This is a genomic window from Paracoccus sp. TRP (genome assembly GCF_000185925.1).
GTDB lineage: Bacteria > Pseudomonadota > Alphaproteobacteria > Rhodobacterales > Rhodobacteraceae > Paracoccus > Paracoccus kondratievae.
Genome location: NZ_AEPN01000022.1, coordinates 1 through 54310, shown reverse-complemented (window position 1 = coordinate 54310; position 54310 = coordinate 1). Strand labels below are relative to the sequence as shown.

Annotated in this window: 55 protein-coding genes and 2 pseudogenes (1 of these 57 cut by a window edge); 21 read left to right on the top strand and 36 right to left on the bottom strand. The window is 62.8% G+C overall.

Going from position 1 to position 54310, the window contains the following annotated elements:
* A protein-coding gene (locus tag PARACOCCUSGL_RS0112870) for an SDR family oxidoreductase (RefSeq protein WP_010397229.1) crosses the window boundary here: on the top strand, positions 1-761 show its 3' portion. 10 nt of this gene lie to the left of the window's left edge; only the last 761 of its 771 coding nucleotides appear in the window; its start codon lies off the left edge, out of view; its stop codon occupies positions 759-761.
* Between the two features lie 301 nt (positions 762-1062).
* Complete coding sequence (uvrC, locus tag PARACOCCUSGL_RS0112865; RefSeq protein ID WP_010397227.1) at positions 1063-2934, top strand: excinuclease ABC subunit UvrC; 1872 nt, start codon at positions 1063-1065, stop codon at positions 2932-2934.
* A gap of 18 nt (positions 2935-2952) precedes the next feature.
* On the opposite strand, the gene PARACOCCUSGL_RS0112860 is transcribed toward uvrC, so the two are convergent.
* The 5 genes from PARACOCCUSGL_RS0112860 to PARACOCCUSGL_RS0112840 all read right to left on the bottom strand — a co-directional run bounded on the left by PARACOCCUSGL_RS0112860 (position 2953) and on the right by PARACOCCUSGL_RS0112840 (position 8164).
* Entirely contained in the window at positions 2953-3579 is a 627-nt protein-coding gene (locus tag PARACOCCUSGL_RS0112860) for an ABC-type transport auxiliary lipoprotein family protein (protein ID WP_040602058.1), read from the bottom strand.
* A gap of 11 nt (positions 3580-3590) precedes the next feature.
* The gene (locus tag PARACOCCUSGL_RS0112855; protein WP_010397221.1) at positions 3591-4892 is read right to left on the bottom strand and encodes an MlaD family protein; all 1302 of its coding nucleotides are present in this window, start codon (positions 4890-4892) and stop codon (positions 3591-3593) included.
* A 4-nt stretch (positions 4893-4896) separates the two neighbouring features.
* Positions 4897-5673 (bottom strand): ABC transporter ATP-binding protein, encoded by a 777-nt coding sequence (locus PARACOCCUSGL_RS0112850; protein ID WP_010397218.1) that lies wholly within the window; start codon positions 5671-5673, stop codon positions 4897-4899.
* Complete coding sequence (locus tag PARACOCCUSGL_RS0112845; protein ID WP_029372206.1) at positions 5670-6764, bottom strand: ABC transporter permease; 1095 nt, start codon at positions 6762-6764, stop codon at positions 5670-5672. The genes PARACOCCUSGL_RS0112850 and PARACOCCUSGL_RS0112845 overlap by 4 nt, the downstream gene beginning before the upstream one ends.
* Positions 6765-7246: 482 nt before the next feature.
* On the bottom strand, positions 7247-8164 hold the full coding sequence (locus PARACOCCUSGL_RS0112840; protein ID WP_010397213.1) for a LysR family transcriptional regulator: 918 nt from the start codon (positions 8162-8164) through the stop codon (positions 7247-7249).
* Positions 8165-8255: 91 nt separating this feature from the next.
* Between PARACOCCUSGL_RS0112840 and metF the strand changes: the two genes are divergently transcribed.
* Positions 8256-9119 (top strand): methylenetetrahydrofolate reductase [NAD(P)H], encoded by an 864-nt coding sequence (metF, locus tag PARACOCCUSGL_RS0112835; protein WP_010397211.1) that lies wholly within the window; start codon positions 8256-8258, stop codon positions 9117-9119.
* An 8-nt stretch (positions 9120-9127) separates the two neighbouring features.
* Here the strand turns inward: metF and PARACOCCUSGL_RS20630 are convergent, their stop codons facing one another.
* Positions 9128-10333 (bottom strand): DUF2235 domain-containing protein, encoded by a 1206-nt coding sequence (locus PARACOCCUSGL_RS20630; RefSeq protein WP_010397209.1) that lies wholly within the window; start codon positions 10331-10333, stop codon positions 9128-9130.
* A gap of 41 nt (positions 10334-10374) precedes the next feature.
* Entirely contained in the window at positions 10375-11532 is a 1158-nt protein-coding gene (locus tag PARACOCCUSGL_RS0112825) for a type III PLP-dependent enzyme (RefSeq protein ID WP_010397205.1), read from the bottom strand.
* A 137-nt stretch (positions 11533-11669) separates the two neighbouring features.
* On the opposite strand from PARACOCCUSGL_RS0112825, the gene PARACOCCUSGL_RS0112820 reads away from it, so the two are divergent.
* Positions 11670-12101, top strand: coding sequence for an Lrp/AsnC family transcriptional regulator (locus PARACOCCUSGL_RS0112820; protein ID WP_010397203.1), 432 nt, complete (start codon positions 11670-11672; stop codon positions 12099-12101).
* Here the strand turns inward: PARACOCCUSGL_RS0112820 and rsmD are convergent.
* Together rsmD and PARACOCCUSGL_RS0112810 are read right to left on the bottom strand one after the other, a co-directional pair.
* Entirely contained in the window at positions 12068-12664 is a 597-nt protein-coding gene (gene rsmD / locus PARACOCCUSGL_RS0112815) for a 16S rRNA (guanine(966)-N(2))-methyltransferase RsmD (RefSeq protein ID WP_010397202.1), read from the bottom strand. The genes PARACOCCUSGL_RS0112820 and rsmD overlap by 34 nt on opposite strands.
* Positions 12661-13872 (bottom strand): NAD(P)/FAD-dependent oxidoreductase, encoded by a 1212-nt coding sequence (locus PARACOCCUSGL_RS0112810; protein ID WP_010397200.1) that lies wholly within the window; start codon positions 13870-13872, stop codon positions 12661-12663. Before PARACOCCUSGL_RS0112810 ends, rsmD begins: the two co-directional genes overlap by 4 nt.
* A gap of 79 nt (positions 13873-13951) precedes the next feature.
* Here PARACOCCUSGL_RS0112810 and PARACOCCUSGL_RS0112805 point away from each other — a divergent pair, with 79 nt between their 5' ends.
* A complete protein-coding gene (locus PARACOCCUSGL_RS0112805; protein ID WP_010397198.1) occupies positions 13952-14434 on the top strand; it encodes a peroxiredoxin in 483 nt (160 codons plus the stop codon).
* Here PARACOCCUSGL_RS0112805 and PARACOCCUSGL_RS20625 read toward each other — a convergent pair.
* Entirely contained in the window at positions 14368-15081 is a 714-nt protein-coding gene (locus PARACOCCUSGL_RS20625) for a helix-turn-helix domain-containing protein (RefSeq protein WP_010397196.1), read from the bottom strand. The two genes, PARACOCCUSGL_RS0112805 and PARACOCCUSGL_RS20625, sit on opposite strands and share 67 nt — an antisense overlap.
* A gap of 88 nt (positions 15082-15169) precedes the next feature.
* Between PARACOCCUSGL_RS20625 and PARACOCCUSGL_RS0112795 the strand changes: the two genes are divergently transcribed.
* The 5 genes from PARACOCCUSGL_RS0112795 (at position 15170) to PARACOCCUSGL_RS0112775 (ending at position 20806) form a co-directional block, all read left to right on the top strand.
* Positions 15170-15526: a DUF1428 domain-containing protein gene (locus PARACOCCUSGL_RS0112795; RefSeq protein ID WP_010397195.1), complete on the top strand. Its 357-nt coding sequence runs from the start codon at positions 15170-15172 to the stop codon at positions 15524-15526.
* An 11-nt stretch (positions 15527-15537) separates the two neighbouring features.
* Entirely contained in the window at positions 15538-16326 is a 789-nt protein-coding gene (locus tag PARACOCCUSGL_RS0112790; RefSeq protein WP_010397193.1) for a VOC family protein, read from the top strand.
* Positions 16323-16958, top strand: coding sequence for a YceI family protein (locus PARACOCCUSGL_RS0112785; protein WP_010397192.1), 636 nt, complete (start codon positions 16323-16325; stop codon positions 16956-16958). Before PARACOCCUSGL_RS0112790 ends, PARACOCCUSGL_RS0112785 begins: the two co-directional genes overlap by 4 nt.
* Positions 16959-16980: 22 nt before the next feature.
* Positions 16981-17652: a glutathione S-transferase family protein gene (locus tag PARACOCCUSGL_RS0112780; protein WP_010397188.1), complete on the top strand. Its 672-nt coding sequence runs from the start codon at positions 16981-16983 to the stop codon at positions 17650-17652.
* Between the two features lie 61 nt (positions 17653-17713).
* Positions 17714-20806: a valine--tRNA ligase gene (locus tag PARACOCCUSGL_RS0112775; RefSeq protein ID WP_010397186.1), complete on the top strand. Its 3093-nt coding sequence runs from the start codon at positions 17714-17716 to the stop codon at positions 20804-20806.
* 43 nt (positions 20807-20849) lie between these two features.
* Here the strand turns inward: PARACOCCUSGL_RS0112775 and PARACOCCUSGL_RS0112770 are convergent, their stop codons facing one another.
* Positions 20850-21542: a sirohydrochlorin chelatase gene (locus PARACOCCUSGL_RS0112770; protein ID WP_010397184.1), complete on the bottom strand. Its 693-nt coding sequence runs from the start codon at positions 21540-21542 to the stop codon at positions 20850-20852.
* A complete protein-coding gene (locus tag PARACOCCUSGL_RS0112765; RefSeq protein ID WP_010397182.1) occupies positions 21535-22098 on the bottom strand; it encodes a DUF4202 domain-containing protein in 564 nt (187 codons plus the stop codon). Before PARACOCCUSGL_RS0112765 ends, PARACOCCUSGL_RS0112770 begins: the two co-directional genes overlap by 8 nt.
* Positions 22099-22187: 89 nt before the next feature.
* On the opposite strand from PARACOCCUSGL_RS0112765, the gene PARACOCCUSGL_RS0112760 reads away from it, so the two are divergent.
* Entirely contained in the window at positions 22188-22697 is a 510-nt protein-coding gene (locus PARACOCCUSGL_RS0112760; protein ID WP_010397180.1) for an NnrU family protein, read from the top strand.
* On the opposite strand, the gene PARACOCCUSGL_RS0112755 is transcribed toward PARACOCCUSGL_RS0112760, so the two are convergent.
* Positions 22681-23685, bottom strand: a complete 1005-nt coding sequence (locus PARACOCCUSGL_RS0112755) for an FAD-binding oxidoreductase (protein WP_010397177.1) — start codon at positions 23683-23685, stop codon at positions 22681-22683. The two genes, PARACOCCUSGL_RS0112760 and PARACOCCUSGL_RS0112755, sit on opposite strands and share 17 nt — an antisense overlap.
* 46 nt (positions 23686-23731) lie before the next feature.
* Between PARACOCCUSGL_RS0112755 and mnmD the strand changes: the two genes are divergently transcribed.
* Complete coding sequence (gene mnmD / locus PARACOCCUSGL_RS0112750) at positions 23732-24388, top strand: tRNA (5-methylaminomethyl-2-thiouridine)(34)-methyltransferase MnmD (protein ID WP_010397174.1); 657 nt, start codon at positions 23732-23734, stop codon at positions 24386-24388.
* On the opposite strand, the gene PARACOCCUSGL_RS0112745 is transcribed toward mnmD, so the two are convergent.
* On the bottom strand, positions 24385-25104 hold the full coding sequence (locus PARACOCCUSGL_RS0112745; RefSeq protein ID WP_029372204.1) for a rhomboid family intramembrane serine protease: 720 nt from the start codon (positions 25102-25104) through the stop codon (positions 24385-24387). The genes mnmD and PARACOCCUSGL_RS0112745 overlap by 4 nt on opposite strands.
* Positions 25105-25210: 106 nt before the next feature.
* Here PARACOCCUSGL_RS0112745 and PARACOCCUSGL_RS0112740 point away from each other — a divergent pair, with 106 nt between their 5' ends.
* Positions 25211-26479, top strand: a complete 1269-nt coding sequence (locus tag PARACOCCUSGL_RS0112740; RefSeq protein ID WP_010397169.1) for a 4-aminobutyrate--2-oxoglutarate transaminase — start codon at positions 25211-25213, stop codon at positions 26477-26479.
* Between the two features lie 83 nt (positions 26480-26562).
* Here the strand turns inward: PARACOCCUSGL_RS0112740 and PARACOCCUSGL_RS0112735 are convergent, their stop codons facing one another.
* The 5 genes from PARACOCCUSGL_RS0112735 to PARACOCCUSGL_RS0112715 form a co-directional block, all read right to left on the bottom strand.
* Entirely contained in the window at positions 26563-27519 is a 957-nt protein-coding gene (locus PARACOCCUSGL_RS0112735; protein WP_010397168.1) for an acetyl-CoA carboxylase carboxyltransferase subunit alpha, read from the bottom strand.
* A gap of 84 nt (positions 27520-27603) precedes the next feature.
* Positions 27604-28038 (bottom strand): molybdenum cofactor biosynthesis protein MoaE, encoded by a 435-nt coding sequence (locus PARACOCCUSGL_RS0112730; protein ID WP_010397166.1) that lies wholly within the window; start codon positions 28036-28038, stop codon positions 27604-27606.
* 1 nt (position 28039) lies between these two features.
* On the bottom strand, positions 28040-28291 hold the full coding sequence (moaD, locus tag PARACOCCUSGL_RS0112725) for a molybdopterin converting factor subunit 1 (protein ID WP_010397163.1): 252 nt from the start codon (positions 28289-28291) through the stop codon (positions 28040-28042).
* Positions 28281-28910 (bottom strand): CDP-diacylglycerol--glycerol-3-phosphate 3-phosphatidyltransferase, encoded by a 630-nt coding sequence (gene pgsA, locus PARACOCCUSGL_RS0112720; protein WP_010397161.1) that lies wholly within the window; start codon positions 28908-28910, stop codon positions 28281-28283. Before pgsA ends, moaD begins: the two co-directional genes overlap by 11 nt.
* 61 nt (positions 28911-28971) lie before the next feature.
* Positions 28972-29415 (bottom strand): helix-turn-helix domain-containing protein, encoded by a 444-nt coding sequence (locus tag PARACOCCUSGL_RS0112715; protein ID WP_010397158.1) that lies wholly within the window; start codon positions 29413-29415, stop codon positions 28972-28974.
* A gap of 87 nt (positions 29416-29502) precedes the next feature.
* Here PARACOCCUSGL_RS0112715 and PARACOCCUSGL_RS0112710 point away from each other — a divergent pair, with 87 nt between their 5' ends.
* The 3 genes and pseudogenes from PARACOCCUSGL_RS0112710 to PARACOCCUSGL_RS22180 all read left to right on the top strand — a co-directional run bounded on the left by PARACOCCUSGL_RS0112710 (position 29503) and on the right by PARACOCCUSGL_RS22180 (position 32766).
* A complete protein-coding gene (locus PARACOCCUSGL_RS0112710; protein ID WP_010397156.1) occupies positions 29503-31713 on the top strand; it encodes a heavy metal translocating P-type ATPase in 2211 nt (736 codons plus the stop codon).
* A gap of 28 nt (positions 31714-31741) precedes the next feature.
* Positions 31742-32548: pseudogene (locus PARACOCCUSGL_RS21515) on the top strand (IS5 family transposase).
* Between the two features lie 71 nt (positions 32549-32619).
* Positions 32620-32766, top strand: a complete 147-nt coding sequence (locus PARACOCCUSGL_RS22180) for a hypothetical protein (RefSeq protein ID WP_010397147.1) — start codon at positions 32620-32622, stop codon at positions 32764-32766.
* A 141-nt stretch (positions 32767-32907) separates the two neighbouring features.
* Here PARACOCCUSGL_RS22180 and PARACOCCUSGL_RS22435 read toward each other — a convergent pair whose 3' ends face one another.
* Positions 32908-34131: a Hint domain-containing protein gene (locus PARACOCCUSGL_RS22435; RefSeq protein ID WP_010397143.1), complete on the bottom strand. Its 1224-nt coding sequence runs from the start codon at positions 34129-34131 to the stop codon at positions 32908-32910.
* A gap of 343 nt (positions 34132-34474) precedes the next feature.
* Between PARACOCCUSGL_RS22435 and PARACOCCUSGL_RS21510 the strand changes: the two are divergent.
* Positions 34475-35103 (top strand): annotated as a pseudogene (locus PARACOCCUSGL_RS21510) (IS5/IS1182 family transposase).
* 38 nt (positions 35104-35141) lie between these two features.
* Here the strand turns inward: PARACOCCUSGL_RS21510 and PARACOCCUSGL_RS0112675 are convergent.
* Positions 35142-35984, bottom strand: coding sequence for a DKNYY domain-containing protein (locus PARACOCCUSGL_RS0112675; RefSeq protein WP_010397140.1), 843 nt, complete (start codon positions 35982-35984; stop codon positions 35142-35144).
* Positions 35985-36504: 520 nt separating this feature from the next.
* Here PARACOCCUSGL_RS0112675 and PARACOCCUSGL_RS0112665 point away from each other — a divergent pair.
* Complete coding sequence (locus PARACOCCUSGL_RS0112665; RefSeq protein ID WP_010397138.1) at positions 36505-37176, top strand: hemolysin III family protein; 672 nt, start codon at positions 36505-36507, stop codon at positions 37174-37176.
* Between the two features lie 89 nt (positions 37177-37265).
* Complete coding sequence (locus PARACOCCUSGL_RS0112660) at positions 37266-37631, top strand: DUF983 domain-containing protein (protein ID WP_010397136.1); 366 nt, start codon at positions 37266-37268, stop codon at positions 37629-37631.
* A gap of 46 nt (positions 37632-37677) precedes the next feature.
* Here the strand turns inward: PARACOCCUSGL_RS0112660 and PARACOCCUSGL_RS0112655 are convergent, their stop codons facing one another.
* The 6 genes from PARACOCCUSGL_RS0112655 to PARACOCCUSGL_RS0112630 form a co-directional block, all read right to left on the bottom strand.
* Complete coding sequence (locus PARACOCCUSGL_RS0112655; protein ID WP_010397134.1) at positions 37678-37881, bottom strand: hypothetical protein; 204 nt, start codon at positions 37879-37881, stop codon at positions 37678-37680.
* 66 nt (positions 37882-37947) lie between these two features.
* Positions 37948-38319 (bottom strand): hypothetical protein, encoded by a 372-nt coding sequence (locus tag PARACOCCUSGL_RS0112650; RefSeq protein WP_010397131.1) that lies wholly within the window; start codon positions 38317-38319, stop codon positions 37948-37950.
* Between the two features lie 72 nt (positions 38320-38391).
* Complete coding sequence (locus PARACOCCUSGL_RS0112645; protein WP_010397129.1) at positions 38392-39450, bottom strand: ABC transporter ATP-binding protein; 1059 nt, start codon at positions 39448-39450, stop codon at positions 38392-38394.
* A gap of 76 nt (positions 39451-39526) precedes the next feature.
* A complete protein-coding gene (locus tag PARACOCCUSGL_RS0112640) occupies positions 39527-40345 on the bottom strand; it encodes a carbohydrate ABC transporter permease (protein WP_010397127.1) in 819 nt (272 codons plus the stop codon).
* Positions 40342-41205, bottom strand: a complete 864-nt coding sequence (locus tag PARACOCCUSGL_RS0112635) for a carbohydrate ABC transporter permease (RefSeq protein ID WP_010397125.1) — start codon at positions 41203-41205, stop codon at positions 40342-40344. Before PARACOCCUSGL_RS0112635 ends, PARACOCCUSGL_RS0112640 begins: the two co-directional genes overlap by 4 nt.
* Positions 41206-41275: 70 nt before the next feature.
* Positions 41276-42523 (bottom strand): ABC transporter substrate-binding protein, encoded by a 1248-nt coding sequence (locus tag PARACOCCUSGL_RS0112630; RefSeq protein WP_010397123.1) that lies wholly within the window; start codon positions 42521-42523, stop codon positions 41276-41278.
* Between the two features lie 140 nt (positions 42524-42663).
* On the opposite strand from PARACOCCUSGL_RS0112630, the gene PARACOCCUSGL_RS0112625 reads away from it, so the two are divergent.
* Positions 42664-43653 carry an AraC family transcriptional regulator gene (locus PARACOCCUSGL_RS0112625; RefSeq protein WP_010397121.1) on the top strand — a complete coding sequence of 330 codons (990 nt, stop codon included), beginning with the start codon at positions 42664-42666 and terminating at the stop codon, positions 43651-43653.
* 47 nt (positions 43654-43700) lie between these two features.
* On the opposite strand, the gene PARACOCCUSGL_RS0112620 is transcribed toward PARACOCCUSGL_RS0112625, so the two are convergent.
* The 9 genes from PARACOCCUSGL_RS0112620 to PARACOCCUSGL_RS0112580 all read right to left on the bottom strand — a co-directional run bounded on the left by PARACOCCUSGL_RS0112620 (position 43701) and on the right by PARACOCCUSGL_RS0112580 (position 53462).
* Positions 43701-45392 carry an aconitase X gene (locus PARACOCCUSGL_RS0112620; protein WP_010397120.1) on the bottom strand — a complete coding sequence of 564 codons (1692 nt, stop codon included), beginning with the start codon at positions 45390-45392 and terminating at the stop codon, positions 43701-43703.
* Between the two features lie 6 nt (positions 45393-45398).
* The gene (locus PARACOCCUSGL_RS0112615; protein ID WP_010397118.1) at positions 45399-46439 is read right to left on the bottom strand and encodes a proline racemase family protein; all 1041 of its coding nucleotides are present in this window, start codon (positions 46437-46439) and stop codon (positions 45399-45401) included.
* A gap of 211 nt (positions 46440-46650) precedes the next feature.
* The gene (locus PARACOCCUSGL_RS0112610; RefSeq protein WP_010397116.1) at positions 46651-47655 is read right to left on the bottom strand and encodes a 4-hydroxyproline epimerase; all 1005 of its coding nucleotides are present in this window, start codon (positions 47653-47655) and stop codon (positions 46651-46653) included.
* A 7-nt stretch (positions 47656-47662) separates the two neighbouring features.
* Positions 47663-48883 carry an FAD-binding oxidoreductase gene (locus PARACOCCUSGL_RS0112605; protein WP_010397114.1) on the bottom strand — a complete coding sequence of 407 codons (1221 nt, stop codon included), beginning with the start codon at positions 48881-48883 and terminating at the stop codon, positions 47663-47665.
* A complete protein-coding gene (locus PARACOCCUSGL_RS0112600) occupies positions 48880-49605 on the bottom strand; it encodes an amino acid ABC transporter ATP-binding protein (protein WP_010397112.1) in 726 nt (241 codons plus the stop codon). The genes PARACOCCUSGL_RS0112605 and PARACOCCUSGL_RS0112600 overlap by 4 nt, the downstream gene beginning before the upstream one ends.
* Entirely contained in the window at positions 49598-50251 is a 654-nt protein-coding gene (locus PARACOCCUSGL_RS0112595) for an amino acid ABC transporter permease (RefSeq protein ID WP_010397110.1), read from the bottom strand. The genes PARACOCCUSGL_RS0112600 and PARACOCCUSGL_RS0112595 overlap by 8 nt, the downstream gene beginning before the upstream one ends.
* 10 nt (positions 50252-50261) lie before the next feature.
* Positions 50262-50927: an amino acid ABC transporter permease gene (locus tag PARACOCCUSGL_RS0112590; RefSeq protein WP_010397109.1), complete on the bottom strand. Its 666-nt coding sequence runs from the start codon at positions 50925-50927 to the stop codon at positions 50262-50264.
* Between the two features lie 64 nt (positions 50928-50991).
* On the bottom strand, positions 50992-51795 hold the full coding sequence (locus PARACOCCUSGL_RS0112585; RefSeq protein ID WP_010397106.1) for a transporter substrate-binding domain-containing protein: 804 nt from the start codon (positions 51793-51795) through the stop codon (positions 50992-50994).
* Between the two features lie 152 nt (positions 51796-51947).
* Positions 51948-53462 carry an aldehyde dehydrogenase (NADP(+)) gene (locus PARACOCCUSGL_RS0112580; protein ID WP_010397105.1) on the bottom strand — a complete coding sequence of 505 codons (1515 nt, stop codon included), beginning with the start codon at positions 53460-53462 and terminating at the stop codon, positions 51948-51950.
* A gap of 128 nt (positions 53463-53590) precedes the next feature.
* Between PARACOCCUSGL_RS0112580 and PARACOCCUSGL_RS0112575 the strand changes: the two genes are divergently transcribed.
* A partial coding sequence (locus PARACOCCUSGL_RS0112575) for an Ldh family oxidoreductase (protein ID WP_010397103.1) occupies positions 53591-54310 on the top strand: 720 nt, incomplete at its 3' end.

Here is a 54310-nt window from a genome sequence, read left to right as displayed (position 1 = left end):
TGGTGACCGGAGGGGCCCGCCGTCTGGGCCGGGCCATGGTGCTGTATCTGGCGCGACGCGGGATGGACGTGGCAATCCATTATCAGCGCTCGGCCGATGAGGCGCAGGCGACGGCGGCCGAGGCACGTGCCCTTGGCGTCCGGGCCCAGGTATTTCACGCTGATCTGCTGGACCTTGATCAAAGCGAGGCGCTGATCGACCGGGCACATCAGGCGCTGGGGCCTCTGTCGGTGCTGGTCAATAACGCCTCGATCTTTGAATATGACAATATCGCCAGTGCGACGCGTGAAAGCTGGGATCGTCACATCGGCTCGAACCTGCAGGCGCCTTTCGTGCTGACGCAGGCCTTTGCCCGGCAAGCGCCCAAGGCGGACCGCAGCGCAGACGAGCCGCTGGCGCGCAGCCTTATCGTCAACATGGTCGATCAGCGCGTCCTGAAACCGACGCCTGAATTCATGACCTATTCCTTGGCCAAGGCGGGGCTGTGGTGGCTGACGCGCACCCTGGCCCAGGCGTTGGCGCCCGACATCCGCGTAAACGCCATTGGCCCCGGCCCCACCATGCAAGGCGTGCGCCAACCCGCCAGCCACTTCATGGGCCAGCGTGCCGCAACCATCCTGCAACGCGGCGCAGGCCCCGATGATGTCTGCGCCGCGCTTGGCTATCTGATGGATGCGCCATCGGTCACAGGACAGCTGATCTGCGTGGACGGGGGCCAGCATCTGGGTTGGCGCACCCCCGATGTGCAGGGAGTCGAATAGGACAAAAAACTGTCCCGATGCGACAAGTTGTCCACGCTACGTAATGGCTTCACACAAGCTTCACGATTCTGGCAAGAAATTCAGGGCATTGCAGAGCAGAGAAAAAATATCTCTTTAAAACAGTGCGTTGCAAACCTGCCTAGAATTTGTGCAAAGTAAGGGAATCCCAAGAAACGCTAATTGAACGTGTGTTACTCCCAAGCTGATTCACAGAGTTATCCACAGATTCCGTGGAAAGGTTTCAGCTTGAAATTCTGGCCGCGAACTTGCAGCCGCACGAAAGAATCATTTGGTTGGTGCCATGACCGATTCCGCCCCAGAAAAGCGCCCCGGAAAGACTGGCCATGCGCTGATCCAGGACTATCTGAAGACGCTCGACAGTTCGCCCGGCGTCTATCGGATGCTGGATGCGCAAGGGGCGGTGCTTTACGTCGGCAAGGCGCGGAGCCTGCGGGCCCGGGTTTCGAACTATGCGCGCGGTACGGGGCATTCGGCGCGCATCGCGCGGATGATCCGCGAAACCGCTTCGATGATGTTCCTGACCACGCGCACCGAAACCGAGGCGCTGTTGCTGGAACAGAACCTTATCAAGCAGCTCAAGCCGCGCTACAACGTACTGCTGCGCGACGACAAAAGCTTTCCAAACATTCTGGTTGCCAAGTCCCACCCCTTTGCCCAGATCAAGAAGCATCGCGGTGCCAAGGCGGAAAAGGGCGATTATTACGGCCCCTTTGCCAGCGCCGGGGCGGTAAACCGGACGCTGAACCAGTTGCAGCGGGTATTCTTGCTGCGCAGCTGCACCGATGCGACTTTTTCCAGCCGGACGCGGCCCTGCCTGCTGTATCAGATCAAGCGCTGCAGCGCGCCATGCGTCGGCCGGATCGGGCTTGAGGAATACAACGCCCTTGTGGCCGACGCCGAACGCTTTCTTCAGGGTAAATCCACCGCGATTCAGGCCCAGCTTGCCCGCGAGATGGCCGATGCGAGCGAGGCGATGGAATATGAACGCGCCGCCGCGTTGCGCGACCGCATCAAGGCGCTGACCGCCGTGCAATCCGTCCAGGCAATCAACCCGCGCGGCGTGCCCGAAGCGGATGTGATCGCCCTGCATATGGAGGGCGGTCAGGCCTGCATGCAGGTGTTTTTCATCCGCGGCAATCAAAGCTGGGGCAACCGCGATTTCTATCCCCGGCTGAACGGGGTCGAATCGGCAGATGAGGTCATGCAGGCGTTTCTGGTCCAATTCTATGACGGCAAGGTCCCGCCTCGGCTGATCCTTTTGTCCCATGGGATCGAGGACCCCGACCTGATGACCGAGGCGCTGTCGGAAAAAGCCGGGCGCAAGGTTACCCTTGGCGTACCCCAGCGCGGTGAAAAGGCCGAACTGGTCGAAAACGCTCTGCGCAACGCCCGCGAAAGCCTTGCACGCCGCATGTCGGAAAGCGCCGCCCAGCAGCGGCTGCTTGAAGGGCTGGCCGAGGCTTTTGACCTGCCCGCCGTGCCCCAACGCATCGAGGTCTATGACAACAGCCACATTCAGGGCACAAATGCTGTAGGTGGCATGATCGTCGCCGGTCCCGAGGGCTGGATCAAAAGCCAGTATCGCAAGTTCAATATCAAGGGCACCGAGATCACTCCGGGCGACGATTTCGGCATGATGAAAGAGGTGTTGACCCGCCGCTTTTCACGTCTGCTGAAAGAGGACCCGGACCGCCAGACCGACGCCTGGCCCGACCTGCTGCTGATCGACGGCGGCGCAGGGCAGGTCTCGGCCGTGCATGAGATCATGGTCGAGATGGGGGTCGAGGATATTCCCATGATCGGCGTCGCCAAGGGCGAGGACCGTGACCATGGCAAAGAAGAGTTTCACCGCCCCGGCAAGCCGGCCTTTGCCCTGCGGATGAACGACCCGGTTCTGTATTTCATCCAGCGCCTGCGGGACGAGGCGCACCGCTGGGCCATCGGCACCCATCGCGCCAGGCGCAGCAAAGCTGCGTTGGCCAACCCTCTGGATGATATCCCCGGCATCGGCGCGGCACGCAAACGCGCGCTGCTGCAACATTTCGGCAGCGCCAAGGCAGTCAGCCGGGCCGGTTTGGCCGATCTGGTTGCGGTCGAGGGGATCAGCGAATCGATGGCCCAGAAGATCGTCGATCACTTTCACAACGGCTGAAACCTGCCTGTCGCGCCCTCAGCGACAACGGGCAGGGTTCACGCCGACTGCGCGCATCCCCCAATCGGTCATCTGCGTCACCAACTGCTGACCCGCCGCATCAAAGGCGGGGATCAGATCCGAAGTTTTTGTCGTCCCGGCCTGAGCGGTCGCGGTAAAGCGCCCGCGCGAGACGACGGTTGCATCCATTTCGCGCACCATCTGGGCATCGACCGACAGTTTGACGACCGCGCCCTTGCCCGAGACCTCGGCGTTGAAATCGTTGATCTCGCTGATCAGGGCGTAATCGCCTGCCGTACCCAGCGGCGCGCGCCCGACATGGGAAAATGCGTCATAGACGCCAAAGCCACGCACCAGCAGGGTTTGCAGGGTCGCCGGAACAGTATCGCCCCAGCGCGCATCGGGCAGATACTGGGTCTGCAACTCATTCGGGCGGATCATGATGCGCTCTGTGTCCAGCGTGGCGCGGGCCTTGGGCGCCTCGATCACCAGCTCGGCTATCCGGCCCCGGCCGCAGACGCGCGGCGCATCCGACGGCGGACGCAGCTCGAACACATCGCGGTCGGGCTCTCCCTCAAGCGCGCGCAGGGCGGCGCAGCCCGGCAAGGTCAGGGTCATCACAAGAAGGGCGGCAACGATACGCATCATGGACTCCTTCAACGGCGGAACTCGGGCGTGCGCGGCCCTGAAAGGATTTGCGACGGGTTACGCCGCAGCGTCGATACCAGCGCGTTCACATTGCCGACCAGATCGCGCAATTCGCTGGCCATGCGGGTGAACTGCGGCAGCCCCTCGCGGGTGAAAGCCTGCACCGGCCCACGGGCGCTGTCCAGCATCCCGCGCAGGCTGGCAAAGGCCGCATCGGCGCTGTCGGCGGCGTCGCGCAGCCGGCCAGTGATCTCGGGCAGGTCGGCGATCACATGATCTATCGCTTCGTTCGCCTTGCCCAAGGTCACGCGCAGATCCGCAACCACTGGTTCGACATTGCTGTTCATCACCCGGTCGGCGCTGTCAAAGGCCCGCTCGGCCGATGCAAGCGTGCGCTGCCCGACCTCAAGCGCCACATCAAGACTGTCGAGGCTTTCACTCGCCCGCACGCCAAGCCGGGACAGATCGGCCTGCAAGGTGGCGGCGGTTTCGTCCAGCCGCTGGGTCAGATTTCGCAGATCCCCCGCGACATAACCGCGGATCTCATCAAGTGCGGCGGTGCCCGAATCCAGCGCCTGATCGGCCTTGGCCGCACTTTCGCCGAACTGGGCCAGCGCTGTGTCGGCATTGCCAAGCGTCGTCTCGGCCGCCATGCTCAGGCCATCCAGCCGCTCACCAAAGGCCGAGATATCCGCCGCAGCCGAGGCGATGGAATCGGTGGCCTTGGTCACATCCGCCAGCGCCTTGTCCAGATTGGCGCTGGAGCGTTCGACATTGTCGAGGATATTGCGCACCCGGGTCTGATTCTCATCCCCCAGCAATTGGGTCAGCTGTTCGGCCACGGTGTTCAGCCGCGACAGCATCTCGGGACCCTGTTCAGACAAGGTCTGCAAGGCCGAGCGGTTGGCAGCGATGACCGGGATCGAATCGGGCTGGATATCGCGCAGCAGCGGCGCATCGGGGCGGCCCGGAGTGATCGCGACATTTGCGACCCCGGTAACGCCCTGAATTTCGACCATAGCCCGGGAATCAGTACGGATCGGCGTGTCCTCGGCCACCTCGATGCGGACGCGCACAGCACCGTTGACGTTCTGCGCCAGTTGCATATCCACGACCCGGCCCGCCGACAGCCCGGCGAAAAGCACCGCAGACGAGGCGCTCAGCCCCGAAACCTCGGGGAAATAGATGTCGTAATAAGCAAACTGCCGGTCCAGCTGCAGCTTGGCAAACCACATCAGAAACAGCAGCAGGCCAAGAAAACCCGCGATGGTAAATGCGCCGATCAGGGCGTAATTTGCCTTGGTTTCCATAGGCTTACTCCTTTGCGCGGCCAGTGGTCATGGCGGCGCGTGCCCGCGGACCGTGGAAATATTCATGTACCCAAGGATGATCGACCTGCAGCATCTCGGCCATGGTGCCGCTGACCAGCACCTTTTTTTCAGCCAGAACCGCGATGCGGTCGCAACAGGCGTGCAGCGTATCTAGATCATGGGTCACCAGAAAAACCGACAGATTCAGCGCATCGCGCAGCTCAACGATCAGCCGGTCAAAGGCATCGGCCCCGATCGGGTCCAGTCCGGCGGTAGGTTCGTCCAGAAACAGGATCTCGGGGTCAAGCGCCAGGGCACGGGCAAGACCTGCGCGCTTTTTCATGCCGCCAGAAAGGTCCGAGGGGTATTTGTCATTGGCGTTCCACGGCAGCCCGGCCATCGAAACCTTGAGTTCGGCCAACCCCTGCCGCACCTCGGGCGCAAGGTCCGGGACGGCGTTCAGCGGCACCTCGACATTTTCGCGCACGGTCAGTGAAGAAAACAGCGCGCCGCCCTGAAACATCACGCCCCAGCGCCGTTCAAGCGCCTCGCGCGCGGGGCCCGCCAGTGCGCCAACGTCCTGACCAAAGACCCGCACTGTTCCGGCACGCGGCTGGTTCAGCCCGACAATGGTACGCAATAGCACTGATTTCCCGGTACCCGAGCCGCCGACCACGCCCAGAATCTCGCCCCGGCGCAGGTCGAGGTCCAGCCCGTCATGCACGACATGGCGGCCAAACTGGGTACGCAAGCCCCTGACCTCGATGATATTTTCACTCACAACCCCACCTCAGCAAAGAAGATCGAGAACAGCGCATCCGCCACGATCACCGCAAAAATCGCGTTGACCACAGCGCGGGAGGTCTCGGCCCCAAGGGATTCAGCATCTTTGCCGACCCTCATCCCGGCATGGCAGCCGATGACCCCGATGATCAGCGCAAAGATCGGGGCCTTGCTGATCCCGACGATGACGTGATCGACACTCGTTTCGGCAAGCAGCCGATAGCGGAAGGTAGACGGAGAGATGCCAAGTTCGATCCACGACATCAGCGCCCCGCCAATCAGGCCCGAGATGTTAGAGATCAGCCCCAGAATCGGCAGGGTGATGACCAGCGCCAGCACTCTTGGCAGGATCAATACCATGTCGGGGTTAAGCCCCAGCGTGCGCATGGCGTCGATTTCCTCGTTCATCTTCATCGAGCCGATCGAGGCCGTCAAAGCCGAGGCCGTCCGCCCCGCGACGATAATCGCGGTAAGCAGAATCCCCAGTTCGCGCAGGATTGAAATGGCGATCAGGTCGATGACAAAGATCTCGGCTCCGAGCTGCCTGAGCTGTACCGCCCCCTGAAAAGCCAGAACCACCCCGATCAGAAAGGACATCAGCGCCACGATGGGCACCGCGCGCAGTCCCGTTTCCTGACAGTGCCAGACAAGCGAGGTCAGCCTGAAATCGCCCGGATGGCGAATGCCGCGCGCCAGGGCTGCCAGAAACCGGCCAAGATATTCTGCAATCTCGCGCATATAGACCATAAAGGCGGCAACGCGCCTGCCCGTCCGTTCAAGCAACTGGTGCCAGCCGGACGGGCGCGCGGGTTCCGTCTCGGGCTGGGGCCACGCCTGCTGAACGGTTTCCAGCAGGCGGGCCTGGGCCTCTGTCAGGCCGTCAAGCTGTACGCCCTCACGCTTGCGCCCTGTCAGATACCACGCGGCGGCAGTGTCGATACGGCTTAGCCCCGAAAGATCCAGCCGCTGCGCCTTTTCCACCTCGGGTGGAAGCTGGCCAAGGGTCCAGACCGTCAGCTCACCCTCCAGACGGAGCGCGTCATCAGCAACGGTAGCGACAAGCCTGGGATCGGGTGGATGGCTGGCCATGAAGGTCCTGATCACAAGGGGCAAAAGGGATTCATCCAAAGATTGCGGGGATTTGTCAAATACGTCACCCGATTTCCCACGCCAGCGTGGCCATTAGGTCAGCCCCGTAAAAGCGCAAGCGGCCGAAAGCCCGCATTTGCTTGATCAAACCGCGTTCCGCAGCAGCGTTCCTCAGATTGGTTGTATTTTACACTTGTTCATATTGACCATAATGCACGCTATGGTTTAATACACGCGTGCCAGTTGAATGGCAGCCTGCGGGATCAGGCCTTTTCTGACCCCGGCAGAGAGTATCTCGGGACTCGGTTTTGACGAGTTTTTTTGTAGCGATGGTCCCGAAATTCTCATATCGGCGGGGGGGGGGGGGGGCCCCCCCCCCCCCCGCGTCCGTTTTTCTGCCGCGTCTACTCATCCATCTTCGGCAGGACCACGCGGTCCCATTGGAACGGGGCAGGTGGTGTATCGGGGCAGGCGGCCCCGGATCAGCCTTGCGCCAGCGCCCGCATCATCCTGACCGGTTCGGTCCGGGCCAGACGCAGGACATGGACCATATAGGGCTGTTGCAGATCCTCGCTGCGCAGCGCGGCGAAAAGGCGGCGGAACATTCCCTGCGGCCCCAGCGGCAACAGCGCCAGTTCGGGATTTCCGGCCTGCGCGCGCAAAACCCAGTCGGGCATCACAGCAACCCCCCGCCCCGATGCGATCAGCATCAGCGCAATCGCCGTCTGCTCAACCTGCCGGACCCGCGCCGGCTCAACCCCTGCCGGGTCAAGAAATTGCGAGAACACATCAAGACGCGGCCGATCCATCGGATAGGTGATCAGCGTCTCGCCAGCCAGATCGGCAGGTTCAGCATAACCTTTGGCGACCAGAGGATGCGCTGCCGGCACCACCATGGTCGGCGCATAGTCAAAAAGCGGCTGAAAGGTGATTCCCGCGATTTCTTCGGGGTCAGACGAAATCACCATGTCGACCTGACCGCGCTCAAGCGCCGGCAGCGCCTTGAGCGCGAGGCTTGAACGGATGTCCAGATCGACCTCGGGCCAACTGCGGCGGAACTGGTCCAGCACTGGCAGCAGCCAGTCAAAGCAATGGTGACACTCCATCGCCACATGCAGCCGCCCGGCGCGGCCCATCTCTACGGCGCGGAATTCGGCCTCGGCGGCCTCGATCAGCGGCAGCACCTGTTCAGCCGTGCGCAAAAGCCGCATCCCCGCCGCCGATAACCGCAAGGGTTTGGTACGGCGTAGAAAAAGCTCAATCCCCGCCTGCTCTTCCAACGCCTTGATCTGGTGCGACAGGGCCGATTGCGTCAGGTTCAGCACCTCGGCCGCACGGGCAAGCCCGCCCTGTTCGTGAATGGCGCGCAGGCTGCGCAGATGGCGAAGCTCAAGGTGCATCTTGATCAAAACTCATGACGATCTTGAAGATTATGAATTTGTCTCACGTCCCGGCGCATGTCACAAGCCCCTGGACAAGAGGAACATTGCCATGACCACTCCGGCCGTCAGCTTCGAATTCTACCCACCGCGGAACCTCGACCAGTCCTTCCGCCTGTGGGAGACCGCGCGCGCTTTGGCGCCGCTGGGCCCGGATTTCGTCTCGGTCACCTATGGTGCGGGCGGCACCACCCGACAGCTGACCCATGAAGCGGTGACGGCGCTGGCCAGCCATTACAAGCTGAACGTCGCCGCGCATCTGACCTGCGTCGATGCCACGCGCGAGGAAACGATGCAGATCGTTCAGGATTACGCGGTGGCAGGCGTGCATGAGATCGTCGCCCTGCGTGGGGATGCACCGCAAGGGCAGGCCCGTTTCATCCCCCACGCCGAGGGGTTTGCCAATTCGGTCGAACTGATCTCAGCCATCGCCGAACGCGGTGACATGACCATCCGCTGCGGCGCCTATCCCGAGCCGCATCCGGAAAGCCCCGACACCGCCGCCGATGTCGCCTGGCTGAAACGCAAGGTTGAGGCAGGCGCCTCAAGTGCCATGACGCAGTTCTTTTTTGAGGCAGACACCTTCTTCCGCTTTCGCGATGCCTGCGTTTCAGCGGGGATCGAGGCTCCGATCATCCCGGGCATCCTGCCGATCCAAAGCTGGTCGGGCACCCGCCGCTTTGCCGAGCGTTGCGGCACTTCGGTCCCGCAATGGGCCGAGGAGGCCTTTGCCGCCTCCGGGAAAGAGGGTGAGGCCGCGCTGGCACTGGATCTTTGCGTCAAGCTGTGTGAGCGACTGGTCGAAGGCGGCGTCGATCGGCTGCATTTCTACACGCTGAACAAGCCTGAACTGGTGCTGAAGGTCTGTGCCGCGCTGGGGATCAAACCCAAGGACGAGGTCCCGCAGGTCGCCTGAACCGCACTTCAGGACCTCCGCCTGAACCGGCTGCCCTTTCCGCGACGGCTCGCGCCCTGTCCCGTCCCCTCATAGGCCGGGGCCAGCCCGTCCTCCTTGGGTTTTACGACCGTTGCGCGGCGCCCGACGGGCTGATCCTCTGCCATTTCATCGACGGCGGAGCGCTTGGGTGCCGGGGGTCCCTGGCGCAACCGGCGGCGCGGGCGCGGCGGCGCGGCATCCGCCAGATCACCCGTCAGAAGTGCCGGGCCCGTATAGGGGCGCGGCACCGAATCGTGCAGCATCTCAGAAGGATCGGCCCCGGCCAAACGCGGCGCACGGGCAAGAAAAGCCTTGCCCCAGCTGCGCCACGACCCGACCGAGGGCGCGGTCGGGTCGCAGGGGAAATGCGCGCGCCAGTCCTGCGGCAGCGGCAGGCCCAGCTCTTCGGCCCGCGTCATCATCCAGACCAGCGGGATATTCGCCAGCGGCCGGGCGTATTCCAGCCCCGAAAGCTGGCCGCCGACATCGGGGTGACAGCCGCGGAACCACATCTGCTCAACCCGGCCCGGCGCTGAGCTGCTGTCCCACAGTAGCGGCTGAAAGGTCGCCCGCGTCTCGTCCAGCGCCAGCGCCTGCAGACCATGTTCGACCTCAGCCCCCAGATGTGCGTCGTGAAAGCGAAAGCGCGGATCGGTCAGCATCCACAGGATGGGCAGCCGGATCCCCAGCGCCGTCACCGTGTCAAAGACCCCGATCATGCGGATCGGCACCGAAGGATGGCACAGTGCGGGATCCAATCGCTCAACCACACCATCCCGTCCGTTGCGATAAAGCTCCCACGCTTTCTGGATATTGGGACGTGTAGCCCGGTCATGGGTCAGCAGCCCGACGCGCCCGATCATCCCGGCCAATGAGCGGACTGCAAAAGCGCCGCGTGAATAGCCAAAAAAGAACAGCGGATTCCCCGGACGCCACCGGCGCGCAAGCCAGCCGTAGGCGTCGCAGATCTGGCGTTCCAGCGTCGAACCCATGGCGAGCTTTGGCAGGGTACGCCACGCCTCCCACTGCTGGCCGGGGGCATAATGGATCTGGACCGGCGCGGGCAGTCTGCCGCGTTCCCCAGACAGCATGGCATAGATCCGCGCGATCGACGACCTTTGCCCCTGGGTCAGAGAGGCAAAGGTGCCGTCGATCATGACGACCTGGCATTTCGGCGGAGGCAGTGATTCCATGCGGTTACGCTAGCACGGAAAAACAAAGCGTCGATTAATCCCTACTCAAGAGCGTTCACGGTCAGGTGTGCCATCAGCCCAAAGCCGTTGAAACGGGTGTTGGTCACCGTCGAATAAGCGCCCGCACCGTGAAAGATGATGTAATCGCCTTCCTGAATATTGGCAGGCAAGGTCAGTTCGCCTGGCAGCCGGTCGACCGAATCGCAGGTCGGGCCAAAGATGACGCGCGGCAGCGGCTCGCCCTCGCGCGGGGTGCCCTCGGGGGTCAGCACCTGCAAACGGTCAAGGTTTCCGACGATAGGCAGCTCGAAAAGCCCACCATAAACGCCGTCGTTCAGGAAAATGCTCTGGCCGTCGCGGACCGCTTTGACCCGGGTGATCAGCGAAAAGGCGTCGGCGCACAGCCCTCGCCCCGGCTCACAGACCAGTTGCGGGGCCTCGGCGCCAAAGGCCTCTTTGGTGATGCGGCTGATCAGCTGGAAGATGGACGAGAGGTCAGGCTCAACCCCTGTGACGCGATGCGAGGGGAAACCGCCGCCGACATTCAGCCTCCGCGCCTTGACGCCGGCCATATCGCAGATCTCGGCCGCGGTGGTGATGTAGCTTTCCCAGGCATGCGGATCGACACATTGCGTACCCGGATGGAAGGTCAGCGAGGGGATATAGCCCCGATCCGCCACCGCGCGCAAAAGCTCGGCCGCCAGCTCGGGCGAGGCACCGAATTTCGAGCCAAAGTCATAGGCCGCGCCCAGCACGGGCAGTTTGAACCGGGCCGAGATCTCACAATTATCAGCCGGGACACGGGCAAACAGCTTGTCCAGTTCCGAGCGGCTGTCCACCGACCAGGAGGTAATCCCGGCGTCAACCGCATGGGCAATCTCGGCCTGCGAGCGGACGGGGTTGTGATAGTGCCGCGCCGCATCGGGGGCGAGCCGGCCGATCAGGTCGATCTCATACGGAGAGGCGACGTCAAAGCCTCTCACGCCGGCGGCCGAAAGGGTGCGGATCACCGCCTCATCCGGGTTCGACTTCACCGCATAGGTGACCAGACCCGGAAAACCCTGCAGGAACCGTTGCGCCGTCGCGCGCAAGACCGACGGTGCAAAGACCATCACCGGATTTTCCGGCGCCAGCCTGCGGATAATCTCGGCGGGATTGTTCCAGACAGTCTTGGGGCCACGGCCCTCGGTCAGTCCCATCGGCATGTCCTTCCTGTGCGCGTGTGGGTGGAAACAAGTCTGCGCCCTATGAGTTCCGATTGAAGCAATGAAAAGGGTGGAAAAGGGCTGCTGCTTCGTTACTATGACGAAAATTTTGGCAGATCGACAGGTGAACGATGGACGAACTGGATCGCGGCATTCTGGCCCATCTTGCGCAGGACGCGCGGATGTCCGTGGCGGTTCTTGCACGGCGGCTCAAAGTGGCACGCTCGACCGTGCAGGCACGGCTGGAACGACTGGAAACATCGGGCGCCATTGCAGGTTACACCTTGCGGCTGGGCGATACTGCCCGCGAACACCGCATTCGCGCGACCTGCCTTCTGACGATCGAACCACGCGCGCAGGCGGCGATTCTTGCCCGGCTGCGTAGCCTGCCCGAGGTGGAACGCATCCATACCACCAGCGGCCGCGTCGATCTTTTGCTGCAATTGGCTGCCGTATCGACCAGCCAGCTTGACGATGTGCTGGATCAGATCGGCGGTTTGACTGGTGTTCGCTCCAGCGAGAGCCTGATTCACTTGTCCACCAAGCTGGATCGGGCCACCTGATCGTGCCCATTACGCAACAATGTGACAATTGTGTCGCCATATTTGCGCTGGTCGATCTGCTCAAGCCCGGCCACGGGGGCAGGGGGACGCGCTTCTTCCCACACCACCATGGCACCGGGGGCGAGCCAGCCTCCCTCAATCGCAGATTGTAGGGCACGTTCGCCAAGGCCCATGCCATAGGGCGGGTCGAGGAACACCAGATCATAAGGCGCCGCGCGATTCTGCCCCAGCCGGGTCGCGTCGCGCCGCCAGACATCTGTGACACCCATTGCGCGGGCCTTTTCGATATTGGCACGTAACAGCGCCCGTGCCGCCACGCCGTCATCGACAAAGGCGACGCGTGCCGCGCCCCGCGACAGCGCCTCAAGCCCCAGAGCCCCGGTCCCGGCAAACAGGTCCAGCGCCCGCGCACCGGGAATCGGATTCCCATGGGTGCCGTTGATCAGCAGGTTAAAGATAGATTCGCGCACGCGGTCGGTCGTCGGGCGCAGATGTGCAGCAGGGTCGCCGGCCCCGACCTCGGCCAGCTTCAACCCGCGCAAAGAGCCGCCAACGATCCTCATGCCATCAGCGCCTTCAGATCGCCCGCCTCGGCCACTGCCTCGGGTGTGGGAGAGCGGCCGGCCTCGATCAGCCGCTTGCCGATCATATAGGCGCGTGCATCGTTCAGCGCATCCACCGCGATCAGCCGCCCGTCCCGGAAATACCAGACCGAGCCACCCGGTTCGGCCGTGCGCGTCACCACCCGGTCATAACCAAGATTCAGCCCAGCGATCTGCAGCTTGGCGTCAAACTGATCCGACCAGAACCACGGCTTTGGCACGTAGTCCGCACCTGCCCCCAGCATGTTTGCGGCCACTGCCTCGGCCATGTCGATGGCATTGCCGACGCTTTCCAACCGCAGCTGGCCACCGCCTGGGCAGGTATCGGGCGCAGGAAAGCTGGCACAATCGCCCGCCGCCCAGATTGCCGGGTCCGAGGTACGCCCCTGCCCATCAGTGGCAATGCCATTATTAAGGGTCAGTCCCGCCGCCCCGGCCAAAGCGGTCTCGGGCCAGATGCCAATACCGCAGATCACCAGATCAGCAGGCAAATGGCGGCCATCGGCCAGTTCGACCCCATCGGCGGCGGTCTGGCCGGTGATGCGGGTAATGCCAGTACCTTCCAGCACCTGAACCCCATGGGCTGTGTGCAGGTCCCGGATCATCGCCGCCGTTTCGGGCGCGGCGACGCGGCCAAGGATGCGCGGCGCGGCCTCGACCAAAGTGACCTCAAGCCCCAGCTTGCGGGCGACAGCCGCCGCCTCAAGGCCGATATAGCCGCCGCCAATCACCACAAGGCGACGCCCGGCAACCAGCCCCGGCTTCAGCCCGGCGATATCAGCCAGGCTGCGCACCACATGAACACCGGGCAGCGCGCCGCCCATCGCCTCGGGCAGGCGGCGGGGCGTTGCGCCCAGCGTCAGGGCAAGCTGGTCATAGGGGTGTTCGCCCCGATCAGTCACCACGACGCGGCGGTCGCGGTCGATGCGCAGCGCCTTTTCCCCCAGATGCAGGGTGATGCGCTGTTCCTCCCACCATTCGGGGGCGCGCAGCGTCAGGCGATCCAGCCCCATATCACCCAACAGATAGGCCTTGGACAGGGGCGGGCGCTGATAAGGCGGCGCTGGCTCGTCGCCGATAATGGTAATGCCGCCCTGATGCCCCAGCGCACGCAGTTTCGCCGCCAGAGAGGCCGCCGCCTGTCCCGCGCCAAGGATCACGATGTTCATTCTTCGCCCTCGCTGGTTTGCCTGCGGCGCAGAGCCTATAGTCGCCCTCGGATCGATGCAATTGACGGAGGAACCGCGCATGTCCATCGCAAAAGGCGACAAGCTGCCCGAAGGCAAACTGCTGAAACTGGGCGCCAATGGCCCCGAGGAAGTGGCGGTTGCCGATCTGGCCAGGGGCCATGTGGCCATCTTTGCCGTGCCGGGCGCCTATACCCCGACCTGCACCAACGCCCATATGCCAAGCTTTGTGAAAAACGCCGACAAGTTCCGCGAGAAAGGCGTCTCGCGCGTGATCTGCATCACGGTGAACGATCCCTTTGTCGCCGGGAAATGGGCGGCTGACACCGGTGCAACCGATGCCGGTATCGAGGTTCTGGCCGATGGCGACGGCAGCTTTACCAAGGCGCTTGGCATGAACATCGAGGCGTCGGGCTGGGTCAATGGCCGCTCCAAACGCTATGCCATGCTGGTCAACGACGGCTCGGTCGAAGAGCTTCAGGTCGAAGAGGCCCCCAGCGCCTGCACGATCTCGTCGGGCGATTCGCTGCTGTCGCTGATCTGAGGCTTCAGGCTGAAAAGCGACGTGAACCCCTGCGCGGCGGCGTGATCGCCGCGCAACCCCACCAGACCTGCGGCGGCCAGCGCCATCGGCCCCGGCCCATATATCGCCGCGGCCAGTGCATTGCCCGACCCCTCCATGACGAAATCGGCCACCGGCTCACGCATGGCGCGGACCTGTGGTATGCCGGCCGCGGACAGCGTGACCTCAAATCCCTCTTTGCCTGAAACAAACCCCGCACGCAGAGGTGATCCGGCAGCACGCGCCCGATCCACCGTGGCCGAGATCGAAATCATCAGCGCCGAGATGCTGATGAACTTGGCCGGGTCATGCCCCGGCATCCGCAACGCCCAGCGGCAAAGCTCGCGCAGCACCGGATGCAGTGCCCGACCTGCATCGGTCAGCGCATAAACCCCCAGCACATCATCATGCGACACCACCCCCGCCTGCACCAACTGGGTCAGGCGCTGGGTCAGCACGCTTGCCGTCACACCCGGCAGCCCGGCGCGCAGCATCTGAAAGCGCTTGGGCTGAAACATCAGCTCACGCACCACCAAAAGCGCCCAGCGATCGCCGATGAAATTCAGCGCATGGGCGCCAAGGCACCCTTCTTCATAGCGTAAACGCAGAGTTTTGCCAGTTTCAGTCATGTTTTGATATTAACAGTTGCTTTTTAATACTTCAAGTGCCAACCTGCGACTCATTGGCGCATTCAGCGCCCGGTGAGGAGGAAAAGAGATGACCTATTACTCTGGCTTCCTGCTGGCGGTTCCGACGGCCAACAAGCAGAAATACATCGACATGGCTCAGGCAGCCTGGCCCATGTTCAAACGCTACGGCGCCTTGCGCATGGTCGAATGCTGGGGCGTCGACGTCCCCCGCGGCAAGGTCAATGATTTCTACATGTCCACCCAGGCAAAGGATGACGAAACCGTCGTGTTTTCCTGGATCGAATGGCCCGACAAGGCGACTGCCGATGCGAGCTATGAAAAGATGATGTCCGACCCCGAGATGCAAAAACCGCCAGAAATGCCTTTTGACGGCATGCGGATGATGTGGGGCGGGTTCGAACCCATCGTCGATGTGAAAGCCTGAAGGGAACCGCCATGTATCACGGAAAACCCTGCTGGTTCGAGCTTTCGACCGCGAAAGGCGCGCTTGCCGAGGCCGGGGCCTTTTATGGCAAGATCCTTGGCTGGACCACTGCCGACGCCGGGATGGAGGGCTTTACCTATCACCTTGCCAGCCATGGCGGCGACATGGTTGCCGGACTGATGGAGACGCCGGAGGATTGCGCCGACGTCCCTCTGTCCTGGATGATCTATTTCGACGTCGATGACGCCGATGCAGCCGTCGCCAAGATCAGGAACCTTGGGGGCTCGGCCCTTCGCGAACCCGAAGATATTCCCCACACGGGGCGCTTTGCGGTCGTCGCGGATCCTCAGGGCGCGGTCTTTGGTATCCTGCAGCCACTGCCGATGGACCCCCAGCCCCCGGTCGAGGACGGGGCATGGAACCAGCGTAAAGAGGCCCATGGCAACTGGGTCGAGCTGATGTCCACCGATCCCGTGGCCGGGTTCGGCTTCTATTCCGAGCTGTTTGGCTGGACGAAATCCACCGCCATGGACATGGGAGAGATGGGGACCTACCAACTGTTTTCGTGGCAGGGGGCCGAGATCGGCGGCATGATGGGTCTGGGAAATTCGCCCGTGCCCTGCTGGCTGCCCTATTTCGGCGTGAACGGCGTCGCAGCCGCTCTGGATCGCATCCGCGACGGCGGCGGCGAGGTGGTGCATGGTCCGATCGAGGTGCCCGGCCCGGCCTTCATCGCCGTCGCCCGCGACCCGCAAGGTGTGTATTTCGCGCTGGTCGGTCCCAAGGAGGTTGCATCATGATCCGTGCCTCTTTGATCGCAATCGCTCTCTGGGCGGGGCCTGCCGCCGCCCAGGAGGTGACACCCGACAGCATCCCGCGCGGCCAGCAGGACTATCACGCCGCCAGCGCCGGGACCTACCGGCTGGACCCGGCGCATACCGCCGTCCAGACCCGCGTGCCGCATATGGGCTTTTCAGTAAGCGTTTTCCGCTTTGGCTCGGTCTCGGGTCAGCTGGAGTGGAATCCCGACGATCCGGCGCAAAACCGGCTTGAAGCCGAGGTCGAGATCGCCTCACTTTCAACCCCGGTCGAGGGGTTTGCCGAAATCCTGACCGGCCCTGATTATCTCGACAGCGCAAAGAACCCGACAGCACGCTTTGCGGCCGACGGTTTCACTGCCGACAGCCTGACAGCGGGCAAGGTCCAGGGACAGCTGACATTGCTGGGCAAGACCCTGCCCGCTACCTTTGACGTGACCCTGATCGGTGCGGGCAAAGGCTTTACCGGGGATGAGGCTGGCAACCCGATCATCCGCGACCTGATCGGAGTTCATGCCGAAACGCAGATCGACCCGCAGGCCTATGGCATGAGTCCGTTCTTTACCGATCCGATCACCATTGAGGTCGATGCCGAGTTCGCCCGGCAGGAATGACGCCCGGAAAGCAGGCCAAACCATGCTGACGCTGTATTATCACCCGCTGGCTTCTTATTGCTGGAAACCGCTCATCGCGCTTTACGAGGCGGGGACCGCCTTTACGCCGCGCCTTGTGGATCTGGCGCAGCCTGACGATGCGGCATTGCTGGAACGGCTGTGGCCAATGCGGCTGTTTCCGGTTCTTGAGGATGGCGATACGGTGCTGCCGGAAAGCTCGATCATCATCGAATATCTGGACCTGCATCACCCGGGGCCCCATCGCCTGATCCCCGCCGACCCCAAGGCCGCACTTCAGGTGCGGCTATGGGACCGCTTTTTTGACATGCACATGGAATCGCCCGTGCAGGAAATCGTCCGCGACGCCCTGCGACCCGAGTCGCGCCGCGACCGGCAGACGGTGGCCGAGCAAAAAGAAAAGCTGGATCGCGCCTATATCGCAGCCGAGCGGCATCTGGCCGCCTGCGACAACGACAGCTGGATCGCAGGCGCGTTCTCTTTGGCAGATTGCGCGGCCATGCCTGCACTGTTCTATGCCGGGGCGATTCACCCCTTTTATGCCCATCCGGCACTGTCGGAGTATTTCACGCGGCTGACCCGGCGCCCTTCGGCCGGGCGTGTGATCGAGGGCGCGCGGCCCTGGTTTCAATATTTTCCCTTCCGGCAGGGGATTGCAGCGCAGTTCCTGGCCTAGCGCCTCTTGGCCTTTTGCCCGCGCTTCGCTATCCCCAACGCGATTCAAGGGGTGAAACACCATGGCCATGGACAAGAACTTCGACGCGCAAACCGCCGAGGCCCGGATTGCGCGGGAATGGGCGGCAAGAAACGCCTTTGCCGCAGGCGCCAATGCAAAACCGGGGGCGGACAGCTTCTCGGTGGTAATCCCACCCCCGAACGTAACCGGCAGCCTGCATATCGGCCACGCCCTGAACAATACGCTGCAAGACATTCTGGTGCGCTGGCACCGGATGCGGGGCTTTGACACGCTGTGGCAGCCCGGTCAGGACCATGCCGGCATCGCCACCCAGATGGTCGTCGAACGCCAGATGGCCGAACGGCAAGAGCCAAACCGCCGCGACATCGGGCGCGAGGCCTTTTTGCAAAAGGTCTGGGCCTGGAAACAGGAATCAGGCGACACGATCATCGAACAGCTCAAGCGGCTTGGCGCCTCGTGCGACTGGTCGCGCAACGCCTTTACCATGTCCGGCGCCCCCGGCGCGCCAGCGGGCGAAGAAGGCAACTTCCACGACGCCGTCATCAAGGTCTTTGTCGAGATGTATGACAAGGGGCTGATCTACCGCGGCAAGCGGCTGGTCAACTGGGACCCCCATTTTGAGACCGCGATCAGCGATCTTGAGGTCGAGAACCGCGAGATTCCCGGCCATATGTGGCATTTTAAATACCCGCTCGCCGGCGGCGAGACCTATGAATATGTCGAGCGTGACCAGGACGGGAACGTCACCCTGCGCGAGACGCGCGACTATATCAGCATCGCCACCACCCGCCCCGAAACCATGCTGGGCGACGGCGCAGTCGCGGTTCATCCCGATGATCCCCGCTATGCCCCGATCGTCGGCAAGCTGTGCGAAATCCCGGTCGGACCCAAGGAGTACCGCCGTCTGATCCCGATCATCACCGACGAATATCCCGACCCCGATTTCGGGTCAGGCGCGGTCAAGATCACCGGCGCGCATGACTTTAACGACTATGGCGTCGCCCTGCGCAACAACATCCCGCTTTATGTGCTGCTGGACGGCAAGGGGCGGATGCGCGCGGACGGGCTGAGCTATGCGGAAAGCGCCGGGATCGCCACCCGCGCGGCCCGGGGCGAGGATGTGGGCGATGTCTCAAACGTCAATCTGGTGCCCGAAGAGCTGCGCGGCCTTGACCGCTATGAGGCGCGGGCGCGCGTGGTCGAGGCAATCACCAGCGAAGGGCTGGCCGTCACCTATCTGCATAAGGAAATCGACAAGGAAACCGGCGCTGAACATCTTGAGCGTCGTCCCCTGGTCGAATCCAAGCCGATCATGCAGCCCTTTGGCGACCGCTCGGGCGTGGTGATCGAGCCGATGCTGACCGACCAGTGGTTCGTGGATACGGCCAAGATCGTCGGCCCGGCCATCGAGGCAGTCCGCTCGGGTCAGACCCGGATCCTGCCCGAACAGCACGAAAAGGTCTATTTCCACTGGCTTGAAAACATCGAGCCATGGACCATTTCCCGCCAGCTGTGGTGGGGTCACCAGATCCCGGTCTGGTACGGCCTCGACCTGCGGCTTGAAGGTCAGGTCGATGACGATCATGACGGCGCGCTTGACGAGGTCGAGATCTTTGCCCTGCTGGAAGAAGGCCTTGTCCACCGCGACGAGGTCCACCATGCCGCATCGAATTTCGCCGAGGTGGCCGAGAAGTTCCGCGATTCCATCGCCGCGCTGCCGGTTCCGCTGGAAACCGCTCGGGTGATCGAGGTTGCCGACCGCGCGGCCGCCATCGACGCCTTTGCCCAGGGGCTTGCCGATTACAACCTGTCGCAGGACCCGACCAGACTGGTTTATCCGGTCTGGCGCGACCCCGATGTGCTCGACACCTGGTTCTCGTCCGGGCTATGGCCGATCGGGACACTTGGCTGGCCCGAGGACACGGCCGAGCTGCGCAGGTATTTCCCGACAGACGTTCTGGTGACGGGTTTCGACATCATCTTCTTCTGGGTGGCCCGGATGATGATGATGCAACTGGCCGTGGTTGGTCAGGTGCCCTTCCACACTGTCTATGTTCACGGACTGGTGCGCGACGAAAAAGGCGCCAAGATGTCGAAGTCGAAAGGCAACGTCATCGACCCTCTGGTGCTGATCGACGAATATGGTGCGGACGCGCTGCGCTTTACCCTGACCAGCATGGCCGCGATGGGCCGCGACCCTAAGCTTGGGCCGAAACATGTCGAGGTAAACCGCAACTTTGTCACCAAGCTGTGGAACGCGACCCGCTTTGCCGAAATGAACGGCGTGCGCGGGGGTGTTGCCCTGCCGCAACCGCGCCATGTCGTGAACCGCTGGATCATCGGCGAGGTCGCACGCATCCGTCAGGCGACCGACGAGGCGCTGGCGAGTTTCCGCTTTAACGATGCCGCGACCGGGCTCTACGCCTTTGTCTGGGGCAAGGTCTGCGACTGGTATGTCGAATTCTCGAAGCCGCTGTTCGATGGCGAGTTCGGCGATGAAACCCGCGCCACCATGGGCTGGGTTCTGGATCAGTGCTATACGCTTTTGCATCCGATCATGCCCTTTGTCACCGAAGAGCTTTGGTCGCTGACCGGCGACCGGGCAGGCATGCTCATCCATGGTGACTGGCCGGAATATGGTGCCGAGCTGATCGACGCCGAGGCTGACCGTCAGATGAACTGGGTGATCCAGCTGATCGAAAACATCCGCTCGGCCCGTGCCCAGATCGGCGTGCCGGCAGGTGCCCGTCCCGAGCTGATCGTGACCGAGGCCGATGATGCCGCCCGCGCCGCCCTTGCCGCCAACGGCCCGCTGATCGAGCGTCTGGCCCGGGTCGGCGCACCGAAAGAGGGTGCAGTCGGCCCCGGCATGATCTCGGTCGCGGCACTGGGGGCAAGCTTTGCCTTGCCGGTGGGCGAGATGATCGACGTCAAGACCGAGACCGCGCGGCTGGAAAAGGCCGCCGCCAAGACGGAAAAGGATGCGCAGGGCCTGCGTGGTCGGCTGGCGAACCCCAAATTCGTCGAACATGCCGAACCCGAGGTCATCGAAGAGACGCGCGAAAAACTCGCCGCGCTCGAAGACGACCTGACCCGTATCCGCGGGGCGCTGGCGCAGCTCGCCTCGATGTAATCCCTGCGCTCCCCGCGGGACACCGCACCGCAATACACTTATCTCAGGGCCGTTCGGACAGGGCGGCCCTGATGCTATTTGCGATCATCCTGGGCACTTCGGGCGCCAGCCCGACGGGCGGCAGGGTCAGGCCGCGAAACCCGGCCCCGGCCAGCGCCGTGGGCAAGTCGTCAGTGACGTGATCGGCCCCGGTGGCAAAAAGCGGCAGGCAGATCGACTGCGCCGGCAAACCGCGCGCGGCATCGGCAAGGCGCGGCTCCTCTTCGATAAAACCGCACGAGACAGCGGCAAGATGGGGGGCAAGCGTCTTGGCCATCTGCTGCGCGGTCTCGGCAGGGGCACGCGAACGCCCCGAGCCATGTGCAGCGATCAAAAGATGCGTCTGCGCCATAGACCACCTCTGCCTTGCCGCCGCCTCGGAGATCAGGGCAAGGCACAGGCCCGGCAATCCCGGATCGCTGCCAAAGGGTGGCAGGACGCGTGCCCGCGCCGCACCGGAAAGCGTCAGGCGGCGGGGCAGCTCGCTGCGGGTAAACCATCCCGTGGCCATGAACAGCGGATAGATCAGCGTCTTATCATCAGCGATATCCAGCGCGCCGGGCATGGCAAGCGTCGCGCCCCGCACCTGCGCCTGAGGCAAAAGCGCGGCGACACGGGCCGCCAGCGCCTCGACCGCATTTTGCTGCGGGACCGGATCGCCCGGCTGACCATGGGCGACGATCAGCGCCTTACGCACGAAAGGCGGCGGCGAAAGGCTCGGGGATCGCGAACTCCCCAAGCGCCCGGGCGCGGGCCATGGTGGACATCTTGCGTGCGGTCTTTTCAACGATGCGCTGCAATTCCTCAGGGTCGCGCCCCTCGGCAAAGGGGCCCATATACCAGCGGATAAAGGTAAAGCAGGCCACATCCTCAAGCGCCTGCACCTCGGGGTCGCGCTTGATGCCCTGTTTGGTCAGCATCCGTTCGGCTGCTGCGATGTCATCCCCGTCATAGCCAGCCTCGCGCATGATCCCGGCGATACGGGCGGCATGGCGGCGACCCTGCTCGGTCCGCCATGCCAGATAGCCCGCCCGGTCCATGGGATAGGCATCGCGCGGCAAAAGGAACCGCTCGACATGCTGGCCGCGACAGGCGATGCGCAAGGGCTCAGAGGCATCAGGGTACAGCGTCTCTTGCTCGGCCGTCATGCGCTGGCCGTAAAGAAGCGCCTCGGGCCGCCCTTCGGCGTCCAGATGCGGGTCGGCGGAATTAGCCTTGTCGATGGCGTCAAAAGCGGTCTGAAGGCGTGTCATGGGGTCCCCTTTTTCGCGTCATCATGCCGCAGCAGGGCGCGGCGTCAACGCGGATTGCCGTCACAGGGGCGCAAGGCTAGGCTGGCGGCATGGAATGGGGCGAATTTGCATTGGCGCTGGCGGCTTTTCTGGGCTCGCATGTGATCCCGGCCCGATTCCGCGAGCCGCTGATCCGTACGCTGGGGCGGCGGGGCTATGTCATCGGTTACAGCCTGTTGTCGCTTGCGCTGCTGTACTGGCTGATCATTGCCGCCGCCCGCGCCCCCTTTGTCGAGATCTGGCCGCAAGAGCCGTGGATGCGCTGGCTTGCCAATATCGCCATGCCCATAGCGGTGCTGGCAGCGCTGACCGGCGGCATGGCGGGGTTGATGGCGGGCTTTACCCTGTGGGGCGCAGCGCATTTGATCGCCAACGGCGATCTGGCGCATGTGATCCTGTTCGGGCTGCTGCTTGCCTATGCCCTGTTCGGGCTGGCGATCAGCCTGCGACGCGGATGGGCCCTGCGGCTGACCTGGCCGCGCCTTGCGCTGGCCGTTCTGATCTGGGCAGGGCTGTTCCACCTGCACCCCATGGTAATCGGGGTCAGCCCGGCACCCTGAAGCCCTCGGGGATGCGATCACGCCCCTCAAGGATCAGATCAGCCAGCATTCCTGCGCAGGCCGGGGCCATGGCAAGGCCGATTTTGAAACCACCGTTGGCGACGTAATGGCCCGGCCGCCCCGGCCATGGCCCGACGATGGGCGCGCGGGAGCGCGCGCGCGGGCGGATGCCGGCCCAGCGATCAACGACCGGTGCATCCCCCAGTGCCGGACACAGGGCGCGGGCCTTGTCTATCAGCACCTCAAGCTGGGCGTCGGTGCCGGTGTCCATGACATCGCGTTCCGAGGTCGAGCCAATGGCCACGGTCCCGTCCGCATGGGGCACGATATGGACCCCATCGGCAAAGACCTGCGGGGCATCGGCCATATCCAGCGCCAGAAGCGCCGACTGGCCCTTGACCCCGCCGCCGCCAAAGGGCGCAAGACCGGCCACTCCGGTCGCCCAGATCGCGGGGGCGTCGGGCGCGGCCTGCCCCTCGATGAGCTCTCCGCCCCGGGCGATGATCGCGGCGGCAAGCGCGGCACCTGCACGGCGTGGACTGACCCGCGCGGTCAGTCGGTCCACCAACCACAGGCCCGAAGGCGACAGGGGCACCAACGGCGCCTGTGGCGCCTCAGTCATCTCCATTCCCGCCCATTCTGGCCAGTTGGCGCGGGCTGCCTCGATCCGTTCGGCCATCCGCGCCTCGGACCCCTCGGGCACGGGCTGGATACGACCGGTGCGGGCGTAACCAGGATCGACCCCGCCCGCCGCGGCAACCTCGGTCCACCACCCTTCGGCAGCTATCAGAGCCTCCAGCTGGACCTGCTTTTTGGCGTTCCAGTTCTCGGGCGCGTGGGGGGCAAGCGCGCCGACATGCCCGCCCGAGGCACCTGCCCCGATCCGCGCCGCCTCAAAGACGCGCACCCGTATGCCGCGCCGCAGCAGCTCCCATGCGCAGGCAAGGCCAAAGACACCTGCGCCCGCCACTGTGATTTCGCTTGCCATTCCGCTGCCCCTTGCCGCATCTGCCTGCAAAAAGGAGTTAGCGCGGATGGCCAAGCGCGACCAGAGCAGCGCCGATCTGGATTGGCGTGACAGGGCGATTCCTGTCTCGCGCCGCTTTGACGACCCCTACTTCAGCCTCAGCGGCGGGCTGGACGAGACGCGCCACGTCTTTCTGGCCGGAAACGATCTGCCCGCCCGGTTGCGGCCCGGCTTTCACGTCGCCGAACTGGGCTTTGGCACTGGGCTGAACCTTCTGGCACTGGCGCAGATCGCAACTGTGCCGATCCGCTTTACCAGCTTTGAGGCCTTTCCGATGAGCGCCGATGAACTGGCCCGCGCCCATGCCGCCTTTCCCGAGCTTGCCCCGCTTGCAGCCCAGCTACGCGAGGGCTGGCCGCAACAGCATCTGACCGTCGGGCTGGTTCAGGCCGAAATCATCCAGGCCGATGCGCGCGAGGCCCTGCCCGTATGGGATGGACAGGCGGATGCGTGGTTTCTGGACGGGTTTTCGCCAGCCAAAAACCCCGAGCTTTGGGGCGAGGCACTAATGACCGAGGTCGCACGCCACACTGCCGCGGGCGGGACCTTTGCGACCTACACAGCGGCAGGCCATGTACGACGGGCACTGGCGGCGGCAGGTTTTACCGTCAGTCGCGCGCCGGGCTTTGCCGGCAAGCGCCACATGAGCCGCGGCCAGCTTTAGCGCCGACGCACCGGCGGGATGCGTGAGGGGGCATAGGCCGGGGCATGAGGCGGGCGACCATGGGTGCGCTGCCAGAAACGCGACCCGCCCCGACGCAGAAACAGCGGCACGGCAAATACGATCCCCGCCAGGAACCCCGCTGCATGGGCCACATAGGCAACGCCGTCATCGACCATGCTGGCGCTTGAGACCAGCTGGATGCCGAACCATGCCAGCAACAGCACCCATGCCGGAATGGTAAAGCGGCGAATAATAATGATGATAATGGCGATGACATCGACGCGCGCGCGCGGGAACATCAGCAGATAGCCGCCCATTACCCCGGCAATTGCACCCGAAGCGCCGATCATGGGGACATCGCTCATCGGGTCGGCCGCGATCTGGCCCGCCGCCGCCGCCAACCCGCAGGCAAGGTAAAAGACCAGAAAGCCGAAACGCCCCATCTGATCTTCCAGATTGTCGCCAAAAACCCACAGGAACAGCATGTTACCGGCGATATGCATGATCCCGGCATGCAGGAACATATGCGTTACCAGCCCCCACAGCCAGTCGCCATGCCTGACCGCCACCGGGTATAGCGCAAGGCGGTTCCACAGACCGACCTCTCCGCCCGCCCATGGCATGGTGATGAGAAACATCGCCACGTTCAGAAAGATCAGCGCATAGGTCACATAGGGCGTGCGCTCGGATGGGTTATGGTCGCGGATCGGAAACATGGCTTCAGCCTGAAGCATCACCGGGTGCTGTGCAAGCGGCCCTGTTCGGATCGCCGGGCCGCGTATAGCATCGACCCCGAATCGCATCGAGTAAGGGGCGCCCAGTATGACCAGCCTGACCGAACGCAAGAATGCCGCCATCTCGCGCGGGGTGGGGATGACGACCCAGATCTATGCCGAACGCGCCGAGAATTCCGAGATCTGGGACAAAGAGGGCAAGCGCTATATCGACTTTGCCGCCGGGATCGCCGTGGTCAACACCGGCCACCGTCACCCAAAGGTGATCGGGGCGGTGCGTGCTCAGCTCGACCGTTTTACCCATACCTGCCATCAGGTCGTGCCCTATGAAAACTACGTTGCGCTGGCCGAGCGGCTGAACCAGCTTGTCCCCGGCGACGGGCCGAAAAAGACCGCCTTTTACACCACCGGGGCAGAGGCAGTGGAAAACGCGGTCAAGATCGCCCGTCATTACACCGGTCGTGCCGGGATCATCGCATTTGCAGGGGGCTTTCACGGCCGCACCTTCCTTGGCATGTCGCTGACCGGCAAGGTCCAGCCCTATAAGGCAGGCTTTGGGCCGATGATGAACGACGTCTGGCACCTGCCATTCCCCAACCCCTTGCATGGCGTGACTGCCGACGAGGCGCTGGCGGCGCTTGACCGGCTGTTTCGCGCCGATATCGACCCCTCGCGCGTTGCAGCCATCATCATCGAGCCGGTGCAGGGCGAGGGCGGCTTTTATGAGGCGCCGACCGGCTTTATCCAGCGCCTGCGCGAGATCTGCGACCAGTATTCGATCCTGCTGATCGCCGACGAGGTTCAGGCCGGCTTTGCCCGCACCGGCAAGCTGTTCGCGATGGAACATCACGGGGTTGCCGCCGATCTGACCACCATGGCCAAGGGGCTGGGCGGCGGCCTGCCGATCAGCGCCGTCACCGGACGGGCCGAAGTGATGGACAGCCCCGCCCCCGGCGGGCTTGGTGGCACCTATGCGGGCAACCCTCTGGCCGTCGCCGCCGCCCATGCGGTGCTGGACGTGATCGCAGAAGAGGACCTTTGCGAACGTGCCACCCGGCTTGGCCAGCGGCTGAAACAGCGCCTGGCCGGCATCGCCGATTCGGTGCCCGAGATTGTCGATATTCGCGGTCCGGGTTTTATGAACGCGGTCGAGTTCAACCTTGCCGGCACCGACAAGCCGAACCCCGATTTTGCCAACCGCGTCCGCGAAGAAGCGCTGAAACGCGGCCTGATCCTGTTGACCTGCGGCGTGCACGGCAATGTCATCCGTTTCCTCGCGCCGTTGACCATTCAGGATCAGGTCTTTGACGAGGCGCTGGATATCCTGGAAGCCGCGCTTAGGGCTGCGCGGGAATAAATCAGCGCCAAGACCGCGAAAGATCAAATGGAAAGGTCCGCCCCGACAGGACGGACCTTTGATTTCCCCGGGGCTTTTCGGCCTCAGCTCAGCGCCTTGGACCCCATGTTCAGGAATTTCTGCCGCCGCTCGTTGATCAGTTCCGCGGGTTTCTTGCCCTGAAGCTCACCCAACATTGCGGCGATAGCCTCGCCCACAGCAGCGACTGCTTCTTCGGGGGCGCGCTGCGCGCCGCCCATCGGTTCAGAGATGATGCGGTCAATAACATCAAGCTTTTTCAGATCCTGTGCCGTCAGTTTCAGCGCATGGGCGGCCTCGCGCATCTTTTCGGCGTCTTTCCACAGAATCGAGGCGCATCCTTCGGGCGAGATCACCGAATAGATCGAGTGTTCCAGCATGGCGATACGGTTCGCCGTGGCAAAGGCCACAGCCCCGCCGGAACCGCCTTCGCCGATGATGACCGAAATCAGCGGCACGCCGATCTGCAAGCATTTCTCGGTCGCCCGGGCAATAGCCTCAGACTGGCCGCGCTCTTCCGCACCTTTGCCTGGATAGGCGCCGGGCGTGTCGACAAGCGTGATCACCGGCAGGCGGAAACGATCGGCCATATCCATCAGGCGGATCGCCTTGCGATACCCTTCGGGCCGGGCCATGCCGAAATTGTGAAAGATGCGCGATTTGGTATCATTGCCCTTTTCATGGCCGATGACCACGCAGGGCTGATCCTTAAAACGCGCAAGACCGCCCATGACGGCATGATCCTCGCCAAAGGCGCGGTCGCCGGCCAGGGGTGTGTATTCGCTGAACAACACGTCGATATAGTCGCGGCAATGGGGCCGCTCGGGGTGGCGGGCGACCTGTGTCTTGCGCCACGGATCAAGCTGTTTGTAGAGATCGCGCAGCATTTCCTCGGCCTTACGGTCAAGGGCGGCCGCCTCTTTCTCCAGATCAACACCTTCACCCTTTCGGGCCAATGCACGCAGTTCCTCGGCCTTGCCCTCAAGATCGGCAAGGGGCTTTTCGAACTCCAGGTAAGTCATGCAGGGCTCCGCGCTGTCATCCGGTCGGGTCTGTCTGGTCCGCGCCCTATATGATCGCCGCGCGCCGGGAATGCAACTTTTGCCTCACCACCGTGACAAGGCGTCCTCATCCTCGGCCTTTGCTTCGACCCAATCACCGGGACCGTCAGGACCGATTTCGCGTTTCCAGAAGGGGGCGCGGGATTTCAGCCAGTCCATCAGGTATTCCGCCGCCTCAAATGCCGCCTTGCGGTGCCGGGCGGCTGTGGCGACCATCATGATCTGTTCACCGACTTCAAGACGGCCGAAGCGGTGGATGATCCGCCAGCCGGTCAGGCCAAAACGTTGTGCTGCCTGCTCGCCATAGGCTTGCAGCGCCTTTTCGGTCATGCCGGGATAATGTTCGATCTCAAGTGCGACCAGACGACCATCTTCGTCGCGCACCAGGCCCGAAAAGCTTACGACCGCGCCTGCGCCTGCGCCAAAGCCCGCCAGCTCGGCACCAAGGTCAAAGGGCACGCTTTGGACCCGGGCCGTCATCCTAGCCTCCGGTCATCGGCGGGAAAAAGGCGACTTCGCGCACCCCTTCCAACGATGCGTCCAGATCAGCCAGTTCCTGATCCACAGCGATGCGCACCGCTGTCAGGTCGGCCAGTGCCGCCGCGTGCCATTCGTCCATTGCAGCAAGTTCGGCCACCAGTTCACGGACGGTACGGGCCTGTGTCTCGACCCGCTCGCGCGGCTGGCCGATGCGTTCGCGCAGCCAGGCGAAATACAGAACGTCAAGCGCCATGGTCATCCCTCAGGAATGGCCGGGCCTTGGCGAAGTAGTCCCAGCCAGTGATCGCAGTCAGAACCGCCGCGATCCAGATCAGCACCAGCCCAACCTGCGTCGCCAGATCCGACCAGTTGTCGGACCAGGGCAGACTGGTTTCACCCACAAGCGGCGGATGGCCGGTTTCATAGTAATTCAGCCCGGTGCCCAGAAACAGCACGGCAATGGCGACCATCTGTGCCGTTGTCTTCCACTTGGCCAGTTTCGTGACCTTGAGCAGCCGTGCCTTGTCCCCCAGGAATTCGCGCAGGCCCGAAACAAAGACCTCACGAAACAGGATCACGGTGGCGGGCAGGATCAGCCAGGGGTTCATGCCCGAATAGCCGGTGATGACCACCACGGCGATGATGACCATGGCCTTGTCCGCAATCGGGTCCATGGCGGCGCCAAAGCGGCTTTCCTGCGCCCAGGCGCGGGCCAGATAGCCGTCGAACCAATCGGTTACGGCGGCGATCAGGAACAGCGCCAGCGCCGCGAAATCAGCAAAGGGCCGGCTGAGAAAGAAGAACATCAGCGGCACCAACGGTGCCGCCAGAAGTCGCAGAACAGTCAGTAGATTTGGCAGGGTCCAGCGCATGGTCGCACTCTAGGACGTCGTCGCGGCGGGGGGAAGGGGTCACCCACGGGATCAGGCCGCACTAGGCGGGTCCGGCCCCCTTGGGCACGCTATGGTCATCATGCGCGCATAGAGCGTGATTGCCCAGAACCTCGATCACCCGGCATTCGGCGATTGTGTGGCTGGCACAATGATCCAGCATGCGCCGCAATTCATCGCGCAGCGCCGCCAGCCGGGCGATTCTTGCCTCGACCTCGGCAAGCTGGCGGATCGCGATCTCATCTGCGGTGTGGCACGATTCGCCGGGCTGGTCCGAAAGGCTCAACAGCTCGCGGATCGCCTCTAGCGGAAAGCCAAGGTCGCGGGCATGGCGGATAAAAGCCAGCCTTTCTTGCATCTTGCGGGTGTAAAGGCGCTGGTTGCCCCCGGTCCGCTCGGGCTCGGGCAAAAGGCCGATCTGCTCATAATAGCGGATGGTGGGTACCTTGACCCCTGTCGCCGCGCTGAGCCTGCCGATCGAGAACATCGAAATACCTCTTGAAGCTCTGGTCGCTAGAGCATCTAGGGTCCCGAATCATCAAGTACAAGGCCTCCGATGGGCAGGAGCAGGACGATGAACACGGCAAAGGCAGAGCGGCGGGAATGGCTGATCACGGGAATGGATTGCGCGTCCTGCGCCACCAAGGTGACGGGCGCGGTCGAGCGTCTGCCCGGCGTCAGCGATGTCAGCGTAGCCCTGATGTCCGAGCGACTGTCCCTGAACCTTACCCCCGGCAGAACCGGGACGGATGAGATCGAGGGCGTCGTGCGCAGCCTTGGTTATGGCATCGTGCCGAAAGGACAGGGCACATCCTCCGGCGCCACACGTCTGCCGCAGGACGCCCGCGATCACGCCGGACATGATCACAGCGGCCACGATCATGGCGGACATGATCAGGCCATACGCGGCCAGCCGTGGTACCGGACTGGCAAGGGACGGCTGGTGCTTTTCACCGGTGCGCTGCTGGTGATTGCATGGGTTGTTTCGGCTTTGATCGCTGGGCCGGCAGGGCATTGGGCGTTTCAGGCAGCCTGTATCATCGGCGTTGCTCCGGTGGCGCGCCGCGCCTATGCGGCGCTGCGCCTTGGCCAGCCCTTTACCATCGAGGCGCTGATGACGATTGCCGCCATCGGCGCGCTGATCATCGGCGCTGCAGAAGAGGCCGCTCTGGTCGTCTTTCTGTTTGCTGTGGGCGAAGTGCTTGAAGGCGTCGCCGCCGGTAAGGCCCGTGACGGAATCCGGGCGCTGGCCAATCTGGTGCCCAAGACCGCACTGCTGGAAACCGATGGCACCACGCGCGAGGTCCCGGCCGCATCGCTGCTCGTCGGCCAGACGGTGCTGGTCCGCCCCGGTGACCGCATCCCGGCCGATGGCGAGATCATCGAAGGGACAAGCGGCATCGACGAAAGCCCGGTGACCGGCGAAAGCCTGCCCCGCACGCGCGGCCCGGGTGATCCGGTCTTTGCCGGCGCGATCAATGCCGAGGCTGCCCTGCGCATCCGCGTCACGCGTGAGCCCGCCGACAACACCATCGCCCGCATCATCCGGCTGGTCGAAGAAGCAGAAGAGGCCCGTGCGCCGACCGAACGTTTTATCGACCGCTTCAGCCGCTGGTACATGCCTGCCGTGGTTGCGGTCGCTGCGCTGGTGATGCTGGTTCCGCCGCTGGCCTTTGGCGCCGACTGGGACACCTGGATCTATCGCGGGCTGGCACTGTTGCTGATCGGCTGCCCCTGCGCGCTGGTGATCTCGGTCCCGGCCTCTATCGCGTCGGCCCTGTCCTCGGGCGCGCGGCAAGGCCTGCTGATGAAGGGCGGCGCAGTGATCGAGGCCGCCGCCTCGGCCCGGCGCGTTGCTATCGACAAGACCGGCACCCTGACCCGCGGCCAGCCCGAGGTGGTGCATCTTTTGCCCGCTCCCGGTATAACCGAAGCCCAGCTTCTTACCGTTGCCTCGGGGGTCGAGGCAGGATCTGGCCACCCGCTGGCGCAGGCGATCCTGCAACGGGCCGAGGCGGCGGGCATCGCCCCTCCGCCCGCGCGCGATGCCCGCGTATTGCCCGGCAAGGGGGTCGAGGCGCTGGTCGACGGTACCCGCGCATGGGTCGCCTCGCCCAGCTATGCCGGGACTCTGGGCGGGCTGCACGCAGCTGCCACGGGCGATATCGAGACGCTTGAGGCGCAGGGCATGACGGTGGTCGCGGTCTTTCACCAGGATGAACCCCTGGGCCTGCTCGCCCTGCGCGATGAGCCGCGTCCCGACGCCGCCGAGGCAATGAGCCGGCTGAAAGCCATGGGGATCGAACCGATCATGCTGACCGGTGACAACCCGCGCACCGCGCAGGCCATCGCTGACCGGTTGGGCATTTCCTTCCGTGCCGGAATGCTGCCCGAGGACAAGCTGGCCGCGATCCGCGGAATGGCCGGACAGGGTGGCGTCCTGATGGTCGGCGACGGCATCAACGATGCGCCGGCCCTGAAACAGGCCAGCGTTGGGATCGCCATGGGTTCGGGCACCGATGTCGCGCTTGAGACCGCCGATGCCGCGATCCTGCGCGACCGGGTCGGGGATGTTCCCTCGCTGATCGGGCTGGCGCGGGTGACCATGCGCAACATCCACCAGAACGTGACCATCGCTCTGGGGCTGAAAGCGGTGTTTCTGGTCACCTCGGTCCTTGGCATCACCGGTCTGTGGATCGCCATTCTGGCCGATACCGGCGCCACGGTGCTGGTAACCCTGAACGCGCTGCGCCTGCTTGGCCATGATCCGGCAAAGACGCCCTAGTTTGTGTTGACGAAATGGATTTCGGTGGTTGACGCTCTGTGATTCAAGCTCATCTCCACGTGGGAGATGGAGCTTGGCGCGCAACCTGATATCCGACGATGAGTGGGCCTTCTTCGAAGGCTTTATTCGTGCCGTCCGACACCCGCATGGGCGCAAGCTATCCAATCATCGTCTTGTTCTGGATGGTATTTTCCGGGTTGCAAGAAGCGGCGCGCCCTGGCGCGACCTGCCCGAAGAGTTCGGCAAATGGTCCTCGGTCTGCCGTCAGTTCCGCCGCTGGACCCTGGCCGGGCTGTGGGAGGACATTCTGGACGCGGCTCGGACCACGCGGGAATTGCGCCCGACAAACTCCAGATGGTCGACAGCACCGTGATCCCCGCCCATCATCATGCGGCGGGCGCAAAAGGGGACTCCGAAAGAGGCTCCTGGCCATTCGAGAGGTGGGTTCCCGACCAGGATCCATCTCCGCGTCGACGGCGCGGGCCCCCGATGAGGACCGGGATCACGCCGGGCCAGAACTCCGACCATACCGGCTGTGATCTGGTGATGACTGATAACCTGCCGCAGCCTGTGGTTCTGGTGGCGGACAGGGGAAATTCGGGCAGAGATCGAAAGCCGCAACGCCCTGCCGATGATCCCGATGCGCAGGAACCGCAAGGTTCGAACGGTTGCCGACATGACCATCTATACGCTGCGCAACATGGTCAAGTGGTGCTTCAACAAACTCAAGAACAGCCCTCTGCTGGCAACCCGCTATGACAAAACCGTAGCCAGCTTCCCCGGCGGCGTCGACATAGCATCCATCAGGCTCTGGATCCGCCAGCTGGCAACATGAACCAGGACGTGGGTTGGTGAAGCGCGGCAGTTGTGACAGGGGGCAGGTCAAAGCTCAGAGGGAGGAGCGGCATGGGCCAGAAGTTCGTACCCGAACTGCACGACCCGGATTGCCGCCGGGCTGTACGGACGAAAACCGCGGACCTCTCTGAGATCGTATCTGACGCGATCATCGCCCGGATGGACGCCGAAGAAAGAGAGCCAAAGTGGCGGGATTGATACATGCACCTGCTCAGGGATCTCCTCTGCTATGCGCCTGCGGGATTAGCGTTTGTGCCCTATCAGAAAGCCGACGCCGCCGTTGATGGAAAAAGGGCCACAGTTTTCACTGTGGCCCTAAAGACAATGTTGATGCGCTGATCAGCACACCATCGGGCGATGGTGCTGCCGGTGGCGGACGGTCAGCTTGCGCGCCTTGCGGCCCGAAGGCAGCATGCGGGCGGGTTCGGGCACGAAGTCAGCGTCGCTAAGCTGGGGGAACAGGGCAAAGATCTCTTCCCGCGCTGCCTTGCCGACGGATCTGAGTGCCTGTGGGCCGGTGTAAAGTGACTCGGTCAGCGCGCCGTTCGAGTTCACCACCTCATGCCGTTCAAAGAGGATGTGGAAATACTCGACCTCGGCCAGATCAGTGGCGATGTCGACACCGTCAAGCTGCAACAGCTGCTTGGCGGCCACGAGAACCTCCATGGTGCCGAACATCTTTTGCGCTATTTTTGAGCGTACCAGAACCCGGTGCTGCGGCGAAACCAGCAGGTCCGACGAAGGCACCCCGTCACCCAATGCCCCGGCGCGGATGCGAATCGGCATCAGCTTGGGGCTGGCCTTCAGCGCGGCGGCCTTGAGCTTGACCGAGCCGATCCAGCGGATCGGTTGCAACCCGTTGTCGCGCGTCATCACCTTGTCGCCGACCTGCAGCGTCTCGACCGGGACAAAGCCGTTCTCGGTCTCGATCAGAGTGCCGGCGACAAAGCAGAACACCTCGTCGTCAGACAGCTCCAGCGTGCCGTTCGGATCGTGATCCATGGTCACGATGGCGGTGTTGGCGGTTTGCTGGATCAGGTCAGCCCCTGCCCGGATCGTCGCAGCAGGAAGAATGCCGACCCCGAGTGGCAAGTCCTCTACTGCCGCTGCCAGCGTTTCCGTGATCTGAGAGATGGGAGCAGTCACGGAAACCGTTTGGCCAGCGACGACGATGGATGCCGTCACCGCAAGGTGGTCATCATCCAGCGGTTCGTCGCTGATGAAGTAATAGCGACCGTCGGCCTCCATGATATGGCCGCTGATCGGGTTCACCTGCAGCCCAATGGCTGCCAACGGCGGCAGGCCAACGCTAACGGCCGCGTTCGAAACCGTTGTCGAGCCGAGATAGGTGCCCGGGTCGGTTAACGGATCTCCGTTGGTATCGACGGGGGTAACGTTGTCGCCATTTTCAAGGGTCGTGGCACCGTTGGCGTCGACGTCATACTGCGCGAACTCTTGCGAATCCTCAAATGCGTTGAGCAGCGATGTGTTGGGCACGAAGGCAATGATGCCATCAAGGCCAACGGTGATAAAGCTTGAGGGGATCTCGGTAATATAAGGCATGTGCGCCACCTTTTGTCAGACCGTCGCAGCGATGCGCGGTCGATTGGTTGAACTGCGAGACCAGAAACTGGGGAACACACCAACTGCTTGAATTGGATCAAGCCATTCCACTTATGAGCGATTCGCCCTTTCCGATCAACATGATTCACAAATGCGTGTGGTATTTTTCTGACAAAAGGCAGATACATTAATGTACATTTTGATCGTGTCGATTGTCGTATGGCAGAATCGTACAATCACAGGGGGTGATTGATTTTATCGAGTAATAATAATTTGTTAGCCTGCGTTAACGAATTCGGGCCTGGTTCGCAGGCTGTGATGCAAGCAAGCCCCTGCGTGAGAGATGAGCGTGGTGCGTGCCCAGATCCCTGACGATGAGCGGGCCTTCTTTCAGCGATTCATCCGCACCAGAACGTGCGCAAGCCGGCCAGCCAGAACATTGTTTCAGATAGGGTTTTCCGGATTGTGAGAACCGGACATCCTAGTGCGACCTGTCCGAAAAGTTCGGCAAATGGTCGCCCGTCTGCCGTCGGTTTCACTGCTGGGTGCTGACCGGATTGTGAGAGGATGCGCTGTACGCGGTGAACCCAGTGGGCGCACGCGCGCCAAGCTTCGGATCGCTGGCAGTGCCGTGATCTTCGTTCGCAGCCATACGGCGGGCGCAAAAAGGCACCTGGCCGTTCGGGAGGAGGTTTCACGACCAAGATCCATCTTTGCGCAATGGTGTCAGCTCAATGATGAGGGCCGCGGCTATGACCTGGACAAAGCTCGGGAAGACATCGCAATCAGCGGCGCACGGCCGACGATCCCGATGCGTGAGAACTGGCAGGTCTGCAAGGTCGTCGGCATGACCATCTTCACGATGCGCAACATGTCGGGCACTGTTTCAACAAGTTGAAGAGCAGCCGTCGGCGGGTCACCCGCTATGACAAAACCGCAGACGGATTCATCAATGTCGTCTGCATCAGCTGATGGGGCCGCCATTTGTCAATATGACAGAGGTCTCTGGCTCATTTCCTGCCAACTATCGGGTTTTCCAGTTCCCAGCCGAGCTTTCGCGCAATCGGTGGCATATCGTCAGGATCCGAGACGACAGCATATCTGATCCAGAATTTTGCGCCAAATTCGTCATTATCAATTATCTCATCGCACCAGTAATAATGATTTCTGTCTCGGGCCAGTGGTGCGGGTCCGATTTTATGAGAGCTGAAAACTGGCACAACCTCGAAGCTTTCCAGATCTGCCCCCTCGACCCGGCTGTTCAGATAGAAGATCGCTTTTTCGTCCCGGCTGTAGCTGTAGGACAGATAGCGCCAGCCCTTTCTTTTTGCTTTCGGGATTGATGATCCCTGGGCGAAGGTGAAATAATCGTCATATCCGACAAGACAAGTGTCGCCGCATGAACGAAAGGTTCGGGTATCCGCCTTGACCACCCGGCGCGCGCGCAGGTCACCTGGCGAAAAGAAGACGCTGTTTGCGTCTTTGCCGTAGCCTGTGCCCCAGTGGTTTCCTTCGCCGGAATCGCAGGCAGCGAACGTTGTGGGATCGGCGTCCTTGACCTTTCCGATGTGGTTCCAGACATGATTGCCGTCGGTTACAAAGGCGCGGCTGAGAACCCGGAACGTTGCGGGATTTGCACCCATGATGCGCCGCCCCCAGCTGTAAACCGCCTTTTCATCTTTGGAAAAACCGTTTTCATATTGCACGAAACCCTTGCGCAGCTTGAGCGAGTCATAACCCATCCTGCTGCCATCGCGCATGGCAATATTTCCGTCCGGCCCAAGACAATAAGGCAGCCCCTCAACATCGGCGTCGATTGGATATGGCTGAAGTTCCGGTATTGACTCGGTCATCACTGTCACATTTCTTTCGGCACGGATATCATATTCGGGTAGCTTTATGCTGTTGACGGTATTTCGTCCATCGCATTTACGCCCATGCGTCATTATCCGGCGTCAAATAGGCCCGACCTGAATCTTGTCACAATCATCGTCTCTGCCGGCCACCAGGATTGCTGGTTGCGGCAGGTTGCGTGCCAGCTCATCTCTCGCGCAGAGAGCGGCCTGAATCACCATACGCGGACTTGAAGCCCCCTTTTTGCCAGCACGATCTGGGATATTCCCGGTCGGGGCATTCACGTCGGGGTGCGTCGCGATCATGTACCGTCCCAATGGGCGGTATGTACGATGAACCCTTTCCCTCTGAACGCTTCCTTGTGTGTCGAGACGAGCGAGGGGATGAAGTACGGGCTTACAGAGAAGGTCGGAAAGCGTTGTCAGGCTGCGGGGGCTGACTGTTACGCCTGCTGTAATGCCGACATTTCGACGAGAGTTTGATTTGCCAAGGCGCGGTTCGCGGGCCTAGGCTGCTCGTATGACGACAACCGGGCATATTCCGCGACTCTACAGCCGGGCCGAGCGGTTCAGCGATGGAGTCGTCCATATCCTCGGCCTGACGCTGGCAGCGTTGGCCGTGCCTGCCCTGATTGTTCTTAGCCTGTTCTCTGAGGCGGGGTCGACGGCGGTGGTCGGGGCTTCGGTCTATGGCGGCACACTGATCCTGATGCTGACCTTTTCGGCGCTTTGCAACATGGTGAACAGCCCCAGGTGGCAGGGGCTGCTGCGCCGGCTGGATCATTCGGCAATCTACATGAAGATCGCGGGAACCTACACGCCCTTTACCCTGCTGTCGGGTGGTCAGGCGCTTGGGTTGCTGGTCGGTCTGTGGATGGCGGCGGCGCTGGGCCTGTCGTTAAAGATGCTGGTCCCGCCATGGCGCCTGCGTTGGCTTGCACTTGCGCTTTATCTGGGCATGGGCTGGGCCGCGGCCTATGCCGGAGGGCCGATGCTTGCCGGGCTATCGGGTCCGGTGCTGATCCTGATGATGATCGGGGGCGCGATCTACACCATCGGGGTGGTGTTTTTCCTGATGCAGCGCCTGCCGTTTCACAACACGATCTGGCACGTTTTTGTCCTGACGGGCAGCGCGATCTTTTTCGCTGCGGTTGCTCATTGCATCACCCATCCGCCGATAGCCCGCCTTTGACCCCGGGGCTGTCCGCATCATCAGCCATTGCATTCCCCGCCGTACCATCATGTTATTCTTGCGCGAAAATAATCGGAGCATGAACGGTCATGACAGAGGAACGAAGTGGGCGAACCGCCGCGATCAGAGGGCTGACCGGTCGCTGTCCGCATTGCGGCAAAGGTCGGCTCTTCAAGGGCTATCTGACCATCGTGCAGAGCTGCGAATCCTGCGGTGAACCGTTGGGGCTATACCGCGCTGCCGATGGCCCGGCCTTCTTTACCATGACGATCATGCTTTTGCTGCTGATCCCGATGATCGGCTTTGGCTGGGTGCTGTTCCGGCCGGATCCCATAACGCTGCTTGTTACGGTGGGGCTGGCGATAACGGTGCTGACACTGCTGATCCTCCGCCTCGTGAAGGGGGCGTTTGTCGGCTATCTTTGGGCGCAGCGCGAACAGGATCGCGGCGCCTGAACCCTGCGAGCCCCCCGCGGACCCTGTGATCCGCGGGGGTGGCCGATCAGCCGGCCAGCCAGAGGCCACCAATGATAATCACGCCGATACCGGCCAGCATGATGCACCAGTTCAGCAGCACAATCTTGCCGGATTCGACCGTTCCGGCAGAGGGAGGCGCAGGCGTGGTTTCTGTTGCGTTGTCCTGCACCGGCTCACGCTCGGCAGGCGGCACCCGGTGCACCACCGGTTCGTCATGGATGATGTTCATTTTTCGTCCTTCGTGAACGCAAGGGTCATGGTCTGCCGGCCCGGAAAAGCCGGGGGCAGAGCGATCTCAGGCGGTCATGCGAAAGACGGGAGGGGCGCGTGCGCAGGGCGCCAGCGCGCATAGCGGTGCGCCGATCAGGTGGTGATAGGTATAACCTACAGCCGCTGCGGTTCGCGGCGGTGCAGCCGGGGTCTCTGACGGCGGCAATGCTGCCGCGGTCAGCGGCTGGACCTGCGCCGTTTCCTTGCGTGCAAGCTGGTCCCGGCCGTGGATCGCCGTCAGGCTAAGGGACGGCGCGACCAGTTGCTGCGGATGCTGGACCTCGACACTGACCCGAGGTCCGGGCAGGGTGGCGACCAGCAGTACCAGCAGCAAGGCCATGAACAGCCTTGCCGCCCGCAAAGGAAACCGAAGCTTTGGGTCCTGCAGGTCCGTCATGGTCCCAGTGATCCATGGTTTGCGGCCGGGACGCAAGGCCGGGGACCTCAGCGGCCGGACCATAGGGTGGGCTCAGTCCCCCAGGCGCTGGCCACTTTCCGCGTCAAAGACATGCAGCGACGCGGGATCGAGATGGGCCAGCACCCGCTCTCCCTCGGACAGCCGTGTTGCGGCGGGGACCGAGACCATGAAGCTTTCCGCACCGGCGTTCAGCGAGATCAGCCGCATGTCGCCGTGGAACTCATCCCGCTCGACCGTGGCGGCGATGGCGTCGGGCGTACCTTCGGGAACCAGCCTGATGGCTCCTGGCCGAATGCCCAGGGTGACTTTGCCTGCACGCAGCGGAAAGGGGGCGGCAAGGTCGATATCGGCGTTTCTCAATCGTCCCTCGCCCGCGTCGAGGGAAAAGAAGTTCATGCTCGGCGTGCCGATAAAGCCTGCGGTAAAGACCGTGGCCGGGCGGGAATAGATCTCCTCGGGCGTGCCCATCTGTTCGATCCTGCCCTGATTCATCAATACGATGCGATCTGCCAGCGTCATCGCCTCAAGCTGGTCATGAGTGACATAGACCGAGGTGGTGTTCAGTGCCCTGTGCAGTCGCGCGATTTCGACCCGCAAATGACCGCGCAGCTTGGCGTCCAGGTTCGAGAGCGGCTCGTCGAACAAAAACACCTCGGGTGTCTTGATCATCGCGCGGGCGATAGCGACGCGTTGTTGCTGACCGCCCGACAATTCGGTCGGCTTGCGGCCAAGGTAGATGTCCAGCCCCAGCGTTTCGACCACAGGATCAAGGCGACGGCGGATCTCATCCCTGCTTGTTCCGGCGCGCTCCAGTGCAAAGGTGATGTTTTCGCGCACGCTCATATGCGGATAAAGCGCGTAGTTCTGAAAGACCATGGCGATGCCCCGGTCGCCCGGGTCGCGGTCATTGACCCTTGCGCCGCCGATGAAAAGGTCGCCGCCGGTGATCTCTTCCAGCCCTGCGACCATGCGCAGGATCGTGGATTTCCCGCAGCCGGACGGGCCCAGGAAGACGATGAATTCATGGTCAGAGATCGAAAGGTTGAAATTCCGGATGACTTCATGCGAGCCGTAGCTCTTGCACAGGTTGCGGCATTCAACGGTCGCCATCACGATTCCTCACTCTGCATATCTGCGTTTGGGTAGCCACGGCGTGCGCGGCCGGGCCAGGGGGCTTTCATCTGCGTCAATCCTGCGTGGACTTGCGGGAAAAGACCGAGTTCATCCCGGCGCCCGCGACAGCCAGCAGGATCAGCGGCGGCAGCGACAGCAGGACCACCGCGGCATTCAACACCCCCCAGGGAACGTTCATCCCCAGCTGGGACATTTCCGAGGCGACGACAGGCAGGGTACGCGCCTTTGATGTGCTCAGCATCATCGCAAGCAGGAATTCGTTCCAGACGAGGATGAAGGAAAAGGCGATGGCGGCAAGGATCTGCGGCCGCGCAATCGGCAATGCCACGCGAAAGAAGGTGGCATAGGGGCCAAGGCGGTCGACGCGGGCGGCCTCTTCCACCGCGATCGGCACGCGCTCGAATGCAGGGATCGACAGCCAGACCGTGATCGAGATGGTGATCGTCATATAGGTGACGATCAGGGCAAAGCGGGTGTCGTAAAACCCGAGCCCCAGCCAGATCACCATCATCGGGATGGCCACGGCGACCGGCGGCAGAAAGCGCAAGGACAGGGCAAAGAACTGCGCCTCGCGCGTCAGGCGGTTCTTGACCCGCGCGATCACGTAGGCGGCCGGTACGCCAAGCAGCGCCCCCATGGCGACAGCCGAGGAACAGATCACCAGCGAGTTCGTCAGCGCCCGTGCAACCGAACGGCGGCCCAGCACATATTGCATGTTGTCCCAGACCGGCGTGAAGATCAGCTTGGGCGTGTTGACCAGCAGATCGGCGTTGGTCTTGAAGGCGTTAAGAAGCGTCCACAGCAGCGGCAGCAGCACCATCAAAGCGGCGCAAGCCAGCACGATTCGCAAAAGAAGGGTCGAAAGCTTCATTTGTTCAGCCTCTTCCAGATCGAGGTGAAGAGGATGACGGTCAGCACCATCATGATCACGGCCATGGACGAGGCGTAAGAAATATTGCCCGCCTCGATAAAACCCTGCGAATAGGCATACATGTCCAGCGTCTCGGTCGAGACACCGGGACCGCCACGGGTCATCACATAGACCAGATCGAATGAGCGCAGCGACTCGATCGCCTTGACCAGCAACAGCGAGATAAGCGGCAGTTTAAGCATCGGCAGGGTGACAAAACGGTGGATCTCCCACCCCTTGGCCTTGTCGATCCGGGCGGCCTCGATGGGCTGGGGGGGCAGGGCCTCCATCAGCTTCAGGATGATGACCGCAAAGAACAGTCCCCATTGCCAGACATCGACAAAGGCGACCGTCAGCATCGCCCCCCAGGGGTGGGCCAGAACATCAGGGGTCTGGCCGGTCAGGGCGCGGACGGGCCAGGTTACCGCGCCGTAAAGCGGGTGGAACGAGAATTTCCACACAAAAGCCGCGCAGACACGGGGCAGCAGCACCGGAATGATGAAAAGGACGCTAAGGATCATGCGCCAGCGGCGGGTAGCCGCCTCGAACATGGCGATGGCAAGGCCGATCCCGACCGCCATTGTGGCGCTGACGGTCAGCACCTCCCATTTCAGCGAAACCCACAGCGCGTTAAGAAAGCGGTCGTCCGAAAAGAGTTTCAGGTAATTGGCAAGCCAGACATATTCGGCTTGCGGTGCACTAAGGGTCCGGTTTTGCAGCGAAAGGTTCACCGCATACAGTGTCGGGACCGCCGCAAGAATGACCAGCACCAAAAGCGCAGGCCCCAGAAAGACATAGGGAAGAGAACGCCCAACTCTCATCGGTGCCTCATTGTACTGGAAAGGGAATGGGGCGGGGACGCAATGCGCCTCCGCGCCCCGGGTCAAAGCTTCAGAGCGATTTGGCGAAGGTTTCCAGCTCGTTCAGAGTGGCCTTCACATCGGTGCGCGAACCGGTGATCAGTTCTTCCAGCATGATGCCCCAGGTGTTGCCAAGCTCTTGCCAGCGCGGGTCCTGCCAGAACAGGACCTCGGTCCTTGCGCCGGTTTCGGCCATGGCGACCGACAGGTTTTCGCCGAATGTCTTGACGTATTCGGGGCTTTCATAGGTGCTCTTGCGGGTCAGCTCACCCGGCTGACCCTTGGCAAGGCGGCGTGCCTCCTGCTCTTTCGAGGTGGCCCAGGCCACGAACAGACCGGCGCAAGCCTTGTCCTGCTCTTCGGGGTTTGCCTTGGCAGCAATGGCAAAGCCATGGGCATAGCCCGAACCCGGCAGCGGTGTCGGCGGCGGGGCAAAGCCCACCACATCGACCACACGGCTTTGCGAGGGGTCCTTGGACATCGCGCCAAGTGGGGCGGATTCAACGATCATCGCCACCTTGCCCGAACGGAAGGCGCCGGTGGATTCGTCAAAAGAGCCAGTCTGCGTGCCGGGGGCCGAGTATTTGAACAGCTCAAGATATTCCTCGGTCGCCTTGACCGCCGCGTCAGAGTTGAACGCAAAGGCGCCCGTTTCATCGGTCCATTTGCCGCCATTCGCCGCAAACAGCGGCAGCCAGCGCCAGACGTTCGCGCCCGAGCCACGCTGCCCGCGCAGTGCGACGCCATAAACGCCGTTGTCCGGGTCATGCAGTTTCCTGATGGCGGCGACGTATTCTTCCCAGGTTTTCGGCGGCTCCAGCCCCGCGGCGGTCAGCAGGTCGGTGCGATAGACCATCAGGTCGCCGCCGCCCTGGATCGGTGCAAACCATTGCTTGCCGTCATAGCTTGCAACGCTGCGCATGCCGGCGTCGAAATCTTCATAATCGTATTCGGCGGGATAATAGCCGTCCAAGGGCACGATCCAGCCGGATGAGGCGAACAGAGGCAGGTTTGCCTCGTCCACATAATACACGTTGTAGCTGCCAACGGTCGAGGCATCCGCCTGCGATTTGGCGCGGCGGTCATTCTCGTTCAGATAATCGATCTCGAAACCGGCACCAGAGAGTTCCTCGAACTCATCGACATAATCCTCAAGCAGCGTCAGCCCGTCGCGAGGCTGGGCCAGAACACGTAAATCACTGGAACAAATGGATTCTGCTTGCGCAGTAGTCGCCATCAGCACCGCCAGAAGGCTGGCGGTCGAGAACAGGTGTTTCAAGGTGATATCCTCCCGGATGCAAGGGGATCTTTTCCCCAAACTGCGCCTGAAGCTGGCATAGATGGGGACGGTTCACTAGTTGCGCTCTTGCGCAAAACCGATACTTTAATGTCAAAACCGGGGGATTGCGGGCCGTGCGGATGCAGAAACAGTCAGATTGTGATCCTGTGACGATGCAGGACGCATGGCCGGACGACGATGTTTCCCGGGCATCTGCCAGCCTGCCCCGGCCCATGCGGGTGACAGCGGCGATGCGTGAAAGCATCACAATCCCCGAGGATCGGTCCTATCTGATCCGCCGCGACGATTATCCCCATCCGCTGTGCACCTGGAACTACCACCCCGAATGGGAGATCCATTTCATCCCCGAGGCGCGCGGCTATGCCTATGTCGGCGACTATATCGGCAGTTTCGAGCCCGGCCATCTGTCCCTATGCGGCAGCAACCTGCCGCATAACTGGGTCTCGCCCGGCCTGCATGCGCCGGGCCGCGACTATGTCCTGCAATTCGACGCGGCGGCTCTTATGGCAGGCGGGGTCCCGCTGGCCGAGCTGCGCAGCCTTCAGACCCTGTTGCCGCTGTCCGGGCGCGGTATCGAGATCATGGGCTCTGAGGCGGCTGAGATCGGCGCGCTGATCGTGTCGCTGTCTCAGGCCCAACGGGCGCGGGGGCTTGGTATTTTCGTCGAGATCCTTGAGCGTTTCGCAGCGGCGCAGGATTATCGCCTGCTTGCCAGCCCGGGGTTCGTCTCATCCTACGCGGCATTGGCCAGCGGACGGCATTCCAACGTCAACAATGCCATTCAGGTTCTGCAACTGGCCCCCTCGGTAACCATGTATGAGGCGGCCGAGATGGTCGGAGCAAAGCCCTCGACCCTGTCGCGCAGCTTTAAGGCACTGACGGGGATGACCTTTTCTTCATATCAACGCGCCATCCGTATTTCCCGTGCGCGCAGCCTGCTGGCCGAAACGACGATGCGCATCATCGACGTCTGTTTCGAGGCGGGGTTTTCGAACCTGTCGAACTTCAACCGGATCTTCCTGAAAGAGACCGGCATGACCCCCCGTGATTATCGCAATATCTCGCGCATCCGCACGATCTCGCGTCTGGCAGAGGATGAGGACAGTTAGCCTGTCCCGAAACCCCGGCAGGACCTGCCCACCGGGGATGGTTCGGATCAGCCGCTCTCTGCCTTGGCCAGCCAATCCGGCAGCGCCTTGGGTGCCGTCCCGGTCAGCGCGGCATCTATGCATTGTGCCAGATTGCCAAAGCGCACCGCCCGCCCCGAAAGCCCCGGCCCGTAATGGGCGTATTTCCCTGAGTTCGTCATCACCGCATGAGTCCGGGGCGGAAACACCGGTTCCGAGATCGAGCACCAGCACAGATCGGGCAGAACCGTCACGCCGCTTTCTTCGAGCCTTTGCAAAACTCCCTCGGCCCGGGCCTGTGCGATAATGGCCCGGCCGGTGGTCAGGATGGTCGGCACAGCAACCCGGCGCGAGGCAAGCCCGTCCGCCAAAGCCCGGCATTCACCTGACGACGCATGGGGGCTGCCAAGGGCGACAAGGTCGATCTTGTCCGGACCCTCGTTCAACTGTCGCCAGCCCGAGGCCATCATCGCGGCGGTGATCCGGTCGTGGTCGGCGTCATCTGCGATCTGCTCTGCTTCGGGCGTCACGCCCTCGACATGCAGCATGGGTGCAGCGGATGTGGTGCCAAAGGCGGCGCAGAGCGCCTTCAGCTCATCCGTTCCCGGCTTTGCCGGTGACAGGCCGCGCAGTAACGGGATGCGGTCCGGCGACGCCTTGCCCGCCAGATAGCCGATCAGCGGCCAAAAGGCATCGTCCGCGCCGGGGGGCAGTTCAACCTCGATGATGCGGCGGGCCTTACGGTTCTGATCCAGATAAGGGCCGGACAGGGGGGCCCGACCCGTCATGGCAATGCACAGGTCCAGAAAGTCCGGATGCTTGGCTGTGCGCGCGCCAAGCACCGTATTGGCATAGACGACTGCATTGGATTCCGCCCACGCGATGGCCTCTCCCTGTGTCGGCGCGCTATCCAGCAGATAGGGGGAGCAAGTAAAGCTGGGCTGGCAGCCCATTTTCACATAGGCATCTGCCAGCCGCTGTGCCGGTCCGCCAAGGCTGGGCGGCACGCCTTGCTGACGCCAGTTCTCACGATCGACCGAAATCGCATTCATCGTCGTCGGGATGATTACCCGCGCATCCATGTCGACCATACGCTCGGCAAAGGTCAGGTTCGCCGGGCTGGCATAGATGCAGCCGTCGATATGGCCTTGCGTGACATCGACCAGCCCCGCCGCCCCCTGCTGGGCGGCCATGGCGCAGATGATCCGCATGGCCTGCGCCGTCGCCGTTCCATGCTGTCCCTGCAGGAAGGCACGGTCCTGACCGGTCAGTTCCAGCGATGCCGTGGCGGGTGGCTGGACCGGTACCGACAGTGTGCCTGCGGTGATCGCGTCATGGCCGATCCGGGCCAGGGTTTCCTGCCCAAGCGCATCGAACAATGCGCGCGGCAGGCGCAGGACCGGCAGCTCTTTGCCAAACATCTCGGCGGCGATCAGTGCGCCAAGCGTCACGACGTCCTCGGGCTCGGCAAAGATCAGCGCTGCCGGACCCCGGCCTGAAAGGACCAGATCAAGCAGCACCCCCGAGCCGGTGCATGAACCACGGGTCGAGGGCATCATCAGCACCTGACCGGTCACGCTTTGCCCATGCAGGGGGTGATGGACGTCGATGATCTTACCGGTTGCCGGGTCAACCCCGCCCCAGAAGCTGAGCGGCTCGTCCGAGAACAGGATAGGCCCGGCCGCGACGCCTGGCAGAATGCTGAGCGCGGTCATGCTCATGGCCCGCTATTGCTTCAGCGTCGGAGTGACGCCCCAGGTGTCCGAAAGCATATAGCCCGATTGCCACGGGTCCTCGGGGTCGACGTAATAGGTATGCTGGCCGGTGATCCATGCACGGCCGGTGATCTGCGGGATGATCGTCGTCACGCCGCCGCGATCCCCGACCTCAAGGATCTTGCCGATAAAGCGTGAACCGATGATCGATTCATGGATCAGCACATCGCCCACACCCATCAGGCCACGCGCCTGCAAAACCGCCATCCGCGCCGAAGTGCCGGTGCCCGTGGGTGAGCGGTCCGAACGTCCCGGCGCGACGATACAGGTGTTGCGGGTTACTGCTCCGCTGCCCTGAAATGGCATGGCAAACTGGACGATCGAGACGCCGCGCACATTCGGAAACTCGGGGTGGGACACGTCGAACTGTTCCCGCGCGGCTTTGCGGATCTTTTCGCCCAGAATGGCCAGATCGCGGGCCTCGTCAGGGCGGATCTGAAAGCCAAGCGCCTGCGCATCGACGATGCCAAAGAACATGCCGCCATAGGCGATATCAAGCGGGATCGTGCCATGCCCTTCGATCTCAAGCGCGCCATCCAGCACGGCGGCAAAGGCGGGGGCGTTGCGGAAGGTGATCGAGCGGCATTTGCCGTCGCGGCATTCGGCGGTGACCTCGATCACGCCTCCGGGCATGTCCAGCTTAAACCGGGTGATCGGTTCTTGCATCGGCACCATGCCGGTTTCCAACAGGACGGTTGCGACGCAGATCGTGTTCGAGCCTGACATCGGGACATACTCGGTCGGCTCCATGATGATCGCCCCGGCGGCGCAGCCCGGCGTGATGGGCGGCACGATCAGGTTCACATGCCGCGCGACCGAGCCGCGTGGCTCGCAGATCAAAAGCTGGCGGATGTGGTCGTGGTCGCGCTCCATGGCGATCATCCGCTCCATCATCGTGTTGCCGGCCGGGGGCAGAACCCCGCCGACGATGACATCGCCGATCTCGCCTTCGGCATGGCAGCCGACCACATTGATCGAAAGACGTGAACGCATGGGGTTTTCCTTTCAGCTCGATGGGTTCGGTTCGCTTGAGGCTGCGGCATAGGACCGGCCCGCAATAAATCGGTCCTCGGGGCGGTTTCCTGTTTCAGGACCCACCCCGGGCGGCCGGTACCATGTCCTGTCATTCGTCCCGGCGGGGTGCCGGGACGTGGCTGGTCGTTTTGGGGCCTCAGCGCGTGATTTGCGCCGTTTTCGCGTCTGGTTACTTCACGACAAAACCGTGGGCGAAAGGATCGCGCTCGGCGTCGATATAGATTGTGTTCAGCCCGGTCTGCCGTGCCCAGCCGGCGATCGAGGGGATGATCGCGTCGCGATCGGCGACAGTTGCCGCGCCCTCGACCCGGCCCTTGAAGATCGAACCGATGATTGATTCATGCCAGAATTCATCGCCGACCTTCAGCTTGCCCTTGGCGGCAAGCTGCGCCATCCGCGCCGAGGTGCCGGTGCCGCAGGGGCTGCGGTCGATGGCCTTGTCGCCGTAAAAGACGGCATTGCGGGCATGGGCGCCTGAAACCGTCGGGGCACCGGTCCATTGGATATGGCTTAGCCCGCGGATTTCTGACAGTTCGGGATGGACGAATTCGTATTTTGCGTTCAAGGCCGCGCGCAGCTTGGGGGACCAGCCGATAAGCTCGCCCGCGGTATAATCGGCCATGTCGCGGAAATTCTTTTGCGGCTCGACGATGGCGTAGAAATTGCCGCCATAGGCCACGTCCACGACGATTTCGCCCAGACCCTCGACCTCGGCGGTCAGGCCTTCGGCGTAAAGAAAGCCTGGGACATTGGTCAGCCGGACCTCTTCGACATAGCGGCCTTCCTCACGGTATTCGATATCGACCTTGCCTGCCGGGGCCTCGATCGACAGGCGGCCGGGCGTGCGCGGGACGATCAGCCCGTTTTCGATCCCCATGGTGATCGTGCCGATGGTGCCGTGGCCGCACATGGGCAGGCAGCCCGAGGTTTCGATATACAGCACGGCGACATCGCAGTCCGGACGCGTCGGCGGATAAAGGATCGCGCCCGACATCATGTCATGGCCGCGCGGCTCGAACATCAGGCCGGTGCGGATCCAGTCGAATTCGCGCAGGAAATGCGCCCGCTTTTCCAGCATGTTCGCCCCTTCCAGCCGAGGGGCTCCGCCTGCGACAAGTCGGACTGGGTTGCCACAGGTATGGCCGTCAATGCAGGGAAATACGTATTGCGTCATGCTTGCCTCAGAAGCGCGCCGGAGAAAACGGCGCCAGATTGATAGCGGGGTCTGTGCCGGTCAGCAGATCGGCAACGATCTGCGCGGTCCCGGCCGATTGGGTCAGGCCCAGATGGCCGTGCCCGAAGGCGCAGATGATGTTTGGATGACCGGGCAGGGGGCCGATAGCGGGCAGGCTGTCGGGCAAAGAGGGGCGGAACCCCATCCATTGCTGCCCGCCCACGGTCCTGAGACCGGGCAGGAAAGTCCTGGCTTTTTTCAGCATTGCCTCGGCGCGTTTGAAATTCGGCGGCAGTTTCAGCCCGCCCAGTTCGACCGCGCCGCCGACCCTGATCCCCGAGGTCAGTCTTGAGACGACAAATCCGTGCCCGCCGAAAGTTACCTGACAGCGCAGGTCAAAGGCATCGGCTGGCAGGGTGGTGTTATAGCCGCGCTCGGTTTCCAGCGGGATGCGGTGACCCAGCGTGCGCGTCAGCAGATGAGAGAACGCTCCGGCTGCCACGACGACCCGGCCAGCAAGCTTGCCGTTCGAGGTGATGACACCATCATCGGCCAGCCCTGTCGCCTCGGCGATGGTGATGTCGCCACCGTTGGCGCGGAACCGCTCGGCCAAAGCCAGCGTGTAGTCGCGCGGATCGGCGATCGAATACCAGCCCGGCGTAAAGGTCGCATGGGTAAAGCGCGGCGCAAGCCCCGGCTGGATCTCGGCGATCTCGTCGCCCTTGAGGTGGCGAAAGGCGATCCCGTGTTCCGCCCGCGCCTCCCATCCGGGCAGAGAGGCGTCAAACTCTGCCTGCCCCTCATAGACCTGCAATTGCCCGTCCTGATGCAGCATATGCGTCAGCCCGTCACGGGTCAGCGCCGGTATCAGCGCGGCCTTGGACAGATCCATCAGCGCCGTCTGGGCGATGGTCGAGGCACGGACCCGTGACGGCGCACAGGCCCGCCAGAACCGGAACATCCATGGCGCGATGCGCAGCGCATAGGCTGGCGGCACGGTCAGCGGCCCCAAGGGATCAAGCAGCCATTTCGGCGCCTGCCGCATGATCCGGGGCGAGGCAAGCGGAAAGATGTCAGTAAAGGCAAACGCCCCGGCGTTCCCGGTCGATGCACCCGCTGCCGGGCCCTCGCGGTCGATCACCTGCACCGCCAACCCGCGCTCTTGCGCAGCCAAAGCGACCGAGAGGCCGACAACCCCGGCGCCGATGACGATGACCCGATCCGTCATTGCCGCGTGCTCGACAGGAATTTGCGGGTTTCGGGGTTCTGGGGATCGCCAAAGATCTGTTCAGGCGGGCCGATCTCGGCCATGACGCCCTGATGAAAGAAGGCCACGCGGTTTGAGACATCGCGCGCAAAGCTCATCTCGTGGGTGACGCAGATCATGGTCATGCCCTCTTGTGCCAGCATCTTGAGCGTATCCAGAACCTCGCCCACCAGTTGCGGGTCAAGCGCCGAGGTCACCTCGTCAAACAGCATGTATTCGGGCGACATGGCCAGTGCGCGGGCAATCGCCATACGCTGTTGCTGGCCGCCCGACAGCCGGCCCGGAAAGGTCTTCAGCTTGTCGCCCAGACCCACATGGGTCAGCTGGCGTTCGGCGATTTCTTCGGCTTCGGCGCGGGACATGCCCAGCACTTTGCGCGGCGCCAGCGTGACATTGTCGAGCACGGTCAGATGGGGAAAGGCGTTCCATTGCTGAAAGACGATTCCCACCTTGCGCCGCAGCTTGTTAAGGTCGGTGGATTTCGCGTGAACCTCGGTCCCGTCGATAAGGATGCGGCCGGAATCAATCGGCTCAAGCCCGTTGATGCAGGTCAGAAGCGTCGATTTGCCGGACCCCGAGCCACCGATGATCGTGACCACCTCGCCCTTTTCCACGGTCAGGTCGATGCCCTTCAGGACCTCGAGCTGGCCAAAGGACTTGCGGACATGTTCGATCTCAATCATTGGACCACCGTTTTTCCAGATAGCCGCCGAACCGCGCCAGCGGGAACGAAATGACAAAGTAGAAGGCGCCGCAGATCAGCAGCAAAAGCATCGGTTCTTGCAGCCGTGTGATCAGGATCTGGGTGGACTTCAAAAGCTCGGTCACCTGCACGACATAGACCAGGGCCGAGTCCTTCATGACCCCAAGCGCCAGCCCGATCCAGGACGGCAAAGCGATGCGCGTAGCCAGGGGCAACACGATCTCGCGCATGTCCTGGCCCCAGGTCATGCCAAGCGAGCGCGCCGCGCGGCGGGTTGTTGCGGGCACGGCCTCGATGCCTCCGCGCACGATCTCGGCGCAATAGGCGGCGGTGTACATCGACAGCACGATGCAGGCGACGGTAAAGCCAGAAAGGTTCAGCCTCAGGATCGTGCCCAAAAAGGCATTGGTCAGTACCAGCTGGATCAGCAGCGGGATTGAGCGGCAGATATCCAGAACAAAGATCAGCGGCGCAGCCCAGATCGGTCCCAGCTGATAACGCAGGACGCCAAAGATCACCCCCAGCACGGTTCCGATAAGGACCGAGATCGCGGTAACCACGATGGTCATCCCGGCGCCCTTGGCCAGAAAGATGAAATCGGCGGTTGTCAGAGCGGTATCGAACATCGAAGGGCCCTCAATACCGGAACAGCCGTGCGGCGATCAGCCGTGCGCCGATGGTGATAATCTTGGTGATCAGGTAAAAGATCACGGCGGCCAGCGCGAACAGCTCGAATGTGCGGAAGGTCAGCGCGTTCAGATCCTGCACGACGCCGTAAAGGTCAGCGTTCATCCCGACCGTCACCCCCAGCGAGGTCATCAGGATCGCCCAGACCATCTGGTTCGTCATCGGCAGGAATGCGATGCGCAGCATCTGAGGCAGCACGACATAGCCAAAGGCGCCTGCCGCCCCGAACCCAAGCGACCGGGCGGCGCGGGTCTGGGTTTCGGGGATCGCTTTTAATGCGCCGCGGAAGTTTTCGGCCAGATAGCCGGCGTTGTTGAAGGTGATGCCCAGCAGGATCGACAGGAACGGGCTTAGGTGCAGGCCAAAGCTGCCCAGCCCGAAATGCATCATATAGATCTGGAACAGGGCGGGCGTGTTACGCGCAACCTCGACCCAGGTTCTGGCGATGGCGGACAGGATGCGACTGCCTGACAGGCGGAACATTGTCAGGGTGATCGCAAGCAGGATGCCCAGCACCATCGACAGGATCGCGATCTGCATGGTGACGGCGGCGCCATCCAGCATCTGAGGAAGCCTGGCGAATGCTTGCTTCCATTGGAAGGTATAGTTGAACATGACCGTTCCGGCTCTGGCATGATGCATCGGGGCGGCGCGAGGACCGCGCCGCCCCGGGCCGATATCAACGATAGACGCCGCTCACCGTCAGGTCGGGCAGATCGCCGCCGACCCATTTTTCATATAGCTCGGCATAGCGCCCGGTGCGAACCTGCTGGTTCACAAAAAGGTTCAGGTAGTTCAGCAGACCATATTCGTGACGATCCGTGAACAGGGCCACATAGTCGATGTCGAACGGCGCCTTGCCCACCACCGAGATGCCGGGGAAGTTGCCGGTCTTGACGTTCGACTGAGCCACGGTCGAGGTCGAGACAGTCGCGTCAAGCTGGCCCTGGCTCAGCGCCAGGAACACGTCGGCCTGGGTCTGATAGGGACGGAAAGTGCCTTCGCCCCATTCCTGGACCTGTTTTTCCAGCGCGATGGCCTCAAAGGTGCCTGCCGTCGCCCCGACGGTCTTGCCCTTCATGTCCTCAAAGCTTTTGACGCCCGATTTGTCGTTGGCGGTCACCGCCATTTCAAAGGCGAAATAGGGGATCGTCATGCCGACGGTCTTGGCCCGCTCAAGCGTGTCCGAGGTCGAGGCGACGCCGACATCGACGCGGCCCGACATCAGTGCCGGGATCCGTTCGGGGAAGGGCGTCTCGACGATCTCGGCCTTTACGCCAAGCGCCGCGGCAAGATCGTTGCAGTAATCGACGTCGAACCCGATCGGATTGTTGTTTTCGTCGCGCATCCCCATGGGCGGGAAATCCAGCACGACTGCGCAGCGCAGCGTGCCCGAGGCGATGATGTCGTCAAGCTTGTCGGCCTGGGCGGGGGCGGCAAAGGCGGCGGCGGCCAGCAGGCCCACCACGAATTTGTGGTTCATCAGAACCTCCTCCTGTCATTTCCCTGTCGGTCTTTCATGACCGATTCCATGAGGAGCAATATCCGCAGGTTTCCCTTTCAACGCAAATTAAAAATACAACTAATATACAAAAAGTGCACGAAGCCTGCGGAACAAGCACCCTGCCTGCGTTGTCAGCGCAGGTCTTCGGGCAGCAATTCCTGAGGGAAGTTCTGATAGCTTACCGGGCGCAGAAACCGGCGAATCGCCATGGTCCCGACCGAAGTGGCGCCGAAGTTCGTCGAGGCCGGATAGGGTCCGCCATGGACCATGCTGTCCACCACCTCGACCCCGGTCGGAAAGCCGTTGACGAGCACCCGACCCGCTTTGCGCTCAAGGATCGGGCGCAGCGCCTGCGCGGCCTGTAAATCGCCAGCGTCCATATGCAGCGTCACGGTCAGCTGTCCCTCAAGGCCGCGCGCCAGCCGTGCCATCTCGTCGGTTGATGAGACGCGCACGATCAGTCCCAATGGGCCAAACACCTCTTCACCAAGGACGTGATCCTGAAGATAAGCCTCGCCCGTGGTTTCATAGAGGTTCGGCCGGGCCTCACGGCCAGTGCTTTCGGTGGTCAGCACCGGCTTGACCGAGTTGCGGCTGTCGAACCTCGCTTTGCCTTCGCGATAGGCGCGGGCGATGCCCATGGTCAGCATGACCTGTGGTCCGACCTCGGCAAGTGCCTTGCGTGCGGTTTCGGTAAAGCGGTCGGCATCCGGCCCGTCAAGGACGACTGCGATACCGGGATTGGTGCAGAACTGCCCTGCGCCCATGGTCAGCGACCCTGCCCAACCGTTGGCGATCTCATCTGCCCGCGCGGCCAGCGCCTGGGGCATGATGAACATCGGGTTGACCGAGCCCAGCTCGCCAAAGAAGGGGATTGGTTCGGGCCGTGCGGCGCACAGATCGAAAAGCGCCCGCCCGCCGGCAAGGCTGCCGGTAAAGCCGACCGCCTTGATCAGCGGGTGCTGAACCAGTGCTGAACCGACCTTGCGGTCGCCACCCTGGATCAGGCTGAATACGCCGGGATGCACGCCGGTTTTGACAATGGCGGCGTGGATCGCCTCGGCCACGATTTCGCCCGTGCCGGGGTGGGCCGAGTGGCCTTTGACCACCACCGGGCAACCGGCCGCCAGTGCTGCCGCCGTGTCGCCTCCGGCTGTCGAAAATGCCAGCGGAAAGTTCGAGGCGCCGAAGACAGCAACCGGCCCGATGGGCTGTTGGATCATGCGGATCTCGGGTCGCGGGGCGGGTTTGCGGTCGGGCAGGGCGGCGTCGTGCCGACGATCCAGATAGCCGCCCTTGCGGATATGTTCGGCAAAGAGCCGCAGCTGGCCGGTGGTGCGGCCGCGTTCGCCTTGCAGGCGCGCCTCGGGCAGGCCGGTTTCTTGCGAGCCGATCTCGGTGATGGCTTCGGCGCGGGTCTCGATCTCATCGGCGATGGTTTCGAGGAATCTCGCGCGGGTTTCGCGGCTGGCATAGCCATAGGACCAAAAGGCCTCTTCGGCCTTTTCGGCCGCCTGTGCCACCAGATCGACGGTGCCGACCGAGAATTTATGCACCGGACCATGCGCCGGTTCGCTGTCAAAACTGGTCGGGCTGGCGATCCATTCGCCCGCGATCAGATGCTTTCCATGAGGGGTGAAGGGCATGGGAGGGTCCTTTCGGGGTCAGGGGCAGCGATGCCGAAAGCCGTGGTGGGCTCAATCATCGTTGAGTTTTTGTATATTTATTGTATGCAAGAAGTCAATCGAACAGAGCGTCACCCTGAGAGGAAATCATGAAACAGACATTGAGTTTTGAAACCCTGAGGGAGCGTATCGAGCAGATTTTCCTGCGTGCCGGGATGAATGCGGTGCAGGCTGGCGCGCTGTCGCGGGCGATCGCAGCCGGAGAGCGTGACGGCTGCAAATCGCACGGCATCTACCGGATCGAAGGCGTTTTGCGCACACTTAAGGCTGGCAAGGTCCGCGGTACCGCCGAGCCGCAGATTGTTGGCGGGGATGACGGGGCGATCGTGCGGGTCGATGCGCGGGGCGGTTTTTCCAACCCCGCGTTCGAGCTGGGCGTGCCGGTGCTTGCCGAACGTGCAAAGCGGCTGGGGCTTGCGGCGCTGGTGGTCAATGATTGCACCCATTTCGCCGCCCTTTGGCCCGAGGTTGAGGCAGTGACAGAACACGGCCTTGCCGCGATGGTCATGTGCCCAAGCTACGCGACGGTCGCGCCGGCGGGCGGTACCCGGCCGCTTTTGGGGACCAACCCCTTTGCCTTTGGCTGGCCACGGCCGGGTCGTGCCCCCTATGTCTTTGACTTTGCGACCTCGGTTGCTGCGCGTGGCGAGATTGAACTGCACCGGCGCGCCGGGAATCAGCTGCCCGAGGGCTGGGCGATCGACACCGACGGCCAACCCACGACGGACCCCGAGGCGGCGCTGGCCGGCGCGATGCTACCCTTTGGCGGGCACAAGGGTTCATGGACCTGTCGCGTATTTGTGCCGCCC

What these genes read in the sequence shown, in the direction of transcription:
- PARACOCCUSGL_RS0112790 (WP_010397193.1), top strand. Translation starts at nt 15,538, where the DNA reads ATGTATCACGGAAAACCCTGCTGGTTCGAGCTTTCGACCGCGAAAGGC.
- PARACOCCUSGL_RS0112805 (WP_010397198.1), top strand. Translation starts at nt 13,952, where the DNA reads ATGTCCATCGCAAAAGGCGACAAGCTGCCCGAAGGCAAACTGCTGAAA.
- PARACOCCUSGL_RS0112745 (WP_029372204.1), bottom strand. Translation starts at nt 25,104, where the DNA reads ATGTTTCCGATCCGCGACCATAACCCATCCGAGCGCACGCCCTATGTG.
- PARACOCCUSGL_RS0112740 (WP_010397169.1), top strand. Translation starts at nt 25,211, where the DNA reads ATGACCAGCCTGACCGAACGCAAGAATGCCGCCATCTCGCGCGGGGTG.
- PARACOCCUSGL_RS0112715 (WP_010397158.1), bottom strand. Translation starts at nt 29,415, where the DNA reads ATGTTCTCGATCGGCAGGCTCAGCGCGGCGACAGGGGTCAAGGTACCC.
- PARACOCCUSGL_RS0112655 (WP_010397134.1), bottom strand. Translation starts at nt 37,881, where the DNA reads ATGAACATCATCCATGACGAACCGGTGGTGCACCGGGTGCCGCCTGCC.
- PARACOCCUSGL_RS0112825 (WP_010397205.1), bottom strand. Translation starts at nt 11,532, where the DNA reads ATGGGACTGACCGAGGGCCGTGGCCCCAAGACTGTCTGGAACAATCCC.
- PARACOCCUSGL_RS0112605 (WP_010397114.1), bottom strand. Translation starts at nt 48,883, where the DNA reads ATGACGGATCGGGTCATCGTCATCGGCGCCGGGGTTGTCGGCCTCTCG.
- PARACOCCUSGL_RS20630 (WP_010397209.1), bottom strand. Translation starts at nt 10,333, where the DNA reads ATGGAATCACTGCCTCCGCCGAAATGCCAGGTCGTCATGATCGACGGC.
- PARACOCCUSGL_RS22180 (WP_010397147.1), top strand. Translation starts at nt 32,620, where the DNA reads ATGGGCCAGAAGTTCGTACCCGAACTGCACGACCCGGATTGCCGCCGG.
- PARACOCCUSGL_RS0112775 (WP_010397186.1), top strand. Translation starts at nt 17,714, where the DNA reads ATGGCCATGGACAAGAACTTCGACGCGCAAACCGCCGAGGCCCGGATT.
- PARACOCCUSGL_RS0112735 (WP_010397168.1), bottom strand. Translation starts at nt 27,519, where the DNA reads ATGACTTACCTGGAGTTCGAAAAGCCCCTTGCCGATCTTGAGGGCAAG.
- PARACOCCUSGL_RS0112610 (WP_010397116.1), bottom strand. Translation starts at nt 47,655, where the DNA reads ATGACGCAATACGTATTTCCCTGCATTGACGGCCATACCTGTGGCAAC.
- PARACOCCUSGL_RS0112785 (WP_010397192.1), top strand. Translation starts at nt 16,323, where the DNA reads ATGATCCGTGCCTCTTTGATCGCAATCGCTCTCTGGGCGGGGCCTGCC.
- PARACOCCUSGL_RS0112730 (WP_010397166.1), bottom strand. Translation starts at nt 28,038, where the DNA reads ATGACGGCCCGGGTCCAAAGCGTGCCCTTTGACCTTGGTGCCGAGCTG.
- PARACOCCUSGL_RS0112795 (WP_010397195.1), top strand. Translation starts at nt 15,170, where the DNA reads ATGACCTATTACTCTGGCTTCCTGCTGGCGGTTCCGACGGCCAACAAG.
- PARACOCCUSGL_RS0112760 (WP_010397180.1), top strand. Translation starts at nt 22,188, where the DNA reads ATGGAATGGGGCGAATTTGCATTGGCGCTGGCGGCTTTTCTGGGCTCG.
- PARACOCCUSGL_RS20625 (WP_010397196.1), bottom strand. Translation starts at nt 15,081, where the DNA reads ATGACTGAAACTGGCAAAACTCTGCGTTTACGCTATGAAGAAGGGTGC.
- PARACOCCUSGL_RS0112710 (WP_010397156.1), top strand. Translation starts at nt 29,503, where the DNA reads ATGAACACGGCAAAGGCAGAGCGGCGGGAATGGCTGATCACGGGAATG.
- PARACOCCUSGL_RS0112780 (WP_010397188.1), top strand. Translation starts at nt 16,981, where the DNA reads ATGCTGACGCTGTATTATCACCCGCTGGCTTCTTATTGCTGGAAACCG.
- PARACOCCUSGL_RS0112620 (WP_010397120.1), bottom strand. Translation starts at nt 45,392, where the DNA reads ATGAGCATGACCGCGCTCAGCATTCTGCCAGGCGTCGCGGCCGGGCCT.
- PARACOCCUSGL_RS0112755 (WP_010397177.1), bottom strand. Translation starts at nt 23,685, where the DNA reads ATGGCAAGCGAAATCACAGTGGCGGGCGCAGGTGTCTTTGGCCTTGCC.
- PARACOCCUSGL_RS0112660 (WP_010397136.1), top strand. Translation starts at nt 37,266, where the DNA reads ATGACAGAGGAACGAAGTGGGCGAACCGCCGCGATCAGAGGGCTGACC.
- PARACOCCUSGL_RS0112860 (WP_040602058.1), bottom strand. Translation starts at nt 3,579, where the DNA reads ATGCGTATCGTTGCCGCCCTTCTTGTGATGACCCTGACCTTGCCGGGC.
- PARACOCCUSGL_RS0112645 (WP_010397129.1), bottom strand. Translation starts at nt 39,450, where the DNA reads ATGGCGACCGTTGAATGCCGCAACCTGTGCAAGAGCTACGGCTCGCAT.
- PARACOCCUSGL_RS0112665 (WP_010397138.1), top strand. Translation starts at nt 36,505, where the DNA reads ATGACGACAACCGGGCATATTCCGCGACTCTACAGCCGGGCCGAGCGG.
- PARACOCCUSGL_RS0112810 (WP_010397200.1), bottom strand. Translation starts at nt 13,872, where the DNA reads ATGAACATCGTGATCCTTGGCGCGGGACAGGCGGCGGCCTCTCTGGCG.
- PARACOCCUSGL_RS0112840 (WP_010397213.1), bottom strand. Translation starts at nt 8,164, where the DNA reads ATGCACCTTGAGCTTCGCCATCTGCGCAGCCTGCGCGCCATTCACGAA.
- pgsA (WP_010397161.1), bottom strand. Translation starts at nt 28,910, where the DNA reads ATGCGCTGGACCCTGCCAAATCTACTGACTGTTCTGCGACTTCTGGCG.
- moaD (WP_010397163.1), bottom strand. Translation starts at nt 28,291, where the DNA reads ATGGCGCTTGACGTTCTGTATTTCGCCTGGCTGCGCGAACGCATCGGC.
- PARACOCCUSGL_RS0112625 (WP_010397121.1), top strand. Translation starts at nt 42,664, where the DNA reads ATGCAGAAACAGTCAGATTGTGATCCTGTGACGATGCAGGACGCATGG.
- PARACOCCUSGL_RS0112615 (WP_010397118.1), bottom strand. Translation starts at nt 46,439, where the DNA reads ATGCGTTCACGTCTTTCGATCAATGTGGTCGGCTGCCATGCCGAAGGC.
- PARACOCCUSGL_RS0112640 (WP_010397127.1), bottom strand. Translation starts at nt 40,345, where the DNA reads ATGAAGCTTTCGACCCTTCTTTTGCGAATCGTGCTGGCTTGCGCCGCT.
- PARACOCCUSGL_RS0112590 (WP_010397109.1), bottom strand. Translation starts at nt 50,927, where the DNA reads ATGTTCAACTATACCTTCCAATGGAAGCAAGCATTCGCCAGGCTTCCT.
- PARACOCCUSGL_RS0112635 (WP_010397125.1), bottom strand. Translation starts at nt 41,205, where the DNA reads ATGAGAGTTGGGCGTTCTCTTCCCTATGTCTTTCTGGGGCCTGCGCTT.
- PARACOCCUSGL_RS0112650 (WP_010397131.1), bottom strand. Translation starts at nt 38,319, where the DNA reads ATGACGGACCTGCAGGACCCAAAGCTTCGGTTTCCTTTGCGGGCGGCA.
- uvrC (WP_010397227.1), top strand. Translation starts at nt 1,063, where the DNA reads ATGACCGATTCCGCCCCAGAAAAGCGCCCCGGAAAGACTGGCCATGCG.
- mnmD (WP_010397174.1), top strand. Translation starts at nt 23,732, where the DNA reads ATGGCCAAGCGCGACCAGAGCAGCGCCGATCTGGATTGGCGTGACAGG.
- rsmD (WP_010397202.1), bottom strand. Translation starts at nt 12,664, where the DNA reads ATGAGGATCGTTGGCGGCTCTTTGCGCGGGTTGAAGCTGGCCGAGGTC.
- PARACOCCUSGL_RS0112855 (WP_010397221.1), bottom strand. Translation starts at nt 4,892, where the DNA reads ATGGAAACCAAGGCAAATTACGCCCTGATCGGCGCATTTACCATCGCG.
- PARACOCCUSGL_RS0112675 (WP_010397140.1), bottom strand. Translation starts at nt 35,984, where the DNA reads ATGACCGAGTCAATACCGGAACTTCAGCCATATCCAATCGACGCCGAT.
- PARACOCCUSGL_RS0112845 (WP_029372206.1), bottom strand. Translation starts at nt 6,764, where the DNA reads ATGGCCAGCCATCCACCCGATCCCAGGCTTGTCGCTACCGTTGCTGAT.
- PARACOCCUSGL_RS0112820 (WP_010397203.1), top strand. Translation starts at nt 11,670, where the DNA reads ATGGACGAACTGGATCGCGGCATTCTGGCCCATCTTGCGCAGGACGCG.
- PARACOCCUSGL_RS0112765 (WP_010397182.1), bottom strand. Translation starts at nt 22,098, where the DNA reads ATGACACGCCTTCAGACCGCTTTTGACGCCATCGACAAGGCTAATTCC.
- PARACOCCUSGL_RS0112585 (WP_010397106.1), bottom strand. Translation starts at nt 51,795, where the DNA reads ATGAACCACAAATTCGTGGTGGGCCTGCTGGCCGCCGCCGCCTTTGCC.
- PARACOCCUSGL_RS0112600 (WP_010397112.1), bottom strand. Translation starts at nt 49,605, where the DNA reads ATGATTGAGATCGAACATGTCCGCAAGTCCTTTGGCCAGCTCGAGGTC.
- PARACOCCUSGL_RS0112595 (WP_010397110.1), bottom strand. Translation starts at nt 50,251, where the DNA reads ATGTTCGATACCGCTCTGACAACCGCCGATTTCATCTTTCTGGCCAAG.
- metF (WP_010397211.1), top strand. Translation starts at nt 8,256, where the DNA reads ATGACCACTCCGGCCGTCAGCTTCGAATTCTACCCACCGCGGAACCTC.
- PARACOCCUSGL_RS22435 (WP_010397143.1), bottom strand. Translation starts at nt 34,131, where the DNA reads ATGCCTTATATTACCGAGATCCCCTCAAGCTTTATCACCGTTGGCCTT.
- PARACOCCUSGL_RS0112580 (WP_010397105.1), bottom strand. Translation starts at nt 53,462, where the DNA reads ATGCCCTTCACCCCTCATGGAAAGCATCTGATCGCGGGCGAATGGATC.